At 47.9% G+C, this 57,671-nt stretch carries 55 protein-coding genes and 1 riboswitch (2 of these 56 running past the window's edge); of the genes, 52 read left to right on the top strand and 3 right to left on the bottom strand.

Annotated features, from left to right (window positions below; genetic code table 11):
- From QOL74_RS01035 to QOL74_RS01005, 7 genes are all read left to right on the top strand, one after another.
- Positions 1-489: the 3' portion of a MerR family transcriptional regulator gene (locus tag QOL74_RS01035; RefSeq protein WP_283407569.1), read on the top strand. The gene continues 30 nt to the left of window position 1, outside the view; 489 of the gene's 519 nt are visible here — the last part of the coding sequence; its start codon lies off the left edge, out of view; it ends in the stop codon at positions 487-489.
- A 230-nt stretch (positions 490-719) separates the two neighbouring features.
- On the top strand, positions 720-1,361 hold the full coding sequence (locus QOL74_RS01030) for a hypothetical protein (RefSeq protein WP_283407568.1): 642 nt from the start codon (positions 720-722) through the stop codon (positions 1,359-1,361).
- Positions 1,358-2,611, top strand: a complete 1,254-nt coding sequence (locus QOL74_RS01025; RefSeq protein WP_283407567.1) for a GNAT family N-acetyltransferase — start codon at positions 1,358-1,360, stop codon at positions 2,609-2,611. The genes QOL74_RS01030 and QOL74_RS01025 overlap by 4 nt, the downstream gene beginning before the upstream one ends.
- 34 nt (positions 2,612-2,645) lie before the next feature.
- Complete coding sequence (locus QOL74_RS01020; protein ID WP_283407566.1) at positions 2,646-3,416, top strand: exodeoxyribonuclease III; 771 nt, start codon at positions 2,646-2,648, stop codon at positions 3,414-3,416.
- 328 nt (positions 3,417-3,744) lie between these two features.
- Positions 3,745-3,876 carry a hypothetical protein gene (locus QOL74_RS01015; RefSeq protein ID WP_283407565.1) on the top strand — a complete coding sequence of 44 codons (132 nt, stop codon included), beginning with the start codon at positions 3,745-3,747 and terminating at the stop codon, positions 3,874-3,876.
- Positions 3,873-4,466, top strand: a complete 594-nt coding sequence (gene thpR, locus QOL74_RS01010) for an RNA 2',3'-cyclic phosphodiesterase (protein WP_283407564.1) — start codon at positions 3,873-3,875, stop codon at positions 4,464-4,466. The genes QOL74_RS01015 and thpR overlap by 4 nt, the downstream gene beginning before the upstream one ends.
- A gap of 62 nt (positions 4,467-4,528) precedes the next feature.
- Positions 4,529-4,954 (top strand): thioesterase family protein, encoded by a 426-nt coding sequence (locus QOL74_RS01005; protein ID WP_283407563.1) that lies wholly within the window; start codon positions 4,529-4,531, stop codon positions 4,952-4,954.
- 96 nt (positions 4,955-5,050) lie between these two features.
- Here QOL74_RS01005 and QOL74_RS01000 read toward each other — a convergent pair whose 3' ends face one another.
- Entirely contained in the window at positions 5,051-5,605 is a 555-nt protein-coding gene (locus QOL74_RS01000) for an MltG/YceG/YrrL family protein (protein WP_283407562.1), read from the bottom strand.
- Between the two features lie 169 nt (positions 5,606-5,774).
- Here QOL74_RS01000 and lepB point away from each other — a divergent pair, with 169 nt between their 5' ends.
- The 21 genes from lepB (at position 5,775) to QOL74_RS00895 (ending at position 27,497) form a co-directional block, all read left to right on the top strand.
- On the top strand, positions 5,775-6,296 hold the full coding sequence (gene lepB, locus QOL74_RS00995) for a signal peptidase I (RefSeq protein WP_283407561.1): 522 nt from the start codon (positions 5,775-5,777) through the stop codon (positions 6,294-6,296).
- Between the two features lie 27 nt (positions 6,297-6,323).
- Positions 6,324-6,683 (top strand): PleD family two-component system response regulator, encoded by a 360-nt coding sequence (locus QOL74_RS00990; RefSeq protein WP_283407560.1) that lies wholly within the window; start codon positions 6,324-6,326, stop codon positions 6,681-6,683.
- A 24-nt stretch (positions 6,684-6,707) separates the two neighbouring features.
- Complete coding sequence (locus QOL74_RS00985) at positions 6,708-8,384, top strand: nucleoside kinase (RefSeq protein WP_283407559.1); 1,677 nt, start codon at positions 6,708-6,710, stop codon at positions 8,382-8,384.
- 155 nt (positions 8,385-8,539) lie between these two features.
- Entirely contained in the window at positions 8,540-9,397 is an 858-nt protein-coding gene (locus QOL74_RS00980; RefSeq protein WP_283407558.1) for a DMT family transporter, read from the top strand.
- The gene (queG, locus tag QOL74_RS00975; RefSeq protein ID WP_283407557.1) at positions 9,394-10,431 is read left to right on the top strand and encodes a tRNA epoxyqueuosine(34) reductase QueG; all 1,038 of its coding nucleotides are present in this window, start codon (positions 9,394-9,396) and stop codon (positions 10,429-10,431) included. Before QOL74_RS00980 ends, queG begins: the two co-directional genes overlap by 4 nt.
- A gap of 43 nt (positions 10,432-10,474) precedes the next feature.
- A complete protein-coding gene (locus QOL74_RS00970; RefSeq protein ID WP_283407556.1) occupies positions 10,475-10,762 on the top strand; it encodes a DUF503 domain-containing protein in 288 nt (95 codons plus the stop codon).
- Between the two features lie 61 nt (positions 10,763-10,823).
- Positions 10,824-11,459, top strand: coding sequence for an endonuclease III (gene nth / locus QOL74_RS00965; protein ID WP_346771701.1), 636 nt, complete (start codon positions 10,824-10,826; stop codon positions 11,457-11,459).
- A gap of 42 nt (positions 11,460-11,501) precedes the next feature.
- Positions 11,502-13,682, top strand: a complete 2,181-nt coding sequence (locus QOL74_RS00960) for a cell division protein FtsA (RefSeq protein ID WP_283407554.1) — start codon at positions 11,502-11,504, stop codon at positions 13,680-13,682.
- Positions 13,648-15,093 (top strand): VanW family protein, encoded by a 1,446-nt coding sequence (locus QOL74_RS00955; RefSeq protein ID WP_283407553.1) that lies wholly within the window; start codon positions 13,648-13,650, stop codon positions 15,091-15,093. The genes QOL74_RS00960 and QOL74_RS00955 overlap by 35 nt, the downstream gene beginning before the upstream one ends.
- 2 nt (positions 15,094-15,095) lie before the next feature.
- A complete protein-coding gene (locus QOL74_RS00950) occupies positions 15,096-15,794 on the top strand; it encodes a DUF2225 domain-containing protein (protein ID WP_283407552.1) in 699 nt (232 codons plus the stop codon).
- On the top strand, positions 15,787-16,329 hold the full coding sequence (locus QOL74_RS00945) for a methylated-DNA--[protein]-cysteine S-methyltransferase (protein ID WP_283407551.1): 543 nt from the start codon (positions 15,787-15,789) through the stop codon (positions 16,327-16,329). The genes QOL74_RS00950 and QOL74_RS00945 overlap by 8 nt, the downstream gene beginning before the upstream one ends.
- Positions 16,302-16,925 (top strand): bifunctional adenosylcobinamide kinase/adenosylcobinamide-phosphate guanylyltransferase, encoded by a 624-nt coding sequence (gene cobU, locus QOL74_RS00940; RefSeq protein ID WP_283407550.1) that lies wholly within the window; start codon positions 16,302-16,304, stop codon positions 16,923-16,925. The genes QOL74_RS00945 and cobU overlap by 28 nt, the downstream gene beginning before the upstream one ends.
- A 40-nt stretch (positions 16,926-16,965) precedes the next feature.
- A complete protein-coding gene (gene cobS / locus QOL74_RS00935; protein ID WP_283407549.1) occupies positions 16,966-17,700 on the top strand; it encodes an adenosylcobinamide-GDP ribazoletransferase in 735 nt (244 codons plus the stop codon).
- Between the two features lie 53 nt (positions 17,701-17,753).
- Positions 17,754-18,392, top strand: a complete 639-nt coding sequence (locus QOL74_RS00930; RefSeq protein ID WP_283407548.1) for a histidine phosphatase family protein — start codon at positions 17,754-17,756, stop codon at positions 18,390-18,392.
- A gap of 43 nt (positions 18,393-18,435) precedes the next feature.
- A riboswitch (cobalamin riboswitch) is annotated at positions 18,436-18,619 on the top strand.
- Between the two features lie 81 nt (positions 18,620-18,700).
- On the top strand, positions 18,701-19,660 hold the full coding sequence (locus tag QOL74_RS00925) for an ABC transporter substrate-binding protein (protein WP_283407547.1): 960 nt from the start codon (positions 18,701-18,703) through the stop codon (positions 19,658-19,660).
- A complete protein-coding gene (locus QOL74_RS00920; RefSeq protein ID WP_283407546.1) occupies positions 19,661-20,701 on the top strand; it encodes a FecCD family ABC transporter permease in 1,041 nt (346 codons plus the stop codon).
- Between the two features lie 31 nt (positions 20,702-20,732).
- The gene (locus tag QOL74_RS00915) at positions 20,733-22,004 is read left to right on the top strand and encodes an ABC transporter ATP-binding protein (RefSeq protein ID WP_283407545.1); all 1,272 of its coding nucleotides are present in this window, start codon (positions 20,733-20,735) and stop codon (positions 22,002-22,004) included.
- The gene (locus QOL74_RS00910) at positions 21,988-23,559 is read left to right on the top strand and encodes a cobyric acid synthase (RefSeq protein WP_283407544.1); all 1,572 of its coding nucleotides are present in this window, start codon (positions 21,988-21,990) and stop codon (positions 23,557-23,559) included. Before QOL74_RS00915 ends, QOL74_RS00910 begins: the two co-directional genes overlap by 17 nt.
- On the top strand, positions 23,556-24,500 hold the full coding sequence (gene cbiB / locus QOL74_RS00905) for an adenosylcobinamide-phosphate synthase CbiB (RefSeq protein ID WP_283407543.1): 945 nt from the start codon (positions 23,556-23,558) through the stop codon (positions 24,498-24,500). Before QOL74_RS00910 ends, cbiB begins: the two co-directional genes overlap by 4 nt.
- A gap of 30 nt (positions 24,501-24,530) precedes the next feature.
- Positions 24,531-25,628: a threonine-phosphate decarboxylase CobD gene (cobD, locus tag QOL74_RS00900; RefSeq protein ID WP_283407542.1), complete on the top strand. Its 1,098-nt coding sequence runs from the start codon at positions 24,531-24,533 to the stop codon at positions 25,626-25,628.
- A gap of 96 nt (positions 25,629-25,724) precedes the next feature.
- Positions 25,725-27,497, top strand: a complete 1,773-nt coding sequence (locus QOL74_RS00895) for a 5'-nucleotidase C-terminal domain-containing protein (RefSeq protein WP_283407541.1) — start codon at positions 25,725-25,727, stop codon at positions 27,495-27,497.
- A 174-nt stretch (positions 27,498-27,671) separates the two neighbouring features.
- On the opposite strand, the gene QOL74_RS00890 is transcribed toward QOL74_RS00895, so the two are convergent.
- Positions 27,672-28,523: a DegV family protein gene (locus tag QOL74_RS00890; RefSeq protein WP_283407540.1), complete on the bottom strand. Its 852-nt coding sequence runs from the start codon at positions 28,521-28,523 to the stop codon at positions 27,672-27,674.
- A gap of 204 nt (positions 28,524-28,727) precedes the next feature.
- Here QOL74_RS00890 and QOL74_RS00885 point away from each other — a divergent pair, with 204 nt between their 5' ends.
- Positions 28,728-29,237, top strand: coding sequence for a QueT transporter family protein (locus QOL74_RS00885; protein ID WP_283407539.1), 510 nt, complete (start codon positions 28,728-28,730; stop codon positions 29,235-29,237).
- A 53-nt stretch (positions 29,238-29,290) separates the two neighbouring features.
- On the opposite strand, the gene QOL74_RS00880 is transcribed toward QOL74_RS00885, so the two are convergent.
- Positions 29,291-30,028: an MBL fold metallo-hydrolase gene (locus QOL74_RS00880; protein ID WP_283407538.1), complete on the bottom strand. Its 738-nt coding sequence runs from the start codon at positions 30,026-30,028 to the stop codon at positions 29,291-29,293.
- Positions 30,029-30,195: 167 nt separating this feature from the next.
- Between QOL74_RS00880 and QOL74_RS00875 the strand changes: the two genes are divergently transcribed.
- The 23 genes from QOL74_RS00875 to rbsK form a co-directional block, all read left to right on the top strand.
- Entirely contained in the window at positions 30,196-30,666 is a 471-nt protein-coding gene (locus QOL74_RS00875; protein ID WP_283407537.1) for a tRNA (cytidine(34)-2'-O)-methyltransferase, read from the top strand.
- Between the two features lie 26 nt (positions 30,667-30,692).
- Entirely contained in the window at positions 30,693-31,574 is an 882-nt protein-coding gene (locus QOL74_RS00870; protein WP_283407536.1) for a DegV family protein, read from the top strand.
- Positions 31,575-31,642: 68 nt separating this feature from the next.
- Positions 31,643-33,196, top strand: a complete 1,554-nt coding sequence (gene grdC, locus QOL74_RS00865) for a glycine/sarcosine/betaine reductase complex component C subunit beta (RefSeq protein ID WP_283407535.1) — start codon at positions 31,643-31,645, stop codon at positions 33,194-33,196.
- Between the two features lie 18 nt (positions 33,197-33,214).
- Complete coding sequence (grdD, locus tag QOL74_RS00860; protein ID WP_283407534.1) at positions 33,215-34,408, top strand: glycine/sarcosine/betaine reductase complex component C subunit alpha; 1,194 nt, start codon at positions 33,215-33,217, stop codon at positions 34,406-34,408.
- A 105-nt stretch (positions 34,409-34,513) separates the two neighbouring features.
- On the top strand, positions 34,514-35,914 hold the full coding sequence (gene rpoN / locus QOL74_RS00855; protein WP_283407533.1) for an RNA polymerase factor sigma-54: 1,401 nt from the start codon (positions 34,514-34,516) through the stop codon (positions 35,912-35,914).
- Positions 35,915-36,054: 140 nt separating this feature from the next.
- On the top strand, positions 36,055-37,077 hold the full coding sequence (locus QOL74_RS00850) for a sugar-binding transcriptional regulator (protein ID WP_283407532.1): 1,023 nt from the start codon (positions 36,055-36,057) through the stop codon (positions 37,075-37,077).
- Positions 37,078-37,148: 71 nt separating this feature from the next.
- Entirely contained in the window at positions 37,149-38,345 is a 1,197-nt protein-coding gene (locus QOL74_RS00845) for a phosphoglycerate kinase (protein WP_283407531.1), read from the top strand.
- Between the two features lie 12 nt (positions 38,346-38,357).
- Positions 38,358-39,104: a triose-phosphate isomerase gene (tpiA, locus tag QOL74_RS00840; protein WP_283407530.1), complete on the top strand. Its 747-nt coding sequence runs from the start codon at positions 38,358-38,360 to the stop codon at positions 39,102-39,104.
- Positions 39,105-39,120: 16 nt separating this feature from the next.
- The gene (gene gpmI, locus QOL74_RS00835) at positions 39,121-40,659 is read left to right on the top strand and encodes a 2,3-bisphosphoglycerate-independent phosphoglycerate mutase (protein ID WP_283407529.1); all 1,539 of its coding nucleotides are present in this window, start codon (positions 39,121-39,123) and stop codon (positions 40,657-40,659) included.
- 91 nt (positions 40,660-40,750) lie between these two features.
- On the top strand, positions 40,751-42,040 hold the full coding sequence (eno, locus tag QOL74_RS00830) for a phosphopyruvate hydratase (RefSeq protein ID WP_283407528.1): 1,290 nt from the start codon (positions 40,751-40,753) through the stop codon (positions 42,038-42,040).
- Positions 42,041-42,167: 127 nt separating this feature from the next.
- Positions 42,168-42,407 (top strand): preprotein translocase subunit SecG, encoded by a 240-nt coding sequence (gene secG / locus QOL74_RS00825; RefSeq protein WP_283407527.1) that lies wholly within the window; start codon positions 42,168-42,170, stop codon positions 42,405-42,407.
- A gap of 37 nt (positions 42,408-42,444) precedes the next feature.
- Positions 42,445-44,454 (top strand): sodium-translocating pyrophosphatase, encoded by a 2,010-nt coding sequence (locus QOL74_RS00820; RefSeq protein WP_283407526.1) that lies wholly within the window; start codon positions 42,445-42,447, stop codon positions 44,452-44,454.
- A gap of 88 nt (positions 44,455-44,542) precedes the next feature.
- On the top strand, positions 44,543-44,839 hold the full coding sequence (locus tag QOL74_RS00815) for a DUF1294 domain-containing protein (RefSeq protein WP_283407525.1): 297 nt from the start codon (positions 44,543-44,545) through the stop codon (positions 44,837-44,839).
- A gap of 76 nt (positions 44,840-44,915) precedes the next feature.
- Complete coding sequence (gene rnr / locus QOL74_RS00810) at positions 44,916-47,060, top strand: ribonuclease R (protein WP_283407524.1); 2,145 nt, start codon at positions 44,916-44,918, stop codon at positions 47,058-47,060.
- A 131-nt stretch (positions 47,061-47,191) separates the two neighbouring features.
- Entirely contained in the window at positions 47,192-48,343 is a 1,152-nt protein-coding gene (locus tag QOL74_RS00805; RefSeq protein WP_283407523.1) for a BMP family ABC transporter substrate-binding protein, read from the top strand.
- A 178-nt stretch (positions 48,344-48,521) separates the two neighbouring features.
- Complete coding sequence (locus QOL74_RS00800; protein WP_346771695.1) at positions 48,522-50,075, top strand: ABC transporter ATP-binding protein; 1,554 nt, start codon at positions 48,522-48,524, stop codon at positions 50,073-50,075.
- Complete coding sequence (locus QOL74_RS00795) at positions 50,068-51,156, top strand: ABC transporter permease (protein WP_283407522.1); 1,089 nt, start codon at positions 50,068-50,070, stop codon at positions 51,154-51,156. Before QOL74_RS00800 ends, QOL74_RS00795 begins: the two co-directional genes overlap by 8 nt.
- The gene (locus QOL74_RS00790) at positions 51,149-52,084 is read left to right on the top strand and encodes an ABC transporter permease (protein WP_283407521.1); all 936 of its coding nucleotides are present in this window, start codon (positions 51,149-51,151) and stop codon (positions 52,082-52,084) included. Before QOL74_RS00795 ends, QOL74_RS00790 begins: the two co-directional genes overlap by 8 nt.
- Positions 52,081-53,010 carry a pyrimidine-specific ribonucleoside hydrolase RihA gene (gene rihA / locus QOL74_RS00785; protein WP_283407520.1) on the top strand — a complete coding sequence of 310 codons (930 nt, stop codon included), beginning with the start codon at positions 52,081-52,083 and terminating at the stop codon, positions 53,008-53,010. The genes QOL74_RS00790 and rihA overlap by 4 nt, the downstream gene beginning before the upstream one ends.
- A 13-nt stretch (positions 53,011-53,023) precedes the next feature.
- On the top strand, positions 53,024-53,944 hold the full coding sequence (locus QOL74_RS00780; protein ID WP_283407519.1) for a nucleoside hydrolase: 921 nt from the start codon (positions 53,024-53,026) through the stop codon (positions 53,942-53,944).
- On the top strand, positions 53,941-55,275 hold the full coding sequence (locus QOL74_RS00775; RefSeq protein WP_283407518.1) for an amidohydrolase family protein: 1,335 nt from the start codon (positions 53,941-53,943) through the stop codon (positions 55,273-55,275). The genes QOL74_RS00780 and QOL74_RS00775 overlap by 4 nt, the downstream gene beginning before the upstream one ends.
- A gap of 90 nt (positions 55,276-55,365) precedes the next feature.
- A complete protein-coding gene (locus tag QOL74_RS00770) occupies positions 55,366-56,790 on the top strand; it encodes an ADP-ribosylglycohydrolase family protein (RefSeq protein ID WP_283407517.1) in 1,425 nt (474 codons plus the stop codon).
- A 41-nt stretch (positions 56,791-56,831) separates the two neighbouring features.
- A protein-coding gene (gene rbsK, locus QOL74_RS00765) for a ribokinase (protein ID WP_283407516.1) crosses the window boundary here: on the top strand, positions 56,832-57,671 show its 5' portion. 63 nt of this gene lie beyond the right edge of the window; only the first 840 of its 903 coding nucleotides appear in the window; the start codon lies at positions 56,832-56,834; its stop codon lies off the right edge, out of view.

The raw sequence follows: 57,671 nt of genomic DNA, 5'->3' as shown, positions 1-57,671 counted from the left end.
TTTCACATATCAAGAAGTGCAATACTATACTATGATCAGCTGGGCTTATTGAAGCCAGCGGAAAGGGCACACAACAATTACCGGATATATGGACAGGCAGAAGTGGTAAAATTAGAGAGAATATTATTCTACAGAGAATCAGGGATTTCTTTAAGGGATGTTCAGAAGCTGTTGGAGGTCGAGAACAGTGGCAAAACAGGCATACTAATGGAGCGCCTCAATAAGATTCAAATGGAAATCAAAAATCTTAAAAATCAAGAGAAATTAGTGCTTGATGTGTTGAAAGAAGAAGTTGCCATGGGCAACAGTATTTTCTCCAGCAGCAAAGCATGGACAGAAATGCTTGTCAAACTGGGGTATGAAAAACAGGATTGGTTAAATTGGCACCGGGAATTTGAACGGGATAATCCTGAGGGACATGTTCACTTTCTTAAAAACCTGAATATGGAAGATGATGAAATTGAACACTTGCTTGCATTGATTAAGTAAAATAGAGGAGATTTGTTAGAGAATGGGAAAAGATTCTCGTGATGAAGCTTTGCGGCACAAATGGAAATCAAACGGTAATCATATTTAAAACTGGGTATGTAAGAAAAGTGCTCAAACAAACAATCATAAATGCTGGGGTGAGACATCTGAAAATTAATCAAAAGTCAAGAATTCATATGATCATCAGTGCCTGCTTATTGCTGGCAGTGCTGATTCTATGGGTGGTAAACATGACACGCATTAACATGACCGGCGAGATCGAGCAGCAATTACAATGGGTGGTTGCTCATTGGGAAACCTACCAAATGACGTTTATAGCAGCAATGGCCATTGCACCTGTTTTTTTGTATTTTATCTACATACTACAACGGGTGGTTTTGATTTCTGGCGGCATTCGCAAAGCAGCAGGGGTCACCCTTGCACTTTTCTATGTCATTTTTGTCACGTTTTCCTATATATCACAGCTGACCTTGCTGCCGCTGTACCTCAGCAGGAACATGTCGGCGATGGCAAGTACCTGGTTTTTTTACGAAAGCCATTCCATCGCCTACTTTACAAATCAAACAGGCTACGCTCTTTGGGGCGGTGCAATGCTTTTTCTTTTTGGGCATTTGGTGAAGTATCCGGGGCTTCGGCGCTGGCTGGGTGTTCTGATAACGATAGCGGCCCTTCTTTCTCTGGCGGCCTTTGCAGGGCTGTTACTTGACCTTGATGGACTTAATATGTTGACACTCGTCAGTGGTGCACTGGTAATTCCCATTGCAGTGTTATCAATTGTGCTGGCAGTCAAAGCAGAACCGCTGCACCGGGAGGAAGAATCTTTTGAAGAGAAACCGACACCCCAGACAATCGGAGAGGAGACAAAACAATGAGAGAAATTCGACTGCTGAAAGACAGTGATGCTGCCTCCATGGCCCGCCTGATGGTGAATGCTTATCCCGGATATGACCTGAATGAAAATGCCCGGGCGACTACCGAAGACTGGGTACGCAAATATGTGAAAAATGGCGCTGACGATGTGCTGGCAGGCCAGTTCACTGATGAAGGAACTCAAATAGGCGGTATTCGCATGCTCACACAACCGATAAACCTGCGCATGAAGCAATTGACTGCCATCGGTTTGGGAGCGTTGTGTGTTGATTTGCTTCACAAAAAAGAAAAAGTGGCGCTGAAGCTGCTCACCTGGGCTTTTGAAGAAGGCCGTCAAAAAGGTGCGGCCTTGGCAGTGCTTGATCCATTCAACATTGGCTTTTACAAAAAACTGGGTTGTGGTCTGGGTGCGGTTAATCATCAGTTTTGGCTGACGCCGTCCCAGTTTCCGGCGCAGGGAGATCGTACACAGGTAGTGGAGCTGTCGCAGAAGGATTTACCTGAAATCATGGACTATTACAGGCAGTTTTTTCAAGCTCACCATGGCGTTTTAAGGCAGGAAACCTATGAGGTGGAAGAAATGCTGAAAGGCTGCCAGATGGTGGTGGGCGTACGTCGACATGGCCGCCTGACAGGTATCATGGCCTTTCATTTCCAGCGAACTGGTCCTGACAATCTTTTTAAAACGAATCTGCTGGTGGAGGAGCTTCTTTTTGATGATGCAGATACATTACTGGCCCTTGCCGCAATGATTCATGCCCAGGCTGATCAGGTCAGTCATGTACGGCTGCGTTCACAGCAACGGAACTTCGAAGCCTTTTTCGATAATCCGGATACCGGCAATGATGACACCTTTCACACAAGAAAAAATGAAATGTACCGCACAGGTAACGGTATGATGTATCGCGTGCTGGATATTCCAAAGGTGTTGGAAACCTTGCAACCGAATGAAGCAATGGAGCAGAGGCTGGTACTGAAGCTACAGGTGGCAGATGACTTAATACCGGCAAACCATGGGGACTGGTATTTATGGTCAGAAGACGGCATCATCAACATTTCCCGTGACCAGCGGGCTGCAACGGTGACATTAAGTCTTTCAGCAGGTGATTTGGCTTCACTGGTGATGGGGAGTGTCGGTCTCGCCTCATTGGTTGCCTTTGGCAAAGCAACACTGAATGAGCCGCAGTTTCTGAAGCCGTTGCACCATTTCTTTGATTATCCGGAAGCTCCCATTTGTTTAAGTCGTTTTTAACCGCTGAATCTGCAATCACAAGGAGGCACAAGGAATGAAACTGATTTCGTGGAATGTGAATGGCATTCGCGCCTGCATGAAAAAAGGATTTATGGATTTTTTTATGGAGGCAGATGCCGATATTTTTTGCCTGCAAGAGACCAAACTGCAGGAAGGTCAGATTGAGCTGGATTTACCCGGATACCATCAGTACTGGCATTACGCTGTGAAGAAAGGGTATTCAGGAACCGCAGTCTTCTCGAAGGAAGAACCGCTTCGGGTTACTTTTGGAACCGGAACCGGACTGGAAGATTTTGAAAGCGAAGGCAGAGTTATTACCCTTGAGTACGATGCCTTTTATCTGGTGAATGTATACACTCCCAATTCAAAACGAGACTTGGCCCGGCTTGATTACCGCATGGAATGGGAAGATCGGTTCCGGGATTTTCTTTCCCGCCTGGATACCCATAAGCCGGTAGTGCTATGTGGCGATTTAAACGTGGCTCATCAGGAAATTGACTTGAAAAATCCGCAGAGTAATCGACGGAACGCAGGCTTTACTGATGAAGAACGGGATAAGATGACAGTCTTGCTGACGAACGGATTTGTGGATACCTTTCGTCATTTTTACCCTGATAAAGAAGAAGCCTATTCATGGTGGTCTTATATGGGGAGAGCCAGAGAGCGAAATGTTGGTTGGAGAATCGATTATTTTGTCACCTCACAGCGTGTCACCCCACTGTTGGAAGATGCGGCAATTCATGCACAGGTACTGGGAAGTGACCATTGCCCGGTGGAATTGACAGCCCGGCTAAGAGAATTGTAGAGAAGAAAGTTGAAAGGGGGAGTGAACAATGGAGTGTCTGCGATGCACCCGGCAGCCATTATCAGTTTTCAGGCCTTCAAAAGTACTTTTTGCAGTGGCTACAGCGCATCATGCTCCCTTTGTTGAATCGGTTTTTTCGGAGTGGAACTCAGCTACGAAAAGCATCAAGCATATTATGAGGTGAGTTGCCTGATTATGAAGCTTTTATCAGATCATTGGCACAGCTCCCCTTCAATTCACTGGAACAGAGAGATATGAAATTATTGCCGCTGAAACATGAAGAAACATTGACCTTTGATAAACTGGATCTTTACCGGAGTTTGAAGGAATGGATGGCGCTTTGGCAGAGGGAGTGGAACTGTTGGATGAGGTGAATTATCTGGTGAAAAGTGGTGTCGATCTGTTACAGGGTTACTATTTTGCAAAACCTGCCCCGGTACCGCCCGAGGTAAACCGGTGAATGCTGAAAAGACAACGAACCAAATGCGACGGGTATTTTTTGCCATTCAATTAAACGAGTATACGGTGAAGTGCCTGGCAGAAGTGCAGAGTTACATCCGGCCATTAGTGAAAAAGGGCCGTTTCACTGATCCGGTCAATTTTCATCTAACCTTGCAGTTTGTTGGTGAAATTCCTGATGAAAAAATCTCACAACTCATGATTCATCAACCAAATGGGCCGGTTTTATCACGACCTCTGACACTAAAGGTTGAAGGGCTGGGATCTTTTGAAAAGCGTCGTCGCCACATTTTGTGGGCAGGGCTGGAATCCAATGAAACATTGAGCGAGTTGACCGGGTGGCTTCGGAACCACCTGGCGGAAAAAGGATTTGCAAACCATACACCCTTTCACCCCCATATTACCCTGGCCCGGGAATGTGTCTTCATAGACGCCGCTGCCCGAAGCGCCTTTGATCGTATGAAAGTAGCGTTGCCTGCTGTTTCTGCAGAGAAATATGTGCTTATGGAAAGCAGGCGGATCGAAGGGCGCCTTCGATATCTTCCATTAATGGTCTTTCCACTCAGCCAATTGCCGAATCATCACAGTTAGTTTTAAATTTGCTGATTGTTCTGAAACCATTTCGGTATATATACCATAAAGGGGGGATCGGAATGATGCAGGAAATAACGTTGAAGCCGGGTATGGAACACATGATCCAAAAGAAAGTTGCTTATGAAGACACGACGGTGAGTTTTGGGCGTGCCGGCATTGAAACCCTTTTCTCAACACCGGCGCTGGTGACGATGATGATTGAAGCTTGTGTTGATTTGGTGGGTGACAATGTGCCTGACGGCACAGTAACGGTTGCCCGGGGACTTCAGGTTACACATGAAAAGCCCACATTACAGGGGATGACAGTGACGGTGAAGGCAATGGTGGACAGGCTCGAAGGAAATGTGATTTATTTTGATCTGGTGTGCATGGATGAGGTGGGCCAAATTGCCAAGGGTCGGATGGAAAGGCATATTGTCAACAAAGATGCACTGATAAAACGGGCCCACAACCGGGCAGAAGTACTGGAAGACATCAATCGTTAAATAAACAAGCAAAAACCTCCCGGCTGATACTGAATATCCGGGAGGTTTTTTTGCGAGTCATGTATGGATAATTGGACAAGGAATCAAGAGATCATCTTACTGACCAGCGATGATCCGTACCATTTCTTCAGGAGATGAACCGGCTGGAATTTGAAAAGTGCCGGATTTGAGTTTCAGGGAGAGTTCCAGCGTTTCAGCCGCCTGCACAAAGGAAGTTGTGTCGGGAAGCAACTGATTGTCCACCAAAATCTGAGCGATTCCAATTCCTGGGGTGCCGTTGGGGATCGTTATTTCGACGGTTTCCCCGGCGGCAGGAGGGGCTGAAGGAGTTTGCGAAGGTGTGGTGGGGGTTTCATCAGCAGGTGCCGCATCGGCGCCCTCATCAGAAGCGTCGTCTTCATGACGCATTTCTTCCGGAGGCAGCTCGTTATCTTCCAGTTCATCAGATGGCAGTTCAACAATCAGTGGTGAGTCTGAACCGGTGCCGGGTTCGGCAGTTGAACCACCAGATGCCGGCTGGGCCATGACCACGGGATTATCATCAAAAATGGTATTCAGATTCACATAGACAACCGAAACCATGGCAACAATAATGAGGGTTGCCAGAAAAACATCAGAGTAATCATGGAGAAAATCTTTCACTCGATCCATGGAACGTGCCACCTTTCAACTTGACTCATCAATGGTTCCACTTTAGGATAGCACAGTTTTTACTGTAAGACAACTCAATGGGTGGTTGTGCATTGCTTTACATGAAAGGCAGTGGTACAATAGTGGTAGTTTTTATGGCTGTTAAAGAGCGACAGGAGGCAATGACCGCATGAAACAGGAAATAATAGAATGGGTGAAAACCATTCTGATCTCACTGGTGATCGCACTGATCATCACCACTTTTGTAAAACCCACCATCGTAAAAAATCATTCCATGAGCCATACACTGGAAGAAAATGATTTTTTGATGATCAATCGGCTGTTGTATCGCCGCAGTGAACCAAATGACGGCGACATCATCGTTTTTAGATCCCCTCTGACAACCGCAACAGGACAGGAAAAATTGTTGATTAAACGAATTATTGCGCTCCCGGGAGATGAAATTGTCATCAGCGAAGGCCAAGTATACATCAATGGCAACTCACTGGAAGAACCATATCTGGAAGACGGCTACACACTTGGTGACATTTCCATGGTGGTACCGGAAGGCAAGCTCTTTGTGATGGGAGATAATCGAAACAACAGCCTGGACAGCCGCGATCAAATGCTGGGATTGGTGGATGAAGAAGATATCATTGGAAAGGCTTTTTTGCGCCTGTACCCCTTTAACCGATTTGGCTTGTTGCAGTAATCTTCTGATGGAACAGGAGTGAAAAGAATGCCAACAACCGTGATGGTGGTCAATGATTCTGCCTTTGAGAAAATGGTTATGGGAAACACCTTGGAAGAAATGGGTTATCATGCGGTTCTCACTGATGAATTTCAGGTGGAAAAAGTGATTGTGCAAGAAAAACCGGCTGTAGTGCTGGTGAACCTGGTAATGGAGAATACGACTGGTGAACAGCTGATCCTCAGGCTGCGGCAGCTTTGGCCCCAAGGGGCTTATGTGCTGACATCCTGCAGTCGGGATAAACTGGAAGCATTGAAAGATCATGAGGCATTAAGCGGTATTATGGCAACTCCGGTGACGCGCGATCGACTGCGCCGCGTGATGGATGAAGTCATCAAAGCCATTTAATGCTGGTCGTGGGAGGCTGAAGGAATGACAGCTAAAAAGAAGCAGGAAACCATAAATATTACTATTGAAGGACATGGCGTATTTGAGTATCCCCATGGTGTCACCCTTGAGACGGTCAGCAAGGATTTTCAGAATGGATCGCCTTACCTGATTATTGCAGGCATTGTTGGCAACGAACTGAAAGAACTGCGACATACACTTGATGAAGACTGCGAAATCAAGTGGGTTGATTGTTGCTCATCCATTGGATCCCGCATCTACAAACGGAGTTTGTCCTTTGTTTTGGTTCGGGCCTGTATGGAGTTGTTTTCCGGATGCCAGGTGTCGGTGGAGCATTCCATCAGCAAAGGTCTTTATTGCGAAGTGGCATACAAGAAAGCACTTGGTCCTGACGAAGTGGACCGTATTCACCAACGCATGAGAGAAATCATCGAAGAAGATGTTCCTTTCCATAAAAATCGCATTCCTGTTGAAGAAGCCATTGATATTTTTCAGGACTATCATCAGAGCAGCAAAGTGCGGCTTTTGAAATATCGAGAAAAGCCCTACATTAAGATTTATCAGTGCGGCTGGTTAAAAAACTATTTTTACGGATACATGGTGCCTTCTTCAGGCTATCTGAAACAGTTTGATCTAACCTGGTATCCACCAGGAATTGTGCTTCGGTACCCAAGGCTGGAAGAGAAGGGTGCCATTCCGGAATTTGTTGAGAATCCCAAGCTATTCAAGGTGTTCAGGGAGTCGGAAAAATGGGCTGAAATTCTGGAAATTGATTATGTGGCTGCGCTAAATGATTTAATCGTGAGTCGCAAAGAGGCAGAGTACCTGCGAATTTCAGAAGCGTTACATGAAAAGAAAATTGCAGAAATAGCTGATGCGGTCACTCAAGATCTGGAGCACCGCAGACTGATTCTAATTGCTGGTCCTTCGTCATCAGGAAAAACCACTTTTACCGGTCGGCTGGGAATTCAACTGAGAGTGAATGGCTTGAAACCAGTCATGATTTCTCTTGACGATTATTTTGTCGACAGGGAGAAAACACCGCTTGATTCCAATGGCGAATATGACTTTGAATCACTGCACGCCATTGATTTAGAACTCTTTAATGACCACCTTCAGCGACTTCTGGCAGGAGAAGAGGTGGAACTACCCACCTTCAACTTCAAAACAGGGTTGCGGGAGTTTAATGGTCACCGTGTCAGGGTGGACACCAGCCAGCCATTGGTACTGGAAGGGATCCACGCGCTGAATGAAGCGCTCACCCGCAGTATTCCCAGGGAGAAAAAGTACAAAGTTTATGTCAGCTGTCTGACACAGCTTAACATTGATGAACATAACCGCATACCCACCACCGATACCCGATTGATTCGCCGCATGGTCAGAGACCATCATTTTAGGGGTAACGACGCCATGCGCACGTTGTCCATGTGGGCATCAGTTCGCAGGGGGGAAGAGGAAAACATCTTTCCTTTTCAGGAAGACGCAGATATCATGTTCAATTCTGCCCTCTTCTATGAACTGAGTGTTCTGAAGAAATACGCCGAGCCATTGCTGCGACAAATTGACAACCAGAATCCCTACTATCCGGAAGCAAAACGACTTCTCAAGTTTTTGGGTTATTTTGTAGCACTTGAAAATGAGGAGCATATTCCCAAAACCTCCATTTTGCGTGAATTCATTGGTAACAGTTCTTTTGAGTAGAACAGGAAGTAATGACAGCATCCATGAAACGCACTGCAGTGTGGCTGGAGTCACACTGCTTTTTCACGAGAATCAGTTTATCTCCCTGATCAACGAACACAGAGCAAGAAAGGCGGTTCACGGTGGAAAGAGCATGTCAGAACGGAGTACAACTGATGAAAGTGTATGTCATACTGTTGCTGGGAGTGGTGGGTATTTCATTCTCAGCCGTATTGACCCGCTTTTCTCAGGCACCTGCCAGTATTATTGCCTTTTACCGACTCGCGTTTGCTTTTTTGCTGACGCTTCCTTATGCCCTGGTATTTCAGCGTGACCATTTTAAAAAGCTGCGGGGCTCACACTTGCTATACGGCTTAGTCAGTGGTGCATTTCTGGCTGCTCATTTTCTCACATGGATCAAATCGCTTGAACTGACAACGGTGGCCTCATCTACAGTGCTGGTTACCCTCCAACCAGTATATACCATGATCATTGGCTATTTTCTTTACAGGGAAAAACTGTCGGGTCTTAGTTTGACCGGGATGCTCATCGCTATAAGTGGCAGTGTCATCATGGGTGTGTCTGATTTTCATGTGAACAGGGCTCACTTGGCAGGTGATCTGCTGGCTTTATCCGGTGGTTTTTTTGCGTCAATCTATATTCTCATTGGAAGAAAGCTGCGGGCGACAATGCCGGCGGCTACCTACTGTACCCTGGTATATGGAGCCTGTTCATTGGTGCTGCTGATGTTTAATCTGGTTTTCACCGTTCCGCTGAGAGGTTATGGAACGACTAACCTCAGTTTGTTTCTGGCTCTTGCGATTATATGCACACTAGGCGGACATAGCATTTTCAACTGGAGTCTGAAACATCTTGAAGCTGTTAAAGTCTCAACAGCTTGTCTCGGAGAGCCTTTGGGAGCTACATTACTGGCATTTCTGCTGCTCCAGGAGGTCCCGGGTTCATTACAGCTCCTCAGTGGTGCCGTGATTCTGGCCGGCTTGGTACTTTTTCTGAGGGGGTCGCTGAAATGATAACCATGGAACAGCTGAGGTCATTGGCGGAGTCGTTGCACATTGATGGCATTGGTGCTTTAAAGGCACGCGTGTTTCATGAGTTGACACCCATTCTGGAGAAGCGCCTGCAGGAACATCGGGTCACAGCCTTTGAAGAATCTGATCTGGCTCTTCGCATTGATCCCTTTCAAATCATGGCTGAAGCTGAAACCATCGTGATCATTGCCACGTCCTACTATTTAAATACGAAGGAAGATCAAGGAGAAACGCTCCCTTTGTCAGGCAAATTAGCCCGGTTTGCCTGGGGACTGGATTATCATCAAATCTTGCATCAACAGTTAAGGATGATGGGAGAGGCATTGCAAAAGCTGGAATCAGGATTATTGTACCAGGCATTTGTGGATACAGGACCCCTGGTGGAACGGTACCTGGCAGTGCAGGCAAGTATGGGCGCGTATGGTCGTCATAATTGTCTGATTGTACCGGGTGTTGGTTCCTATGTTGTGCTGGGGGGCCTGCTGATCAACAAACCGGTGGCGGGCAGTCAACAGACGACACTTCCGCTGACCAGCTGTGAAGGTTGTGGCCGATGTCAGCGGGCTTGTCCATCTCAGGCACTGGAAAAACCAGGTCAAATTGATCCCCGCCGTTGTCTTTCCCACTTATTACAGCAAAAAGAAACCATTCCCCGGGAAATGCGGCATTTGATGGAAAACAGGCTGTATGGTTGCGATATCTGCCAGGAGGCATGTCCACATAACCGAAAGCCGGCATCAGCCAGTCATCCTGAGATGATTGCTTCTGTAACGCAGCGTTGTTTGGATCTGCCCCACTTACTCTCTCTTTCCAATCGCCAGTTCAATCGCCTTTATCGAACAACGGCATTCGGATGGCGCGGGCAAAAAGTGATGCAGCGCAACGCATTGATGGCCCTGGGAAATTCTCATGACCAAAGTGCCCTTCCGGTCATACAACCCTTTCTTCAGCATCCCCGGAAAGAATTGCAGGAGATGGCCAAGTGGGCATCGAATCATCTGCTAAATGATAATTAGAACGTTTATATAATATGACAACTGACCAAATGAGGTGAAACCGGTGCTGGTGGTGGGAATTTGCAGTTTTGATTTATTACTTCACGAAGGGGCTTCCCTGAAAGAAAAACGGATGATTGTTCAGAGCCTGATGAAACGCGTTTCCAGTCGATATAATGTTTCTGTGGCTGAAATCGATAAGCAGGATAAGTGGCAGATTGCCGGTATCGGATTCAGCTGTGTGGGCAATGACCGCCGGCATGTGGAACGTATGCTTCAGGAAATACTTCGATTTATTGAGGCTGATGGCAGAGGCGAAGTCATGAACATTGAACGGGAAATGATTACATAACTGTTAAGGAATGGGAGCGGAAACCATGAGTGCAGGAATGAAAATAAAAAAGGTAGCGCTGCTGAAGAAAAAAGCTGTTTTAGAGGTCCTTGAAATTCTGGAAGCCACTTATCCATCGGCAGAAAGTGAGCTGGATTTCACCAACCCTTTTGAATGTCTGGTGGCCACCATGCTGTCGGCCCAGTGCACCGACCAGCGCGTTAACCTCATTACCGCCACACTTTTCAAAGAAATCAAAGGGCCTGAAGATGTGGTACAATTAAGTGAAGAAGAGTTGCAGCAGAAAATCCGAAGCTGCAACTACTATAAAACCAAGAGCAAGCATCTGCTGGCTGCCTGCCAACAGCTGTTGGCTCAACACAATGGGTGCATTCCCAATAACCGGGAAGCGTTAATGGCATTGCCCGGAGTTGGGAGAAAAACAGCTAATGTGGTCCTCAGTAATGCTTTTGGTGTACCGGCCCTGGCTGTCGACACACATGTTTTCAGAGTGTCTAACCGATTGGGACTTGTACGTGCAGGGGATCCGCTTGAAACTGAGCAACAGCTGATGAAAACTGTTCCCAGTGATAAATGGTCAGCAGCACACCACTGGCTGATTCTCCACGGGCGTCGAGTCTGTCATGCCCGTAAACCCAATTGCATCAGCTGTTCACTCAACCACCTGTGTCCCACCTTTAGGGCATCTAAACAATAATGGGAATGAGCGGTATCAGCATCGGCGAAGGAGGTATATCCTGTGAAAAGAAGAAAGTCAAAAAAATCCGGTCAGGCACCAAGCCTCTTCGCGCTTGATATCGGTACCCGAAGTGTGGTTGGCATGCTGGGACACCTGCATGAGCGGCGCCTGGTCATCGATCACGCCGCCATGATTTTTCATGAAAGTCGCGCCATGTTTGACGGCCAGATTCATGACATTGACAAAGTGGCTCAGGTGATTGACCAGGTGAAGCAGCAACTGGAAAAAAAGTCTAAACAAACCCTGTCGGAAGTGACAATTGCGGCTGCCGGCCGTGCTCTGCAAACAGTGACCCTTGAATGGGAAGCTCAACTGGATGAATTGCAGGCAGTGACACAAGCGCAGGTGCATCAACTGGAACTTGAAGCACTCCAACAAGCGCAATATAAACTGCAGGAAGATCTCCAAGAAGACACCCGATATTTCTGTGTGGGTCACTCGGTGATTCATTATGCCATTGATGGTGCTGTTGTGACTAACCCTGCCGGACATCACGGCCGTCGCATCAAAGTGCATCTGATTGCCACTTTTCTGCCCAAAATGGTGGTGGACAGCCTTTATACAGCTGTTTCAAAAGCAGGTCTTGAGGTGGTGTACATGACCCTTGAGCCCATTGCAGCCATTGAAGTGGCAGTCCCGGAAAACGCCCGGCTGCTGAACATTGCCCTGGTGGATGTGGGAGCCGGCACGTCAGATATGGCCATTACCCGTGACGGAACAATCATTGCCTATGGTATGAGTGCGGTGGCGGGAGATGAAATAACAGAACTACTGGCCAAAGAAGAAATGCTGGATTTTGATGGAGCCGAGCAACTGAAGTGTCGTTTGAACATGGAAGAGAGTCATTATTATACCGATATATTTGGTTTTCAGCAGGAAAAAAGCACCCCCGAGCTGCTGAAGCAGATTCAGCCAGCCATTCAGGTGGTGGCAGGAGAAATTGCAGCTGGTATTCTCGAAAAAAACGGAAAAAAACCCAGCGCCGTGTTTCTTATTGGGGGAGGCAGTCAAATTCCAGGATTACCTCAGGCGCTGGGTCAACAGTTAGAGTTACCGCCGGAACGAGTGGCGGTGCGTCATATAGGACAGATTACAGATTTGGAGTATAATGCTTCACTTGACCTTGGCCCCGAAGGTGTCACGCCCATAGGGATTCTTAAGAAGGCGTTGGTGGCGCGGCAAAAAGACTTTTTTGAAGTGGAAGTCAATGGTCGCCAGGTACGCATGTTTCAGACACGGCGACTTTGCATCAAAGATGCACTGGCAGCTGTTCAATACGATCCACAGCAGTTGGTACCCCGCAGGGGTGAAAGCGTAGATGTGACAGTGAATGGTCAGTCCATGCGGCTTTATGGCGAGTACGGTGAAGCGGCAGTTATATTTTTGAACGGACAAACTGCCAATCTTGAATCAGAAATTCATCAGGGAGACAAGATCATGATTCAGCCAGCCACTTCAGGAAAAAGTCGACGGGCGCTGATGAAAGAGGTGGTACCATCGGAAATGACCTGTCAGGTGGAAGGCATAAAACGCCCACTGATTGTGAATATGACTTTGAACGGCCAGCAGGTGGATCGAAGCGACATTTTACTGAATCAGGGAGATGCCATTGGGTATGATACATTATACACAGTTGAAGATTTTTGTGGTTTTTATCAATTGACTGGCAATGCAGCAGATTTTCGTGTCAACGGATTGCCCGCAACTGGAAAAACAACACTGCAGACGGGAGATTTTCTGGAAATTATCAAAAGGGCATCTGACACAATGTCTGCAAATGCGTCTGAAGCAAAACCAGTAAAGGCAGCTGACCCACTACTCAATGAAAGAAACATTGAGAAGATTAAGCCACCAGCAGCCTCGAGTTCGGAAAACCCGAAGGTAACAACGGAAGCTGACATCATGCGTTTCAACATCCAGTACAATGGCGCGCCTTTAACTATTGAAACTGAGAAAAAAAACCTGGTGTTTATTGATCTGTTTGATTATGTTGATTTTGACCGAAGTGATGTTCAGGGGAAATTGGTTCTCACCCATAATGGTCGTCCGGCGGAGTATACCGCCGCCGTTAACAGCGGTGATGATATTTGGGTATATTGGGACCAGGAAACTTATGCAGCATCATCGGGAAAGAAGGGGTCGGAAAATGACGCAGGAAACCTCACCAAAAATAAACATTAAAAAAGTGATTCTGGGAATTGGCCTGGGCATTTTAACAGGTCTCATTTTAGCAGGGGCAGCCACTGGTGTTTTTGTTCATCGAACCCTCAGCCAGCCCACCATCTATGCCACGGTACTGATTGAGGGATTGCCGGTACACAGCCTGACGAGTGATGAAGCTAAAGATCAACTGGAAGCACATATGGCTTCCCATATTCACGAGTCGACTCTGATATTCAGATACAATCATCAAGAGTGGGAGATGCCTTACACCTCGCTGGGCTTTTATTATGATTATGATCAGGCAGTTCAGGAAGCAATGGCGCTTGGTCGCAGGGGAACCATGCTGGACCGGATGACTGATATCAGGCGGATGCGTGAGCAGCCGGTACGATTGCTTCTTGACCATAGCTATGAAGAGACGCAGCTGAGAAGTTTTCTTGAAGACATTGCTCAGGAAATATTCATTGAACAGTATCCGGCAGAAATACGCAGGGAAAACGGTACTTTTATTGTTTCGGCTGAAAAACAGGGACTTTCCCTGAATTTGGAAGAAACCCTGCAGCAGGCTCACCAACGAATGACACATCTTGAAGACGCTCCGGTACATCTGGTTGTGACAGAGCACTCAGTGTATCCAACAGCTGCAGACCTGCGTCAGATCGAATCGGTGATCAGTGAATACAGTACCACCTTCAATACCGGTGATGCAGGACGAACAGCTAATTTACGTCAGGGTTCCGGCAGCATTGACGGTAAGCTGTTATTACCGGGTGATGTTTTTTCATTTAATGAAACCACCGGACCGCGCATTGCATCTGCCGGTTATCAGGAAGCGCCTGTAATTCTAATGGGAGAACTGGTTCCGGGGATTGGAGGTGGCATTTGCCAGGTTTCCACCACGCTTTACAATGCAGTGGTACGGGCAGACTTACAAGTGGTTGAACGTACCAACCATTCATTGCCTGTGTCGTATGTGCCCCGTGGTCAGGATGCCACAGTTGCTTTTGGGTCCCTTGATTTTCGTTTTGCCAACAATGAAGACAGTCCTATTTTTGTTGAGAGTGAAGTGAGAGGAAATCGGCTCTATGTTCGCATTTTCGGAAAAAGTGCTGATCGACCTGATATTGAGTTGGCCTCTCAGGTGGTACAAGTTGTTGAACCATCCAGTGAAACCCGTTATGACAATACCCTTTACGAAGGTGAAACACGGGTGGAGCGGGAAGCTAAAACAGGTTATCGAGTGGTGACACACAAAATTTATCGTGAAAATGGCCGGGAGATTCGGCGCGAAGAAATTTCACGGGATTACTATCGGCCTGTGAATGGTATCATTTTGCAGGGAACGAAACCCCGTCCGGTTAATGACTGGTTTTTCAGTGAACCGGAAGAACCACCCGGCGGGCAGGAATCACAGTATCAGGGAGGATGATTATGGACAAATATTTATACGACAAGGACTTGATATGTCCTGTCTGTAGCAAGAAATTCACCACCAAAAAAGTGCGGCTTCGCAAAATACCTGTGGATAAAAAAGACCCGGATTTTCATATCTGGTACAAAGACATCAATCCCATCTTTTATAATGTATGGGTGTGTCCCAATTGTGGATTTAGCGTGACAGAAAGCGAGCACAAACCATTAAACATGGATCAAAAAGGACTGATCCTCAAACAAATCAGTTCAAAATGGCAAAAACGTGATTTTGGCGGAGAACGAACCCACGCCCAGGCCATTGAAACTCACAAACTGGCTATGCTAACCGGTACGTTGCTGGGCAAATCAAAGGGGTATCTGGGGAGCTTATGCTTGCGGCTGGCATGGCTCTACCGGGAAGCTGACAATACATCCCTTGAAAAAGTGCACCTGAAACACGCCCTCGATCATCTTGAAGTGGCTTACACAAATGAATCTTTTCCTGTTGCAGGGCTCGATGAAATTTCGTTGGCCTACTTAATTGGAGAGCTGAAACGCATGCTGGGTGAGCCAAAAGAAGCAATCTTCTGGTACAATCGGGCATTGGAACACCCGGATATAAAGCACAAGCGGCTGATACAGCTGAAGGCCCGTGACCAATGGCAAGCAGCCAAAGAAGAATACAATCTGCTTAAGGAGCGGATGAAAAATGCCTAAATACTATTACGGATCAATTGACTGGAACCAGCAACCGGTGACACTGATTGCCTCAGAAATCGGTTTGGCCGCCTTGGAGTTCAAACGACTGGTAGATATGGATCTTCGCAGATTTGCAGAAAAACCGATGGAAGATTCGGGAAGAATGGCCCCTTACCTGAAACAGGTGGAAGCTTACTTTGAAGGGAAACAACATCAGTTTGACCTGCCTTTGGATTTTCAGGGAACCGATTTTCAGAAGCGAATCTGGCGTTTTTTGATCACCATTCCCTATGGAAAAGTGGCCAGCTATCAACAGGCTGCCCAAGCTGCAGGCAATGAAAAGGCAGTTAGAGCAGCAGGTATGGCCAACAACAAAAATCCCATTTCTGTCGTGATCCCCTGCCATCGCGTGGTGGGGAAAGATGGTTCACTTACCGGCTATGGTGGGGGCCTTCACATTAAAGAAGCCTTGCTGAAACATGAAGGCATACAAGTTGACGGAGGACGCATCAGGGAGGCATCTGCATGGTTGAAAACACCGGCATCACGCTAGTCACCGGAGGTGCACGAAGTGGCAAGAGTCGCTTCGGCGAAGGCCTTTTTAAGGGAAAAAGCGACAAAGTGCTCTACATAGCCACTGCAAAAGCCTATGATGACGAGATGCGGTTGCGCATTCAACGTCATCGGCAGCAACGACCGGCTTCCTGGGAAACGCTGGAAGCCTATTGTGGGTTTCAACAATGCCTTCCATCCTGGCAGGGAAAAGTGGAAGGTATTTTATTGGATTGTATCACATTGATGATCACCCATCTCATGCTGGAAAATGCTCCCGAAAACTGGGAATCAGTGACACCGGAAGCACTGACTGCATTGGAAGCCCGCGTTGACAGAGAGATGAATGAGTTGGTGGAAGTTCTCCGGGAGATGCGGGTGCCAGCGGTGTTGATTACCAATGAGGTGGGCATGGGCATTGTACCCGGCGACAAAATGTCCCGGGATTTTCGTGATATTGCAGGCAGGGTTAATCAACGCCTGGCAGAAGCGGCCGATCAAGTGTTTTTGGTGGTTTCCGGCATTCCCCTCTGCTTGAAGAATGCCACATCAACCGATTCAGCAACCGGTCAATCAATTGAATTTATTCGCAGCTGATGCAGCTTATATGCTGGAGAAAACGAAGGGGTGAGACGGGATGTTCAACAGATTTTTACATGCCCTCCAGTTTTTAACGGTTCTCCCAGTACCCACTCAATCAGTGTCAGATGATACCTACCATCAAACCATGGGATGGTATCCCGCTGCAGGCATTGTCATTGGATTGATGACGGCTGGTGTTTACTGGTTGATGGTTCAAAAATTACCAGTGCAGATGAGTGTGCTGACAGCCCTTTTCTTCCAGTTTTTCATGACAGGCGGTCTGCATTTGGATGGTTTGGCTGATACCTTTGATGGGTGTATGAGTGGCCGTGATCGAATTCGCAAACTGGAAATTATGAAAGACAGCCGATTGGGGACTCATGGAGCCCTGATTTTACTTTTTGTTTTGTTGTTTAAATTGACGGCATATACAGCTCTACCAGATCATCTGCGAATTGTCTGCCTGATTCTTGCACCTGTCACAGGAAGACTGGCGCTGGTGTTGGGTGCCTGGAAAGGTGTGTATGCCCGTGAAAATGGGCTGGGAAATCTGTTCATTGGGAAGATCACATTGTCTGAAGTTTTTGTGGCGCTGGGAGTGTGCATGGGAGCATTAGCGGTGACCCGTCAAATTGTTATGGGATTTGCACTCCTGGCAATTTTAGTGACGGTTGTTCTAGGGCGTTACATCATCACTCGCTTGCTTGGCGGAATGACAGGTGATACGCTTGGTGCGCTGAGTGAAATGTCAGAAGTTGTATTTTTGATGGTAGTCTTGCTGACTTGCTGAGCTTAACAGACCATGCACATCAAAATCAGACAACATCAAGAGGAGTGAAACAGATGAAGATCATGCTCATCAGGCATGGTGAAACCAACCACAACCTGGAAAATCGAATGAGCGGCTGGACAGAAGCAGTTCTCAGTGACAAGGGAATCCGGCAGGCAGAAGCACTTGGAAGATGCCTGGCAGGAGAAAATCCTGATAAGGTCATCACCAGCGGCATGAAAAGAGCTGATCACACAGCACAACTGGTCTTTCCCACAGCATTGCAGCAAAATCGGATAGAGATCATGGAAAATCTGAAAGAAATGCATTTTGGCACATTAGAAGGCATGACCATGGATGAAATTCGCGATCAACATATCGATGAATACACACAGCTGATGGAAAAACGTGGCCGGTATACCTTTCCGAGTGGGGAGAGTCTATACAGCTTTCACCATCGGGCAAGTGAAGCGGCGAAGGAACTGTTAATCTGTTCAAAAAAAGCAAATGCCTGTCAAATAGCCGTTGTGGCACATTCCGGCACGATTCGAAGTCTGCTGGCCCACTGGATTGCCAATGACTGGCAGGCTCACTGGCGTTTTCAAATTGACCACTGTAGTATCAGTGTGATTTCTTTTCATGACTCATTTCCCGTCTTGCAACGATGTAATGATACCCACCATCTAACAGATCTGAATGATTTGTCGGGTTGACAGTGAAGTGTTTTCAATGGTAGGCTGAGATTGACATCAAATTGAATATATTTAACTCAGGAGTGATGCTTCTATGGAAGCAGAGAGGGAAGCTGGTGTAAATCCGGCACGGTCGCGCCACTGTGAGGGGGAGCCGGCTGCACAGGTCACTGGAGAACTACTTCCGGGAAGACGCAGCGCAGGCAATGAACCCAAGTCAGGAAACCTGCTCATGAAATAATGACGGCTTGCCTGCGCGAAACAGGTGACTGCTTTTTTTGTGACGAAGACTGACAACTGAAGATGAATCGAGAAACGAGGAGAACGATATGGAAAATCGTCGACAGATGAGTAAGGGCTGGCGGTGGGCATTGATTTTACTGGTAGTGGGGCTCTTTGTAAGTGCCTGCAATGCTGCTAATCAACCATTGGAGACAGATCATGAAGAAGAGCCCGAAAGGGAATCCGGCGTTGACCTTCAGATTTCTGAGATGCATCCATTACGGATTGTATCGCTGTCACCCAGCCAGACAGAAACGTTGTTTGCGCTTGGATTGGAAGAAAAGATCATTGGCGTTTCCGACTATTGTGATTATCCGGCGGCGGCACTTGAAAAAGAACCGTTGGGAAGTTCGTGGACCATCAATCTGGAGCGAATCATCGAGCTGGAGCCTGATTTGGTGTTCACCTTCGCAGGCGGGCAACCAGAAGCAGTGAATCAAATGACTGCCATGGGAATTACGGTGGTTGATATGACACCGGAATCTGTTGAAGCAGTATTTGAGTCAATTCTCGAAACCGGAAGGCTGACGGGAGCAGAAGCGACGGCAACGACGCTGGTGGATCAGCTGACCACCGAAATGGATATGATTGTTGGAAAAGTCAGTGAATTGCCGCGAGTTCCCGTTTTTTATCAAGTGTGGGATGAACCATTACAAACAGCCGGTCCGGGGTCTTTTATCCATGAACTGATTCAACTGGCCGGCGGCGAGAATATCGCGGGAGACGCTGAAGGTGCGTATCCCATGTATAGCGTGGAAGCGCTGGTGGAAAAAAACCCAGCCATCTACTTTATGCCGCCACATGTGGCAGATTTCGACAGTATGACTGAAGCTGCAGCAGAAGCTTATCGGGATGAAGTGCGCCGGCGACCAGGTTACGATCAGATTGCTGCCATTCAGAACGACCGTATTGAACTGATGGAGCCTAACATTGCTTCCCGGCCAGGGGCTCGTATTGTTGAAGCATTACGCCTTTTTGCAGAAGCCATTCATCCAGAGGTGTTCTAAATGAGGCAAACACATCGCCGTTCATTGATTTTTACAGGTCTTATGGGTGTGTTGATCATGGCTGTTGTGTTGGCAGCTTCTGTAGGAGCTGCCGCCATTGCTCCTGGAGACGTGCTGCGAGTGATTGCCTCCTATCTCCCCTGGCTGGGAGATCGGGTGGATGTTTCTTCGGTATCTCTGGCCCATGAATCCATCCTGCTGCACATAAGACTGCCTCGCATTGCCCTTGCTTTTCTGGTGGGAGGCAGTTTGTCAGTTGCCGGATCAGCAATGCAAGGGATGCTGAAAAACCCGATGGCCGATCCCTTCATTATGGGAACATCATCTGGTGCGGCGCTGGGGGCAGCTGTGGCCATTGTGCTTCGGTTGAATCAAAGCCTGCTTGGTTTTGGAGCAGTTTCAATGATGGCCTTTGCAGGTGCGCTGCTGGCAACAAGTATTGTTTATCGGCTGGCCCGAATTGGTGGTCGGGTACCGGTAACGGCATTATTGTTGGCAGGCATTGCCACCGGTCAGTTTTTCACGGCCATTTTGTCATTTCTAATGGTAATAGCTTCACGAGATGTGAACAGTATTGTGTACTGGACCCTGGGCAGCCTATCTTCCAGGGGATGGCAGCATGTGGGCCTTGTGGTGCTTCCGGCATTGTTTGGAACCGCTGTGCTAATGTTCCATTCACGTGATCTGAACCTGTTGCTGCTGGGTGAAGATACAGCTGCCAACACAGGGGTGCCGGTGGAACGGGTTAAACGGGTACTGCTTATCACCAGCACATTGATGACTGCCTTCATGGTGTCTGTTAGTGGCATTATCGGCTTTGTGGGTTTAATTGTTCCTCACGCCACCCGGTTTTTCACCGGGCCGGACCATCGCTTCCTCATTCCTGCTTCGGGGCTGGCCGGTGGTATTTTTTTAATAGTGGCAGATACGCTTTCCCGTACCGTTATTGCGCCTACTGAATTACCGGTGGGTATTCTAACAGCCATGGCGGGTGCTCCCTTTTTTATTTACCTGTTACGCCGGTCAAAAAAGATCTCGTAGAGATCTCTTCAATGAGTGAGGATGAAGCTTCATGGGAAAAACCATTCAATTAAACAACCTTTCATTTGCCTATAATGAAAGACAGATTCTGAAAGCTTTGAATCTGGTCATTGGACGAAAGACATTTTTATCCATCATTGGTCCCAATGGCAGTGGCAAAACCACACTGCTAAAAAATATTGCACGAAACTTAAAGCCTACCGACGGCGGCATACTCATTGACCAACGGGCACTGGAAACATATGGCAGTGCCGAACTGGCCCGGGAAATGGCAGTTGTTCACCAGCAGACAGATATCGGGGCTGCCTTTACCGTGCATGATGTGGTGATGATGGGAAGAAATCCGCATCTGACCCGTTTTCAGCAGGAAAATGCCCATGATCGTCAAATAGCAGATCAGGCAATGCAATGGACCAGCGTAGATCATTTGAAAGAGCGATTAATCAATGAAATCAGCGGTGGTGAGCGTCAGCGGGTGATGATTGCAAAAGCATTGGCACAGGAGCCAACGCTCCTGCTGCTGGATGAACCCACCTCTTTTTTAGACATCCATCATCAAATTGAGATTTTAGAGCTGCTGAAAAAACTGAACCAGGAAAAAGGGATTTCTGTTATTGCAGTGATCCATGACCTCAATCTGGCGGCTCGGTACAGTCAGGAGGTTTTACTACTCCACCAGGGAAAGGTGCTGGCACTGGGAGCGACAGAAAAAGTGATGACAGCTGCAAATCTGGAGCAGGCCTACCATATGGAGATGATTATTGACCGTAATGCTTACACCGGGAGTCTGCAAGTCTGCCCTGTATCACTGCGGCAACGAAAATCCCGCACACAATGCATTCATGTCATCGGTGGCGGAGGAATGGGAAAAGAAGTGATTCAGCGGCTTCATCAGGATGGCTGGCAGGTTTCCCTGGGAGTGGTCAATAAAGGAGACAGCGATGCAGAGCTGGCCAGAAGGCTGGGAATGACCATCATTGAAGAAGAGCCTTTCTCAGATATCCAGGCGACAACACTTCATTCAGCAGGTATTGCTGCCAACAAGGCCATGGCAGTGATCCTCACCAGCATTCCCATTGGCCGGGGAAATCTGGCAAACATTCAAATGGCCATGGAGCAGCAGAAGAGTGGAAAAACCGTCATTCATTACAATACCTATCTCCCTGATGTTGATTTCGATTATGTGAAAGGTGAGGGAGCGCGATTATTGGAAGAAATGGCTCTGGCAGGGATGGAAAGTACCAATGATTTGGATCAACTCATGGCTCAATTGGAGGCGATGGCGCATGAAGCAGAAGCATAAACCGAACCTCATGTTACAGGGGACGGCTTCCTCGGTGGGAAAAAGCATTTTAACAGCTGCGTTTTGCAGGATTTTCAAAGAAGATGGTTACCGGGTGGTACCCTTTAAATCTCAGAACATGGCATTAAATTCATACATTACTGAGACAGGGCTTGAAATGGGAAGAGCTCAGGTTTTTCAGGCGGAAGCAGCAGGGATAAAACCACTGGCAGATATGAATCCCATTCTTCTGAAGCCCACCGGTGAAAGAAGCGCACAGGTGATCGTGCGGGGAAAGGTGCTGGGAAATCGAAGTGCCATGGCCTATCACCAAATGAAACCATCTCTGAGAGAGACGGTCAGGGAAGCCTACGAAGCGCTGGAGGCCTCGGCAGATGTGGTGGTGCTGGAAGGCGCGGGAAGTCCGGCTGAAATCAACTTGCAGGAACATGATTTGGTGAATATGGGGATGGCTGACATGGTTGATGCACCAGTGCTGTTAATTGGAGACATTGATCGGGGCGGGGTGTTTGCTTCTTTGTATGGCACCCTGTTGCTGCTTCCGGAAGACCAGCGCCATCGGGTAAAAGGGCTTCTCATCAATAAGTTCCGGGGCGATCTTGAGATATTAAAGCCTGGACTCAAGCAGTTGGAAGAACTAACTGGTTTGCCGGTGATTGGCGTGATCCCTCATGGTGACTTTGATATCGAAGAAGAAGATGGGACAGCCGAGAGACTGTCTACTCGTCCTCAGGCAGCCGATTCAAATGCCTTACAAGTGGCGGTGATACGACTGCCCCGAATTTCAAATTTCACAGATTTTCACTGGCTGGAGAAACTGCCCGGAGTCGAGCTTCGATATGTTCAACGACCTGAAGAGGTTGGTTTGCCTGATCTGCTGATTATTCCCGGTACTAAAAACACCCTGGCAGATCTGGCCTGGTTACGCCATCAGGGGTTGGACCAGATGATCTGGAAGGTGCGGGAACAGGGTGGCATGATTTGCGGCATCTGCGGGGGGTTTCAAATGTTGGGTACATGGTTGCATGACCCTTTACAACTGGAAAGCGATCATGGTTCCATGCCCGGACTGAACCTGATTTCAGCAGAAACTGTTTTTGAATCAGAAAAAACCACCACCCAGATCACAGGGCAGGTGAAGTGGCCGGCAGCAGTTCAGGGGAGTGGGGAACATGCTCAGCCGTCGGTTCTGTCAGAAGGCTACGAAGTGAAAGGGTATGAGATTCATATGGGACAGACGATGTTGAGTGAAGGGGTGGCACCCTTTGCCCAGCTAACTGACAGATCTGGCGGCCAGCGGATGGATGGCGGCGTTTCTGCCGATGGGAAAGTGTGGGGAACCTATCTCCACGGCATTTTTGACAATGAGGATTTTGTGACAGCATTACTCAAATCTCTTGCTAAATCGGTTGACGGTTGGGATGTTAAAGCGATGCCATCATTTGATGTTTACAAAGAAGCTCAGTATGATAAACTGGCGGCAACAGTGAGAAGTTCAGTGGATATGGCTGCCATTTACAGGATGATGAATCTTTCATCAGGAGACAAATCATGATCATATTGACTGCTTACATCCTTGATCTACTATTGGCTGATCCGCCTCACTGGCCTCATCCGGTTCGATGGATGGGGGCCCTCATCGGCTGGTTTGACCACCGCCTTCGCTGCACAGAACAGTCCGGCCAATGGCAAATGTTCAGGGGGGGAATCATGGTGGCCTTTGTGGTAATGGCTGCTGGTGGGGCAGCCGCTTTGATTTTGAAGGTGGCGTCATTACTTCATATATGGCTGGGTACTGTACTGGCTGGCTGGCTGGCATATACGTCACTGTCGGCAAAAGGGTTGAAACTGGCAGCGCTGGATGTACTGATTCCGCTGGAACAGAATAATCTGCCTGAGGCAAGACGGGCATTATCAATGATTGTTGGACGCGAAACAGAACACCTGACAGAAAAAGAAGTGGTACGGGCCACGGTGGAGACGGTGGCGGAGAATTTTTCGGATGGTGTGGTGGCTCCCCTTTTTTATTTGGCACTGGGAGGCGTTCCAATGGCTATTATGTATAAAGCAGTGAACACGATGGATTCCATGGTGGGGTATCGGAATGAGCGATACCTGTATTTTGGACGACCCGCTGCACGGCTGGATGACATTCTTAACTGGGTGCCGGCCAGATTATCGGTAGTGCTGCTGGTGGTGGGAGCCATGTTAACGGGAAACAGTGCACTTCAGGCCTGGAAGATTGCCCGCAGAGATGGAAGAAATCACAAGAGTCCCAACGCTGGCTGGCCTGAGGCGGCAGTGGCGGGTGCCTTGCAGGTTCAGCTGGGAGGCACCAACATCTATTTTGGCCGACCTGTTGAAAAACCCACCATTGGTGATGAGCAACGGGAGTTGACCCATGAAGCCATTCGAAAAGCTGTCGTGCTATTGGATGCAGCCACGTTGGTGGCGGTCATTGCCGGCACCCTGTGTCTGTTGATAATACCCTGGTAAATTCTCATAAATCCAAAGGGAGTGCTTTCCATGCACGGAGGAAATGTTCATGCAATTCAACGACAGACAGGCATTCAGGTATCTGCTCTGCTGGACTTCAGCGCCAATATTAATCCGTTGGGAATACCTGCAGCATTGCTGGAGGTCATGAAAGCTTCCCTTGAAGAATCTGTTCATTATCCGGACCCCGATTATCACCGTTTGTATGAGTCGATGGCCCGGTTTTTTAAGTGCGATCAGAATCGCCTGGTGATAGGAAATGGCGCAGCACATGTGATCCATGAGCTGTTGACGCTTCTTCAGCCTCAAAAAGCACTTTTGATGGCCCCCACTTTCAGCGAATACCGACAAGCGCTTGAAAAGTGCGATACCGCCATAAAAACACTTTCACTCAGTTCGGAAGATGCTTTTGACCTGCCTCTTGATCAGCTGGAACAGCAACTTCAGCGGGGAATCGATTTATTGATTCTCTGCAATCCCAACAATCCAACCGGCAGAATAATCTCGATTTCCCAAATGAAACAAGTTCTGAACCTGTGTCGTGGCCACCGGTGCCGATTACTGGTGGACGAAGCTTTCATCGACTTCACCACGAATGAATCCATTGACAGCCTTGTGAAGGAAACAGCCCATTGGCAGGAACTCACGGTGATCAGAGCCTTTACAAAAATATTTGCCATACCGGGCATTCGACTGGGGGCAGCTGTATTGGGAGATGTAAACCTGGCATCAAGAGTTCGAACTCACATGGTACCCTGGAGCGTTAATGTGGTGGCTGAAAGTATGGCGGATTTTCTCAATACACAGGAAGCAGCCAATTATCTTTCTCGTTCTGTTACATTGGTGACGGAAGAACGGGAATGGTTTTTCGGCGAACTACAGAAAATAGCTGGATTGAAGCCGGTGCCGGGAAGTGCCAACTATCTGCTGGTTGCCCTTGATGAATCTGCCCCGACAGTGGAGGCGTTGCAGGAATACTTGCTTCAGCAGGGTATCATGATACGCAACTGCAGCAACTACGATGGTCTTCATCACCGTTGGTTTCGCGTGGCGGTACGCAGACGTGAAGAGAATCGGAAACTGATTGACCATCTTAACTGTTTTTTAACACAAAATGCACAGAATTAACGGGAAAGGGTTTTTCCCATTGAATATAATGGGTATATAATCACTGCGTTTGTCGTGTAATTCATGAAACAACTCAAATTAAAAGGAGGATGTGTAATGATGACAGGCAAAGTAAACAGGAAGCTGCTCCTGTGGGTGATGGTGATTGCCCTGATGTTCAGCAGTTTTGGAACCCTGGTGGTATTTGCGGATGAGCACGCAGAATCGTTAATTATTTTGCATACCAATGATATTCATGGTCGGGGAGAGGCATTTGGCAAACTGGCAACACTTGTCAGCCAATATCGCGACGGTGACCATCAGGTGTTGCTCCTGGATGCAGGAGATACCTTTCATGGGATTCCCTTTGCAACGGTACCTGAAGGTGCCAGCATTGCCACGCTCATGAATGCTGTAGGGTACGATGCCATGACTGCCGGGAACCACGACTTTAATTACGGGCAAAGTCGATTGGTGGCACTGGATGGACTGACGGATTTCCCGATTCTGGCAGCCAATGTTTACAAAGCTGATGGTACCCGATTGCTGGATCCATATGTGCTGGTTGAAATGGATGGTTTTACTGTGGGCATTTTTGGACTGGCCACGCCAGAAACCCTGTTTAAAACCCATCCAAACAATGTGACCGGACTGACTTTTGTTGATCCTGTGAGCGAAGCAGCAGCAATGGTGGAAGAGCTGAAAGATATGGCAGATGTAATTATCGCCATTGGTCATCTGGGAATTGACGAAGAAACGGAATATGGGGCACGCAGTACCGCAGTGGCGACAGAGGTTGATGGCATTCATGTCTTTGTTGACGGTCACAGCCACGACCTGTTGGAAGACGGCATGATGGCCGGTGACACACTGATCGTCAGCGCTGGATACCATGGAAGTCACATGGGTATTGTCGAGCTGAGTATTGTGGACGGCCAGGTTGTTGAAACAATGGCAGGAGTAGTTGTTGTCAGCGGCGATGAAGCGCTTGAAGCAGATGAAGCGGTGACAGAAATCTTTGCGGCTCAACAGGCTGAGCTGGAAGAAATGTTAGCCGAACCACTGGGAAGCACAGCTGTGAAGCTTGAAGGTGAACGAGACTTTGTGAGAACCGGTGAAACCAATCTTGGAAATCTGATTGCAGATGTCCTCAAAAATGCTGCGGGAGCAGATATTGCCTTCACCAATGGCGGTGGTATCAGAGCCAGTATTGAAGCTGGCGTGATTACGCGGGGTGATGTTGTCACAGCATTTCCTTTTGGTAACAACATTGAGGTAAAAGAAGTGCCGGGTGCCGTTGTGAAAGAAATACTGGAACACGGTACACGTGCCTACCCTGAAGCCAGCGGCGGATTCCCCCACGTGGCAGGGATGTCTTATCAGATAGACCTGAGCCGTTCTGTGGGTGATCGAATTGTCAACCTGATGGTGAATGGTGAGCCCATTGATATGGAAGCAAGCTATCTACTGGCGACCAATGATTTCCTGGCAGCTGGAGGAGACGATTACACCATGTTGGGCGGACTGCCTACAGTCGCGCGTATGATGGCCATGGATGAAGCGCTGGCAGATTATTTGGCAGCAGCTGGTGAAATTGCACCGGAGGTGGAAGGCCGAATCACTGTTGCAGGAGAGTTGCCGGTAGCAGTGGAAGAGGAACCCGTAATAGAAGTTCCGGTGATGGATGATCATATGACAGACGAGCCCGAAGCCGCACCAATGCCAATGCCAGTTTCTGAACATGGCATTCACGTTGTTCAGCCGGGTGAAGTACTGTGGCGTATTGCGCAACAACATCACACCACATGGGAAATGTTGGCAGAAATGAATCAACTTGCAAATCCGCATTTGATCTTCCCTGGACAAGAAATAGCTTATCCTGCCCATTAAAGACATTTCCAATTATTGCAAAACACGCGACAAACAAACGCAAACAAACGCAAATAAAGGTCAATAAGAAATAAGAACACAGAAGCCCTCCACACCAGGAGGGTTTCTGTGTTCTTCGGGGATTATCGGAACTTTAAAATGTCCACATCAAGAGTAACTTAAATCAAGAGTTGCCTAAGGCCTCAAAAAAACAATGCTGAATGTTTTGGGACCACAGTGGCTGCAGATAACACAACCAGCCTGTGTAAGTGTGATGGTGGCCTCTGGCATGAGGTCGAGAATCTGTTGTGACAATTTTTGTGCATCTTCAGCACACATAGACTGGTTCACCACCACCGGAGAAGCGACAATATAAGGATGATCGTGGCGAAACAACTCCAGCATTTCATTCATCAGCTTCTCGCGTTTACCCCGAACCTTGCGATTGACGATGATCTGCCCTTCCACCACCTCCAAAATTGGTCGAATCCGCAACATGCTGCCCACCAGGTTTTCCATCGCCGAACAGCGGCCACCCCGGTGAAGATATTCCAGTGTATCAACTGCAAAGTATGTACGCACCTTGGGAACAAGGGTGCGTATACGGTCTGCCAGTTGAGAAAGGGAAAGAGATTCTTCTTGCAAAAGCATCACAGCTTTCATGACTAAAATGCCAATGCCGGCAGAGAGATTGAGTGAATCAATGACTTCAATGCGGTGGTCTTCAAATTCTGAGGCAGCGATGCGGGCATTTTGAATGGTTGATGACAGTCTGGAGGAGATGCCGATAAACAAAATGTCGTCACCTGCTTCGATGGCAGGGGTAAAACGTGCCAGAAAGTCGCTGGGTGAGGGACTGGATGTCTTGGGGAAAACATCAGTCTCAGCAACGGTCTGGTAAAGCTGTTCTGGATTTAAATCAACACCGTCGCGAAAGACGCGATCGTTAAAATTGACATAAAGTGGAATCACAGCGATATGATGTTCCTGTACAAACGAGTCAGGCAGATCGCTGGTGCTGTCAGTCATGATGCGAATACGATGCATGAAAAAACCTCCTTCTAATGAAACACATAAATCATCTTATTATACCTGTTGAACCTAAGCGGCGTCAATGAAGTAAGATTTCAAAAAAGCCTTGCCAATCAAGTGGGAACAGGGTAAGATATTCAAGTGCCTGAAACAGTCTGACACGAACTGTTGTCATGTTATTTTTCTCAAGATAGGAACATCGAAAGGAATGGTCTTCCAATGAAAGCAAAAACAACCTTTTGGATGCACGCAGCCATGATCGCTGCCATCTATACCGCGCTGACGGTTCTTTTTCGTCCCATCAGCTATGGGATGATTCAGGTGCGCGTGTCTGAAGCGTTGACAGTTCTGCCTTTTCTCACACCGGCTGCAATTCCGGGGCTGGCGGTAGGCTGCCTGATTGCCAATATCATCGGCCCGTACGGACTGGTGGATATTGTGGTGGGAACAGCAGCCACTACCCTGGCTGCCTTTATGTCTTCCAAAATGCGGCGCCGCTGGCTGGTCCCATTGCCGCCGGTTGTGGTGAATGCCGTCATGATCGGAGCCATGCTCTATTATTTGTTTTTGGGATCGCCTGATCAGGCGCCCATATGGATAATGATGCTCTGGGTTGGTGTCGGACAAATGGCTGCCTGTTATGGGTTGGGCTATCCATTATTACTGTTGCTGGAAAAATATCGAAATCGCATCTTTTCAAGAACTGTCGATCACCAAACACATCAATAAGAAAACCGTCCTTCCAAGTGGTGGACGGTTTTCTGATTACAAGGAGCAATTCCTCAGTTCTTCGTGTATTCAATTTGTTGTCCGCGATGGTTGAGAACAATCACACGAGACTCAGTGTCGGCAACCTGAGTGGCAAACCGCCGGGTGACTGAAAAGTCATTGGCGAAATGCATGGGAATAAAGAGACTGGGTTTAATGGTCTCGATAAAGCAAGTGCCCGCCCAGTGATAAGCAGTTCCCAAACGAGGATCAACAGGAACAAATGCCACGTCGATTCGTTTGCCCTGGAGGCGATGAATTTCCTCTTTGAAATCCTTCTCTTCCTGCAGCTGCTGTTGTGGTGAAAATGATTCCCAGTGCCACCAATTCAAGTCGCCTGAATGAAAAAAAGACAGATGGTCTGTTTGAACATAAAAAGAAACGCCTGCATCCGTCGAACCAAAGGCCTCGACGGATACCTCGTTAATTTGAAGTTTTTCATAGGGTTTCATCAGGTGGCAGTTTTCACGTGCCGGCAACGGCACGCCATCGCCAGCAATAATCTGAACAGCAGGATTCGATTCCTGATAATCAAAAAGCTGAGGCATGAAGTGATCCTGGTGGTGGTGAGTGATGAAAAAATATACGTTATCCCGTCTGGCCAGTTGATTAAGATCCAGTGAGCCGGCAATAGGTTTGGTGGGCATTCCACCTGTTGGTTCAACGTAGTCAAACACTAAAAAGTGGTGAAGGGTCTCAATGGAAAAGCCGCTGTGATAAAGGTGCGTGATGCGAGAACTGAAGGGTTTCATAGGAAAGCTCCTTTCCGGTTGCATGACAAAAATGTCATTGACTGTTGCTGTATTGCATACCCCATGGGGGATTTTAAAAACACTCATTGCGGCAAATCTCAACTGTGGTATAATCGGAACAAAGGTCAATCATGGAGTTGATAAACCCATACCACCAGGAGGACAACATGTCATTGCATATTGTTTTATATCAACCTGAAATCCCTCAAAATACAGGCAACATTGCCCGCACCTGTGTTGTTATAGGCGCGCACTTACACATTATTGAACCGGCAGGTTTTTCGCTGGAGGATAAAATGGTGAAAAGGGCCGGACTGGATTACTGGGATCTTCTTCAACTGAAAAGATACCAGGATTTCAATACATTTCTTCATCAAAATGATCATCCGGTGCCCTTCTGTCTAACCACAAAAGGCACTCGTTATTATCATCAAGTCAACTACCCGCAACCCTGCTACCTGCTTTTCGGAAGAGAAACTGCCGGCTTGCCGGAAGAAATACGACTGGCTTATGAAGATAGCTGCATCAAACTTCCGATGAATGATAATCCCCGCGCCAGGTCACTAAACTTATCCAATGCAGTGGCAGCTGTTGCATACGAAGTTCTCAGGCAATGGCGCTTTCCTGAAATGAGATGAAGAATAGAGATGAAGGAGGAATCGAAATGAGAACCATCCAACTTATCACGGACAGCATGACAGATATTCCCCAGTCTCTGGCAGAAAAACACCATATTCAGATTGTCCCGTTGACCATTTTTTTCGGAGTGGAAGCGTATCTGGATGGAGTTGATCTGACCAGTAAAGACTTCTATCACCGATTAAACGAAAGTGAAGCACTTCCCAGCACTTCTCAGGTAACACCGGCAGCCTTTCAGGCTGTCTTTGAAAAAGCGCTCGCTGACGGAAAACAGGTGCTTTGCATCAACGCTTCATCAAAAGCCAGCGGAACACACCAATCTGCACTTATTGCCAAAGAAACCATCGGATCTGCGGACATTCGCGTGGTGGATACCATGGGTCTGTGTATGGGTGCCGGACTAACAGTGCTGGAAACTGCGCGGCGCATTGAATCAGGAGCAACCCTTGATGAAGCTGCAGATTTTGCTGCTTCTTTTGCGGTGAATATCACTCATCTTTTCACAGTGGATACGGTGAAGTACCTGCAGAAAGGCGGGCGCATTAATCCTGGGAAAGCAATGATGGCAAACATACTGAACATCAAGCCCATCTTAACGGTTCATGACGGACTGGTTGATCCGCTGGATAAAGTGAGAGGTGCCAAAAAAGTGATTCACAAAATGCTGGAACTGGCATTGCAACAGCAACGTGATTTCACAGACAAAACCATTGTCATCGCTCATTCCAACGTTCCTGAAAGAGCAGCCGTTTTTCAACAGGAGGCACAGGAGATGCTGAAACCAAAAGAAATCATTCTGGCAGAAATTGGTTGCACCATTGGAACTCATACTGGGCAGGGGACTCTGGCGCTGTTCTTTCATCATGGAAACATTGCACATACAAGGCAAAACATGACTGAGTTGTAAGTTGTAATAAGTAAAGGTAATACATCAATGCTGTTTAAGTGTATACAATACCTTTGGAGGTGACTCTGGTGTTTTTTCCTGTTATCAAAGCAGAAGGTTATACCCTGGCTCATGCCGCCGGTTTGATGGCACGCTTCAGTGCAGTTGGACGTGAAGCAGTGCATATTAATCCGACAGCTGAATTTATGAAGAAACTGCCTGACTCGTTGCGCACATTCGATGAAGTGGTGGCCTATCCACCCAATCAGGTATATATTGGAGAAATGAACCCGGAACAGCTTCGGCGCCTTGGGACTCCCTGGTACGAACATCCACTTTCCGGTGCCGACAGATATGGTGCTTTTGGTGAAATCATGCCCCAGGAAGAATTCATCGGGCTGGTTAAAACGGCAGATGTGTTCGATCTCATCCGCCTTGAAAAAAGTTTTACGTCTGTGTTGAAAAAACAGCTATCAAAACACCCGCTTTTCAACGAAGCTCGGATTGCCCGACTTAAAGAAGGGGAAGAACTGGAAAGCCTTCGTTACCTTATCGAAGAACAGCAGGCCACACCGCTTGAACTGGAAGGCAAAATAATCGGCTGCGTGAAACGAGGTCATGAATTTGACCCAAACCTGTCACCGTTGGTCATCATGGAAAATCTGGCCACGAAAGCTTCGGCAGTTTTGACCTGCCTGAATCTGTTGGATAGAAACGGAATTGATCCTTTAGACATCGACTACGTAATTGAATGTTCAGAGAATGCAGCGGGTGATATGACGCAGAGGGGTGGCGGAAATTTTGCTAAGGCCATTGCCGAAGCCATCGGTGCTGGTAATGCCACCGGTTCAGACACCCGGGCTTTTTGTGCGGCGCCTGCTCACGCCATTGTGGAGGCAGCAGCGCTGGTGCAGTCAAAAATTTATAAAAATGTCTTGGTCACGGCTGGGGGTACCCTGGCAAAGCTGGGAATGAATGCCCGGGAGCATATGGCAAAGGACATTCCAGTTCTTGAAGATATGGTTGCTGGGTTTGCAGTGCTGATAAGCGAAAATGATGGGGTTAATCCCATTATTCGCACCGATCTTATTGGTCGTCATACTGTTTCCACAGGATCTTCTCCTCAAGCAGTGATCACATCGTTGGTCACCATGCCCCTTGATAAAGCGGGCTATAAAATACGGGACATTGATCGCTACTCTGTTGAAATGCAGAATCCAGATATAACCCGCCCTGCCGGGGCCGGTGATGTGCCGGAAGCTAACTATAAAATGATTGCGGCATTGGGAGTCAAGCGGGAAGAAATGGAGCAGCGTGAAGTGGCCACCTTTGGAGAACAACATGGTTTTCCGGGCTGGGCACCTACCCAGGGTCATATCCCTTCAGGGATTCCCTATATCGGGCATGCCCGCCAGGCTTTTCTCAATAACGAATTACATCGCGCCATGATTGTTGGTAAAGGCAGTTTGTTCCTTGCCAGGTTGACCAATCAGTTTGACGGTATCTCATTTATATTGGAAAAAAACCCAGGAGAAGTACAGCAGGAAAACGGCAAAATGATCTCTGAGGATGAAGTCAAAATGATGATCGCGTCGCTCATGCGGGATTTTGCGTCCAAGCTGCTGGATGATCGGGAATCATAGAAATCGAGGTGCATTGCCATGCCTGAACAGCTCTCTGTCAAGAAAATCGCGGGAGAGGTTTTTTACCAGATTGCCGATGCTATCGAAAGTGGAAAATTCGGCAGAAACATAAAAATTGGACTGACAATACTGGGCTGCGAAGTTGGAGTGGAAAACTGGGTGAAAGCCGCGGAGGAAATTTCCGGTCGCATGGATGAGTTTGAAGTGGTGCTTATAGGCCCGCGTCAACAGACCCATTTACTTCAATTTGAAGCCTCAACTGAAGAAGAAATGCATCGAAAAATGGAAACGATGCTGGATTACGGAATGCTTGATGCCTGCATTACAACCCATTACACTTATCCAATAGGGGTTGCATCAGTGGGCAAAATGATGGCGCCCGGAAAAGGGCGGGATTTTTATCTGGCAACCACTTCAGGAACGGCAGCATTAAACCGTTCTTCGGCCATGGTGATGAATGCGCTCTATGGCATAATCGTGGCAAAAACAATGGGAATTGCAACACCTCGTGTGGGAATTCTCAATGTGGATGGTGCCCGTCAAACAGAAAAGGCGCTTCATCAACTGGCTGCAAATGGTTACCCCATTGAGTTCGCCAGTTCTGTGCGTCCTGAGTCCGGCTGTATCATGAGAGGTAATGATGTGATAGCGGGTACGCCGGATGTGCTGGTGCAAGATTCTCTAACAGGTAATATCACCATGAAAATGTGCGCAACTTTTATGACTGGGGGCAGCAGTGAATCGGTGGGAGCCGGCTATGGCCCCGGTATCGGAGAAAACTACGAACGCCTGGCAATGGTCATATCAAGAGCCTCAGGCTATTCTGTTGTTCAGAATGCTGTTTTATATGCTGTTCAGCTGGCGAAAGGAAAACTGAATCAGGTGGCCAAGAAAGAGTTTGATCTGGCACATCGTGCGGGGTTACAGAGGTTAATCAAATCTTTAAACACTGACCGGAACGGAAAAGGAACCAGAAACAATGAAGAGGTGGTTTCACCACTGGGAGAACCAGTGACCAGTGGCATTTCAGGTGTTGATATCATGGACATTGAACAGGCAGTGAAGCTTATTTGGAAAAATGGCATTTATGCGGAAAGCGGCATGGGATGCACCGGGCCGATCCTTATGGTCAATCATCGAAATTTGGAAAAATCGTTGGCGCTGCTGAGGCAAACCGGATATTTAGTACAGGAAGAAATCGAATGCGTGTGAAACATATGCAAATTATGTGCCAAAATAAGCCGGTTAATGGAAAAGTCTTTTTATTTTTCCGGAACAATGGTATAATAACTACAGAATCGTTGGACGGTAATCAACATGAAGATTTGGGAGGTGATGGCAGTGGAAATGGGATACAATCTTCATTTGGAACAATCACAGAAACTGGTGATGACACCGCAACTGCGACAGGCCATCAAAATCCTTCAGTTCACTTCATTGGAGCTGGAAGAATACATTGAACAGCAAATTGAAAGCAACCCTGTCATTGAGATCAATGAAGAAGAAAAAGCCGCCAAAGAAGAACCCAGTCCCGAAAATAAAGTTGACTGGAAAGAATATGTGGAAGACTTTGATAACTATGAATACTGTAAAGAAGCATTTCATCACAATCGTGATAATGATTTCAATTATGAGAATATCATTTTTAAAAACCCAACACTGCAAGAACACTTACTGTTTCAATACCATTTAACCCTGCTGGATGCAGCTTATCATGAGATTTGCGAGTATATTATCCACAGCCTGGATGACAACGGCTACCTGACAGCAGGAGTGGAAGAGATCGCGCGGGAGCTGGAGGAAGATCCTGCAACGGTGGAATATGTGTTGAGAATTGTACAGAGCTTTGATCCTGTCGGCGTTGGGGCGCGGAACCTTAGTGAATGTCTTGCCATTCAATGTCGTGCCGCAGGAATCAGGAATGAAAACGTTTACCAAATTATTCATCATTACCTGGATGACCTGGCAGATAACAAGTATCCCCTCATTGCCAAACAACTGAACATTTCTTCAGCTCAGGTACAGGAAATCTGTGATTACCTTAAAACACTGGAACCCAAACCCGGGCGCATGTATGCCGATACCGACAACCGGTATGTGGTACCTGACATGGTGGTTCGTAAAGTGGGCGATGATTACTATATCATCCCCAACGACCGAAACAGTCCCCGGCTGACCATTCGTAAAGACTATCAAAAAATGTTATCGAGCGAAGAGCAGAATCACGATGCGGTCAAATTTCTCAATGATAAATTCAACAGCGCCATGTGGTTGATCAAAAGTATTGAACAACGCATGCAAACCATTTATAAAGTGGTTGAAATGATCGTTCGCAAACAGCGCTGTTTTTTCGAATACGGCAAAAAGCATTTAAAGCCAATGACACTGAAAGAAGTGGCAGACGAGATCGGAGTTCACGAGTCTACTGTTAGTCGTGCGACAAATGGCAAGTATATGGAAACTCCGATGGGAACTTTTGAACTGAAGTATTTCTTTTCAAGCGGTGTCTCCGACGAAAATGGTGAGGGCATTGCATCAGAAAGCATTAAGAACTATATCAGAGATATCATTGATGCTGAAAATGCACGAAAACCACTGAGTGATGACCGCATTGCCCACGAACTGGCGGTGAAAGGTATCAAAATATCCAGAAGAACTGTTGCAAAGTACCGGGAAGATATGAAAATACCAGCATCTTCTAAACGCAAACGTTATTGAAAAAAGGAGTTTCTTTAGTTGCTCTCCATTGGAATTTAAGATATAATGAGGGTGGGCCTGAGCTCGCTCTTTTTTTACGATATAGGGACAAAAAATGCAACACAGGGATCGAAAGTGTCCCGAGAAGGGCGGATAAATCCATGAAAGAGTTGCTGGATCTTCAAAAAATAATTGTGCCTGAAATGCTGACCCTCATGGAGAAACGGTATCATATTTTGAGGAACATTGCTGTTTGGCAACCCATCGGTCGACGGTTACTTGCCGGCAAGTTACAGATTGGAGAGCGAATTGTACGCAAGGAAATCTCTTTCTTGCAACAGCAGGGGCTTCTCGATGTTGAGGCTGGAGGCATGACGGTTACGCCAGAGGGGCGCGAAGTGATTCAAAAACTGAAAGAGAGTATCTATCAGCTGAGAGGCATCCGGCATCTTCAGGATTCACTTCAGAAAAAATTGGGAATCCGCAATGCCTATGTGGTCTCTGGAAATCTCGAAGAAGAAGAGTATGTACTCAATGATATGGCGAAAGTTGCTTCAATGCAATTGCAACAAACAGTGGAAGATGACATGGTGCTGGGGATCACTGGCGGCAGCACGATGGCAGCTGTGGCTGAAGTGCTTGCACAGGTGCGTAAGATGGAACATGTAACTGTCGTACCTGCCAGAGGCGGATTTGGCCGCGAAGTGGAAAAACAGGCCAACACCGTTGTGGCACAAATTGCCCGCAAGCTGGGAGCCCGATATATGTTGCTCCATGCTTCTGATACGTTAAGTAAAGAAGCTCTGCAAAGTGTTTTGAATGACCCCGCCATAAAAAAAGTGGTGGAAACCATCAAAACCACACGGTGTCTCGTTTTTGGAATAGGTCGTGCTGATGAGATGGCGCGGCGCCGGGAATTTACACAGGACCAGATTGAAATGCTGACGAGGCAACGGGCAGTGGCAGAGTCTTTCGGTTTCTATTTTACCCGGGAAGGTACCATCGTGCATGAAATTGAAACCCTGGGCATCAACTTCAACGATTTTCTCAAAATGGAACATGCCATCGGTGTTGCCGGGGGAGCTCGCAAGGCAGAGGCCATCTTCACCATTGCCAGATTAAAACCATCGATGGTGTTGGTAACAGACGAAGCTGCCGCAATGGAAATTATGAAACACTTTTAAAAGCAACCTATTATGAGTGACTATCGTGAACCTATGGCCATTGATCATGAATGATGAATAGGAGGGATCGTATGTCGGTGCTTCACAAAAAACGAATGGAAGATTTAAAGGTGTCTGGAGAAAAGGTGCTGGTGCGTTGTGATTTCAATGTTCCCATGAAAGAAGGCAGTATTACTGACGATATCAGGATTCGTGCTGCCTTGCCTACTGTGGAATATCTGCTGAAAGAAAAGGCGGCTGTGATTCTGATGTCTCACCTCGGAAGACCCAAGGGCGAGGCAAATCCGAAATATTCCCTGAAACCTGTGGCTCAGCGAATCGGAGAACTGCTGAACAAACCTGTTTTGTTTGCCGATGACGATCTGGTAACTGGAGAAACAGCTCAGCAAATGGCTAGTGCCTTAAAACCGGGAGAAATTCTACTGCTTCAAAATGTGCGCTATCGAAAAGAAGAAGAAAAAAATGACACAAACTTTTCAAAAGAGTTGGCCTCACTGGGAACCATGTATGTTAACGATGCTTTTGGAACAGCTCATCGGGCCCATTGCTCCACAACAGGGTTGGCCGAATACTTACCCGCAGCTATGGGATTCCTCATCGAAAGGGAAGTGCAGTTTCTGGGCAAAGCGCTGGAAAATCCTGAAAAACCATTTGTCGCTATTCTGGGTGGCGCGAAAGTATCAGATAAAATCGGCGTGATTGAAAATTTGATGACGAAAGTGGACGTATTGATCATTGGCGGCGGGATGGCTTACACATTCCTAAAAGCAAAAGGATTTGAAATTGGCAAATCGCTTCTTGAAGAAGATAAACTGGATTTGGCCACTGAGTTGATGGAGAAGGCAGCAGCTTCCAATGTGACCATGTTATTGCCGGTGGATACTGTGACGGCAGATGCTGTCAGCGAAGATGCTGCATACGAGACAGTAATGATGGAAAGTATGCCCGTTGATGGAATCGGTGTTGATATTGGTCCCGAAACCATTGTTCAATACACCAAAGCCATAAAAGAAGCAAAGACAGTTGTTTGGAATGGTCCTATGGGTGTTTTTGAAATCAGTGCATTTGCCAATGGCACCAGAGAAGTCGCAAAAGCACTGGCAGCCAGTGATGCGGTTACTATTATTGGCGGCGGCGACAGTGCGGCTGCTGTTGAACAATTGGGATTTGCCGAAGCCATGACCCATATTTCTACGGGTGGCGGCGCTTCGTTGGAATTTCTGGAAGGCAAAATACTGCCAGGAATTGCAGCGATTCCGGAAAAATAAAGGAGGAAATAGATGCGTATTCCATTGATAGCAGGCAACTGGAAAATGAACCTGGATTGTGTTCAGGGGACTGAACTGGTGAAAAAAATTCATGAAGAACTGGGTGATACCGATGTGGAAGTGGCTGTTTGCTGCCCTGCGCCTCTTCTCTGTTGTATGGCCAATGAGCTGAAAGACACCCCCATCCGGCTGGGTGCTCAAAACATGCACTGGGAAGATGCGGGTGCCTTTACCGGAGAAGTATCTGCTGCCATGCTGAAAGAAGCAGGTGTGCATTATGTCATTCTTGGTCACTCTGAACGCCGACAGCTCTTTGGTGAAACAGATGAAATGATTAACAAAAAGACCAAAAAAGCACTTGAAAAGCAACTTGTTCCAATCGTATGCATCGGCGAAACCCTTGAAGAAAGAGAAACAGATAAAACCTTTGAAGTATTGACACAGCAGCTGAAGAAAGATCTGGACGGTCTGACCGAAGAAGCGGTGGCTGAGCTGGTAATCGCCTATGAACCTGTATGGGCTATTGGCACCGGAAGAACAGCCACACCAGAACAGGCAAATGAAGCCGTTGGTTTTATTCGCAGTCAACTGGAGCAGGCATATGGAGACGACATTTCTGAGAAGATACGCATATTGTATGGTGGCAGTGTCAAAGCGGATAATGCCACTGAGATCATGAACTGTGAAGAAATTGATGGTGCACTGGTGGGTGGCGCCAGCCTGAAGGCAGAGGAGTTTTTAGGGATCATCCACTTCTAGTGCGAAAGGAAGCGATTTGATGAAGAGACCTGTGGTGTTAATGATTTTAGATGGATTTGGACTGAGAGAAAAAGTTGCAGGAAATGCGGTGAAACAGGCGCAACTGCCACGTTTTCATGAGCTGATGGCAACCTGCTCTCACACCAGGGTGGAAGCCAGTGGTTTGGCAGTCGGTTTGCCTGCCGGTCAAATGGGTAATTCTGAAGTAGGTCACTTAAACATTGGTGCTGGACGGGTTGTATACCAGGAACTGACACGGATCACCAAATCAATTGAAGAAGGTGACCATCTAACGAACGAAGCTTTTCTTACTGCCATGAACCATGCCCGGGAAAAGGGAACCACACTGCATTTAATGGGACTCCTTTCCGATGGAGGCGTTCACAGTTATTTGGATCATGTCATTGGTTTGTTGGAAATGGCTAAAAAAGAAGGGCTGTCAGATGTGGTGATCCACTGCTTCCTGGATGGCAGAGATACACCTCCTCAAAGTGCATTATCCTATGTGGAGCAGTTGGAGAATCAAATGATGCGAATCGGCATTGGACGAATTGGCATAGTTTCCGGTAGGTATTATGCCATGGACAGAGACAAACGCTGGGAGCGAGTTAAGATAGCCTATGATGCTCTGGTTCAGGGAATCGGACCCCGTGCCGCGACAGCAGCTGCTGCCATCCAACAGTCTTATGAGCGTGGAGAAAACGATGAGTTTGTATTACCCACTATCATTGGACTGAACGATGGTGACGGCCATTGTGTGAAACCAAATGATGCCGTGATTTTCTTTAATTTCCGTCCCGATAGGGCTCGGGAAATGACACGTGCCTTGCTGGATGAAACCTTTGATGGTTTTGAACGTCCGGCGGGCAAACTGCCTTTGGTGTATGTGACCATGACGCAATATGACAAAACCATTGAGGGACCACTGGTGGCCTACCCGCCCCAAAGTTTAATCAACACACTGGGTGAAACAATCAGTTATCAGGGCAAAAAACAACTGCGAATAGCAGAAACCGAAAAATATGCCCATGTCACCTACTTTCTTAATGGCGGCATCGAAACACCCTTTGAAGGCGAAGATCGGATCCTGGTGCCCTCTCCCAAGGTGGCAACTTATGATCTGCAACCTGAAATGAGTGCAGATGAAGTGACAGAAGCGTTGATCCAGCGCCTCGATGATCAAGACCTGGATTTGGTGGTACTCAATTATGCCAATCCAGATATGGTGGGGCATACCGGCATCATGGACGCTGTGGTAACAGCTCTCGAAACAGTTGACACATGCATGGGACGCGTGGTCGACAAAGTGATTGCCATGGGTGGTGCGCTGCTCATCACGTCAGATCACGGCAATGCAGAAGAATTATTGAATGAAGAGTCGGGAGCACCGGTGACATCTCATACCACCAACCCGGTACCGTTGATTCTGGCTGGGATGGAAGGCGTTTCCCTTGCAGATAATGGACGTTTGTGCGATTTGGCACCTACACTGTTGGAAATGATGGGGCTGGAAAAACCCGAAGAAATGACCGGTCAGTCGTTGCTGGTGAAATAACGGGCATCCAATGCCTGATCAAGTAACCAGCAATTGAAGGTAAAGGTAACAGTCAATCAGCAACTATCTATGAAAAGGAGTGAATCACATTATGACAATTATCAGTGATGTATATGCACGGGAAGTATTAGATTCAAGAGGCAACCCCACTGTTGAGGTGGAGGTATATCTTGAAAGCGGCGTGATGGGCAGTGCCATTGTACCATCAGGAGCGTCGACAGGACTGTTTGAAGCCGTTGAACTGAGAGACGGTGATAAAAGTCGTTACATGGGCAAAGGAGTTCTGAAGGCCGTTGAAAATGTAAATGAAGTGATTGGTCCCGAAATCATCGGGCTTGATGCTGTTGATCAGGTGGCCATTGACGAAATCATGATTGAACTGGACGGCACTGAAAATAAATCCAAACTGGGAGCCAATGCCATGCTGGGTGTTTCCATGGCGGTGGCCAAAGCTGCAGCAGAAGCGCTGGACCTCCCTTTGTTCCAATATGTCGGCGGTGTCAATGCCAAACAGCTGCCAATGCCCATGATGAACATTCTTAATGGTGGTGCCCATGCAGACAACAATGTGGATATCCAGGAGTTCATGGTAATGCCCGTGGGTGCAGCCACGTACAGCGAAGGGCTTCGAATGGGTGTGGAAGTCTACCACAACCTGAAAGCGGTCTTGAAAGCCCGCGGCCTGGCCACGGGAGTTGGTGATGAAGGTGGATTCGCTCCCAATCTGGCTTCCAATGAGGATGCATTTAAAGTAATCGTGGAAGCCATTGAAAAAGCTGGATACAAACCGGGTGAAGACATCAAAATTGCCGTGGATGCAGCGGCCTCCAGCTTCTATCTTGAAGATGAAAAAATCTATGATCTGGCAGGCGAAGGTGTGAAGAAAACCGCTGAAGAGATGGTGGATTATTACGAAGAAATGATCAACAAGTACCCCATCCTTTCCATTGAAGATGGTTTGGCAGAAGAAGACTGGGATGGCTGGAACCTGATGACCAAGCGTCTTGGCAATCGCATTCAGATTGTTGGTGACGATATTTTCGTTACCAATACCAAGCGTCTGAAAAAAGGAATTCAGCAAAAAAGTGCCAACTCAATTTTGATTAAGCTGAATCAAATCGGCACCATTACTGAAACTCTCGACACCATTGAAATGGCTAAAAAAGCAGGCTTTACCTGCGTCATTTCCCACCGTTCAGGTGAAACAGAAGACAGCACCATTGCTGACTTTGCCGTTGCAGTAAACGCAGGGCAAATCAAGACGGGTGCTCCTGCCAGAACAGACCGGGTGGCAAAATACAATCAATTGCTGCGCATTGAAGACATTCTGGGCGAAACTGCCAAGTTTGGCGGCGAAGAGTTGTTCTACAATTTGAAATAAGCACCGCTTTCAGTGGCAGTGTTGGTGTGCCCCTTCCGGAACCCGGGAGGGGTGTTTTAACTGTTGCGTTTAAAAAGGGCCTGTGATAGAATAGCTATGTTAAAGACATGGTATGGGAGGTGTGAAAATGAGCGGTTTTAGAATATTCCTGATGATTATTCAAGTGGTGGCCTCTTTGGTGCTGATCGGAAGCATCTTGATGCAATCCGGCAAAAGCGCCGGCTTATCCGGTTCCATTTCCGGTGGCGCAGAGCAATTATTTGGCAAACAGCAGGGCCGAGGCTACGAAGCCATTCTGACGAAGGTAACCACAGCCGGTGCAGTGCTGTTCATTATTGTTGCCATTATTTTGGTTGCCATTCAGTAACAACTTACTTATGAACTAATGGGAGGGACACGATCAAATGAATCAGTTCATTGCTGCACCCTTGGCGGGCATTGCGGCCCTTGTTTTTGCGTATGTGCTTGCCGCCAGAATTAAAAAGGTTGATGCGGGAAACGATCGCATGAAAGAGATCGCATCCTACATTCATGAAGGGGCAATGACTTTCCTGCAAAGGGAGTACAAAACCCTGGTTATTTTTGTCGTTGTATTGGCAGTCGTACTGGCAATCGGAATTAACCCGTTGACAGCTGTTTGCTTTGTCATCGGGGCGCTTTTTTCAGCCCTCGCCGGTTTTTTTGGAATGCAGGTAGCCACTCAGGCGAACGTTCGCACCGCTAATGCTGCAAAAGAAAGCGGCATGAACAAAGCATTAAGTGTGGCTTTTTCCGGCGGAGCAGTGATGGGTATGTCAGTTGTCGGCCTGGGTCTTCTGGGCGTTGGCGGTCTTTTTATTTTGATTTCGGGTATGAGAACTCCCGAAGAAGCTGCCACCATTATCACCGGATTTGCCCTTGGAGCTTCCTCCATCGCTCTTTTCGGTCGTGTGGGTGGTGGTATTTACACAAAGGCAGCCGATGTTGGAGCTGACCTGGTGGGTAAGGTTGAGGCAGGTATTCCGGAAGATGATCCCCGTAACCCAGCGGTTATTGCTGACAACGTGGGTGACAATGTGGGTGATGTTGCCGGCATGGGAGCTGACCTTTTTGAGTCCTATGTGGGTTCTATTATTTCCGCAATTTCATTGGGTCTTTTAGCCTACGGTTTAAACGGAGCTCTCTTTCCGCTGATTCTGGCAGCTGCCGGTATTATTGCTTCCATTGTTGCCACATACTTTGTTAAAGGTGATGAAAATTCCAATCCGGCAAAAGCACTTCACAGAGGCACCTATGTGAGCGGAGCCATCACCATTGTGGTTGCATTTCTTCTGAGTCGCAGCCTGCTGGGTAACCTGAGTGGTTTTATGGCAGTGGTCACTGGGCTTGTTGTAGGTATGTTAATTGGTAAAATTACAGAAATATACACCTCAGGTGACTATGACTCTGTGAAAAGAATTGCCAAACAGGCTGAAACCGGTCCGGCTACTACCATTATCAGTGGTTTGGCGGTGGGTATGATGTCTACCATGTACCCCATCATCTTTATCGCTGTTGGTATTTTAGTTGCCTTTAGTGCGGCTGGTCTCTACGGGATCGCGCTGGCAGCAGTCGGCATGCTGGCGACAGCCGGTATGACCATTGCTGTGGATGCTTACGGGCCCATTGCCGACAATGCCGGGGGAATCGCTGAAATGTGCGATCTTCCCAAAGAAGTTCGTAAAATCACCGATAAGCTGGATGCTGTGGGCAATACCACTGCAGCCATCGGAAAAGGATTTGCCATTGGTTCTGCAGCGCTGACAGCCCTTGCACTGTTTGCCACTTATACCGCTGCTGTCGGGTTGAGTTCCATTGACCTGACAAAACCCACTGTTATTGCCGGAATGCTCATTGGCGGCATGCTGCCTTTCCTGTTCTCGGCCCTGACCATGGAAGCTGTGGGAAAAGCGGCTAATGAAATGATTGAAGAAGTACGCCGCCAGTTCCGTACCATTGAAGGCATTATGGAAGGCACCGGTAAACCGGATTATGCCAACTGTGTTGACATCAGTACTGCTGCTGCGCTGAAAGAGATGGTTTTGCCGGGTCTGCTGGCGGTGCTGGTACCCATTGCCACAGGTCTGTTGCTGGGAACTGAAGCTGTAGGCGGTCTGCTGGCAGGAGCACTGGTTGCCGGTGTATTAATGGCCATTATGATGGCTAATGCCGGCGGTGCCTGGGACAATGCCAAAAAGTACATCGAAGAAGGACATCATGGCGGCAAGGGCAGTGAGGCTCATAAAGCTGCAGTTGTCGGCGATACCGTCGGAGATCCCTTTAAAGATACTTCCGGACCTTCCATCAACATTCTGATTAAGTTGATGACCATTGTTTCTGTTGTCTTTGCGCCGTTGTTCATGACTTTCGGCGGATGGCTCTCAGGCTTATTCTAAATCCCGGTTAAAAAGCCCTTTGCCCTTTCAGGCAAAGGGCTTTTTTCAAAGAAAAGGTATTTAAAGTTATTCAAAAAGGAGAATGAACATGCCATTATCCCCCGCCAATGCCTTCTATCTGATGATTGGCCTGCTGTCATTTTTGCTAATGGGCATCGATAAATACAAGTCTGTTAGAAAACAGTGGCGGATCAGTGAAATAACCTTTATGGGATTATCCATTTTGGGAGGTGCCCCGGGAGTGCTGGCAGGAATGCTGGTGTTTCGCCATAAAATCAGAAAGCCACTCTTTTATCTGGGGATACCGGCGATCTACTTATTTCACAGGGCGCTGCTGACGCCGCTGCTGCTACGAATATTGATTGAAGCGGGATTTGGGTGGTAAGAATAGGATAGCCTTCATTTTCACACATGAACCAGCAGAAGGAGGGAACGGAATCGAAACGACACGTATTGAACAATTGAAAGAACAGGTTATTACTTGTATGAAAACAAGTGCTTACCGGCCGATGTTGATCCATGAACTAATGGAAGCCTTGGAAATCCATAAAAGCCAGCGAAAAATGTTTCAGGAGGTTCTGGAACAGCTGGTGCAGGAAGGGTTGGTGATGCAAACCAGAAAACGCCGTTACGGCATTCCTGAAAAGATGGGATACATGATGGGAACTCTGAAAGGACATATGAAGGGGTTTGGGTTTGTGGATGCCGATGATCGGACGCTTCCATCTGCCTATATTCCTGCCAATTCCATGAAGGGTGCATTGCATATGGACAGAGTGCTGGTTCGCATCAGACAGGCTTCTGTTGATGGTCAAAAGGCAGAAGGTGAAATAGCCACCGTTTTGAAACGGGGCCTTACAGACATTCCCGGCACCTATGAAAAAGGAAAAAAATACGGATTTGTGGTACCGGACGACCAGCGCATCAGTACTGATATTTTCATACCATCAGATCGTGCCAAAGGCGTTCCCAATGGACACAAAGTGGTTTGTCGCATCACCCAATGGCCTGAGAACCGGCGTAATCCCGAAGGAAAAATTACTGAAGTACTGGGAAATCCGGCAGATCCTGAAACTGACATGTTGGCCATCATTGCCAAGCATGGGTTGAAGGAAAGCTTTCCCAAAGCGGTTTTGAAAGAAGCCAGAGGGATCGACCAGCAGATTTCACAGAAGGAAATCAGTAAACGTCTCGATCTTAGAAAGATGCAGATCATCACCATTGATGGTCCCGATGCGAAAGATCTGGATGATGCCATTTCGGTGGAAGTCCTGGAAAATGAAGTAATTCGGTTGGGAGTTCATATTGCCGATGTGGCTCATTATGTGAAGGCGGGGACGCGCCTTGATACAGAGGCTCATGAGAGAGGCACCAGTGTCTATCTGGTTGATCGGGTGCTGCCCATGCTTCCTCCAGAACTATCCAACGGTATTTGCAGCCTTAATCCGGGTGAAGATCGTTTAACCCTGTCTGTTTTCATGAATATTGACAAAAAGGGCAATGTGATCAAACATGATATCTGCGAGACAGTGATCAATTCCAAGGAGAGAATGATTTACGATGATATAAGTGATCTTCTGGAACATCAGAATGGTGAGATGATGAAGCGGTATCATCATCTAAAGAATGACCTGAAGTTAATGGAAACCCTCTATCGTCGATTGCGGCATAAACGGGATGATCGTGGCTCTATTGACTTTCATTTCGCTGAAGCAAAAGTGATTCTTGATGACAAAGGAAATCCGCTGGATATTGTGCTGGAAGAGCGGCGAACAGCTAACCGAATGATTGAAGAGTTCATGCTGGTGTGTAATGAAACTGTTGCAGAGCATTATTACTGGTTAAAGCAACCCTTTATTTATCGGGTTCATGAAGACCCTGCTGAAGAGAAAATGCAGGAACTGCGGTTATTCGTTCATCACTTTGGGCATCAGCTTAAAGGCAGTGGTGACGATTTACATCCGAAGGTACTTCAGGAATTGCTGGCGGCGGTGGAAGGAAAAAAAGAAGCACCGGTCATTAACACCATGATGCTTCGATCTTTGAAAAAGGCACGCTATACAGCTGTTCATGGCACCCATTTTGGGTTGGCTGCCCGCTACTATTCTCATTTCACCTCACCTATTCGCCGCTATCCTGATCTGGCGATACATCGCATCATTAAGAATGTACTGGCAAAAGGTGTGGTGACGAATGACGATGAAAAAGAAAACTTAGTGGCACGGCTTGAAAAGACAGCTGCACATGCTTCTGAACAGGAACGCACTGCAGAAGAAGCTGAACGGGAGACGGTGGATCTTAAAAAAGCGTTATACATGCAATCCCGTATTGGCAATGAGTACGAAGGTCTGATATCGGGCATCACCTCCTTTGGGATGTTTATTGAGCTTGGGAATACGGTTGAAGGCTTGATTCGCCTCAGTGACCTGGAAGATGATTACTATATTTTTGATCAACAGCATCTGACACTCACCGGTGAACGGACAAAAAAACGATTTCAAATCGGTGAACCGGTGCGTGTTCGTGTGGCTGGTGTGGAAGTGATGCAGCGGCAAATTGACTTTGAGCTCATTGAAGTGCTTGATGTGAAAAATAAAGTGACATAACTGAACCAATGTTTGAAATCGACGCAACACATTGACTAATCAGCCTAAATCGAGTAAAATTGTGACAGGATTGTCGAATAAACACATCAGTTACCGCACATGACGGTAACAACCAAAAGGGGGAGTTTCAAGTGAAGAAGTTTGGCAGCTTAGGTTTAATGTTACTACTTGTACTTGCTTTGGCACTTTCCGGTTGTGGATCACCGGAACCAGCAGCACCTGCAGCACCAGCAGCACCTGCAGAGCCGGGAGCACCTGCAGAACCGTCGGAGGATGCTCTGAAGGTTGTTCTGCTTCTCAACGGTACGTTGGGGGACAGATCATTCTTTGATTCCGCACATGCCGGCGTTCAAATGATCGAGCAGCAGTTTGGAGCAGAGGTGCGCACCATCGAAATGTCCTACGACCAAACCCGTTGGGAACCAACTCTGTGGGAAGTATCTGAACAAGACTGGGATATCATTATTCTGGGAACATGGCAAATGACAGAATACCTAGAAGAGATTGCTCAGGAATTTCCTGACAACCGCTACATCATTTTTGACACATCTGTAGATTACAGTGTTGGCGATCTGAGCAATGTTTACTCAATTTTATACAAGCAAAACGAAGGGTCTTTCCTGGCGGGTGCCTTGGCTGCCAAAGTGACCACCTCAGACATGGAGCTGTCCAATGACCGTAAATTGATCGGCTTCCTGGGAGGCATGGACATTCCCGTAATTAATGACTTCCTGGTGGGCTACATTGAAGGAGCTCTGTATGTGGACGAAGACGTTTCGGTGTACGTCTCGTACATTGGCAGCTTTGATGATTCCGCCTCCGGTAAAGAGAATGCACTGGCACAATACAATGCAGGTGTGGACATTGGCTTCAATGTGGCTGGTCAGGCTGGCCTGGGTCAATTGGATGCTGCTCAGGAAGTTAACCGATATGCCATCGGCGTTGACTCCGACCAGGCGATGGTTTTTGCAGAATCAGATCCTGACAAGGCTGAACTGGTGCTTACTTCCATGATGAAGCGGGTGGATAACTCTCTGGTACGAGCCGCTGAAATGCATATGGCTGGCACCCTTCCCTATGGTGAAGCAGAAGCACTGGGGCTGGTGGAAGAAGCAGTCGGACTGGCCAATAACGATTTCTTCGAAAGAAATGTACCGGCTGAAATTCGGGCTGAGCTGGAAGAGCTGGCTGAAATGATCATTAATGGTGAAATCACTGTCAGCAGCGCCATTGGCATGAGCACCGATGAACTGAACCAAATCAGAGATGCCGTCAAGCCTTAAGGCGATGACGAACAAAATGGATATCAACTGTACAATTCGGGGCAGAATATTCTTCTGCCCCGTCTTTCCCTGAACAGAAGATTTGACAGAGAAAAGGCAGTCCATCCAGTTGAGTATCCTGTGATTATAAACTCCCGCCCTATGACGGGAGTTTTATGGATAGGGGGTTCGAACAACAGTGGAAGAAATATTGGCAATGAAAGGTATTACCAAAGTATACCCCAATGGGATTGTCGCCAATAAAGACGTGGATTTCTCCGTCAGAAAAGGCGAGATCCATGCCATTATGGGTGAGAATGGCGCCGGAAAATCAACACTGATGAAAATCCTGTTCGGCATGGAACAACCGGAAGAAGGAGAAATATATTACAAGGGAGAAAAAGTGATATTGCATTCACCCAATACAGCCATCAACTATGGCATTGGAATGGTGCATCAACACTTTATGTTGGTCCCTTCACTGACTGTTGCTGAAAACATGGTGCTGGGAGTGGAACCCAAAAAAAGCAGTGTTCTTTTCGATTTTGAAAAAGCGGTTCAAATGACAGAAGAAGTATCCCAAAAATACAATCTGGCCATTGATCCAAAAGCGATAGTGGAAGACCTGGCAGTGGGAAAAAAACAAAAACTGGAAATTTTGAAGGCATTGTTGCGAGGCGCCGAAGTGTTGATTTTGGATGAACCCACGGCCGTTCTGACTCCACAGGAAACCAAGGAATTATTTGAAGAATTAATTAATCTTAAGAATCAGGGATTCACGATCATCTTTATTTCCCACAAATTGAAGGAAATCAAACAAATAACCGATCGGCTGACGATTTTAAGAAATGGCCGCAGCATGGGCATTCATGAGACAAAAGCCATCAGTGAACAGGAAATTTCCCGTCTCATGGTGGGTCGTGATGTTGTTTTGAAAGTAGACAAGCAACCGGCAACTCCAGGCGACGTGGTCATTGAAACCAAAGGTCTCAGCTACCACGATGCCACTGGAAAACCAGTGGTCAACCAAATGTCTTTCAGGGTTCGCAAGGGCGAAATCATGGGAATTGCAGGCGTTGAAGGAAATGGTCAGGGTGAACTGGTGGAATTGATCACCGGCCTGAAAAAGCCGTCTGTTGGCGATATCTTTATTGGAGGCGTGCCGGTGAAGGATCTGACAGTGAAAGAGATCCGCAACTTGAAAACATCTCATATTCCTGAAGATCGCATGGTATATGGCGTTGCAGCAGAAGGAACCATCGGTGAAAATCTGATTTCCGACCGATTTGACCATCCTAAATATAATGGTAAATTGCTGCAAAAAGTGAAATCCTTAATTTCACGTTCTGAAGAGCTGATTAAAGATTATAAAGTAAAATGTGATGGCCATACACAGCAGGTGAACATGCTTTCGGGTGGCAATATACAAAAGGTAGTGGTTGCCCGGGAGTTTTCATCAGATCCAAAGTTAATTGTCGCTGATCAACCGACCCGGGGAATTGACGTGGGTTCAACAGAGTTTATTCGTCGGAAGCTGGTGGAACTGCGTGATGAAGGTACCGCGGTGCTGCTGGTATCAGCCGATTTGAATGAAGTGCTGGAACTAAGTGACAGCCTGATGGTGATGTACGGCGGTGAGATTGCGGCTTACTTTGAAGATGCCTCACAGGTGGATGAAATGGAGCTGGGCATGTATATGCTGGGACTAAAAACAATGGAGCAGCATGAAATGGGAGGTGCCACCGGTGAATAAACGAGTTCTGTTTGAAACCATCCGCACATTGGTGGCCATCGGCGTGGCGCTCTTGCTGGCCCTTATCATTATTTTCTCCGTCAGTGATGAGCCGGGGTATGCCCTTGAACGTTTTCTGCTGGGCCCTGTGACTAACCTGCGGAATTTTGGTAATGTCCTGGAAATGGCCATTCCCTTAATCTTTACAGGTTTAGCCATTTCGGTGATGTTTATGGCGAAACAGTTCAACCTTGGAGCAGAAGGCGGTTTTTTCTTTGGAGCCGTCGGGGCAACAGCCTTGGTACTGACCTTCAACTTGCCGCCAGTGATACTGCCTGTGGCTGCCATTATTGTTGGCGCTCTGGCAGGAGGCCTGGGCAGTGCCCTTCCAGCAGTTTTGAAGGCCAGAATGGGTGCCAGTGAGCTGGTGTCTTCACTAATGATGAACTTTATTCTTTTCTGGCTGGGTCTCTTCATTATTAATAATTATTTTCGGGATGCCATGGCAGGTGCAATGGCTTCGCACCGCTTTCCCGATGCGGCGAAACTAACGCGTATTCTTCCGGGAACCCGGCTGCACTTCGGCATCTTCATCGCCCTTGCCATGGTGGTTGTCGTATACCTGTTTCTCTATCGCTCCCGCTGGGGGTACGCCCTGCGAATGGTGGGGTTGAATATTCGATTTGCCGAATACTCGGGAATCAATACCAAGTCAGTGATCCTGTACTCTCAGATTATTGGAGGAATGATTGCCGGGATGGGAGGTACCGTGGAACTGTTGGGTATGTATCCACGGTTTACCTGGTTTCAGCTCCCTGGTTATGGTTGGGATGGCGTCATTGTAGCTATTATGGCTCGCAATAATCCACTATTGGTGCCTGTTTTTGCATTCTTCCTGGCCTATCTGCGTATTGGGGCCGATATCATGGCCCGTGTGACCGATGTTCCCAGCGAAGTGGTGGCGATCATCCAGGGGGTCATGATTATGCTGGTGACAGCAGAACGACTACTGGCTGGCTGGCGGCATCGCATGGTGGTCAAGGAAAAAATGAAAGCAGCCGAAGCGGCAGAAGTGGAAGGGGGAGGTGTGCAGCATGGGTAGCTTATTTGACATTATTTTTTCAGCCAACTTTGGTTACGCAGTGTTGCGTGTGACAACCCCCATCCTATTTGCTTCTCTTGGTGCGCTCATTTCCATTAAAGCCGGTGTTGTCAACATTAGTATGGAGGGAACCATGCTGACAGCTGCATTGGCCGGTGTGGCCATCAGTGCTTACACAGGCAGTGCCTTTGGTGGACTGGTGGGAGCGGTGGTCGTTGGCATGCTTCTGGGCCTGTTGTTGGCGTATTTTGCCCTCAACTTGAAAACGGACATTATTTTGGCCGCTATTGCTATTAACCTCATGGCCTCCGGCGGCACTGTGTTCGGTTTGTTTGTGATCTCAGGTGACCGGGGCATTTCGTCATCTCTCGCAAGCAAGGTGCTGCCCCGCATCCAAATTCCAATTCTTCACCAGATTCCGGTGTTGGGCCCTGTGTTCTCCAATCATAATGTGCTCACGTATGTAGCTTTTATTTCAGTGGCGTTGGTTTATATACTGCTCTACAAAACACCTTTAGGACTTCGAATTCGTGCAGTGGGAGAAAATGCCCATGCTGCAGATTCGGTGGGAATCAGCGTGAAAAAAACCCAGTATATTGCCCTGATCATGAGCGGTGCTTTTGCCGGTTTTGGCGGTGCTTTCATGTCTATGGGTTATGTCTCCTGGTTTTCAACCAATATGATTGCCGGACGTGGCTTTATTGCCTTGGCGGCAGAAGCGTTGGGAATGGGAAGACCCTTTGGTGTGCTCTTAACTTCCCTGTTATTCGGCAGTGCTGATGCTTTGGCCAATGCCCTGCAGGCTTTCAGAATTCCTTCAGAGTTCGTTCAGATGGTGCCTTATGTGGTTACCATTATTGGTCTGGTAGTGTATGCCCAGCGCAAGCATTCTGCCGCACAAAAAGTACGTCAGGAGGATCGTGCATGAAAAAACCAATCTTAATGGACTGCGACCCAGGGCATGATGATGCCATTGCCCTGCTCATGGCCTTCGCCAGTGATCAACTGGACGTACTCGCAGTGACCACCGTGGGTGGTAATCAAACCAGTGAAAAAACGTTGCAAAACGCTTTAAAAGTACTGAGTTTCGCAGGCATCACTCATGTACCTGTGGCAGCAGGTGCCAGCCAGCCTTTGGTAAGAGAGCTGGAAATCGCACCGGAGGTGCACGGCGAGTCCGGTCTTGATGGCCCTGTGCTGCCGGAACCAAGCTTTGCTCCCAGTGATAAAACAGCCATTGAACTGATGGAAGATGTCATCATGAACTGTCAAGAAAAGGTGACACTGGTACCCACGGGGCCACTCACCAACATCGCCAGTTTATTAATTGCAGCTCCCCAGGTGAAAGAGCGTATCCAGCGGATTTCTCTCATGGGTGGTTCTGCTGTGGGAGGCAACTGGACGCCGGCAGCAGAGTTCAACATCATGGTGGATCCTGAGGCCGCCGACGTTGTTTTCCAGTCTGGCATACCCATTACCATGTGCGGTTTGGATGTGACCCATAAAGCACAGATTTTTGACCATGAAATTGAACATATTCGTCAACAGGGCGGCAAAGTGGCAGTGATGGTGGCAGAGTTGCTGGATTTCTTTGCAAAATTTCACCAGGAAATGGGTTTTGAGGGAAGTCCTCTCCATGACCCTTGCGCAGTTGCCTGGTTAATCGACCCCACCCTGTTTACCTCCCAGCATGTGCGGGTAGACATTGAGACCTGCGGCGAGCTCACCGACGGTGCCACCGTGGTAGACCTGAGAGGAATCAATGGTCGGGAAAAGAATGTGGATGTGGTTTACGACATTGACCGGGAACGATTTATTCAACTGTTGTATGACAGCCTAAAAAAATACCGGTAAGGAGGGTACTGCTTTGAAACATGCTGTGATTATTGACTGCGATCCGGGAACGGATGATACCATTGCCCTTGTCATGGCGCTGGCATCTGAAGCGTTGGACGTGAAAGCTGTGACCACCGTGGCCGGAAACCAGACTGCAGATAAAACGGCCCTTAACGGCTTGAAGATTGTTTCTTACTTAAAAAAAGAGATACCAGTGGCCAAAGGAGCAGATAAACCCATCATGCGTCCCCTGGTAACAGCTGAACATGTTCATGGTGAAACAGGATTGGGTCCGGTAACTTTGCCCGAGCCTTCCATTGAAGGGCTTGATACACCTGCCTGGGATCTGTTTTATCAGTTGTCGGCAGCGAAAAATGAAAAGATCCATCTCATTACCCTGGGTCCCCTTAGCAATGTGGCCATTGCCCTGATGAAGTATCCCCAACTGAGGGATTACATTACCCACATCACCATGATGGGCGGTTCCATGGGGTATGGAAATGACACCCCTGCAGCGGAGTACAACATTTACGCTGACCCGGAAGCAGCCCGCATGGTTTTTGAAGCAGGCATTCCCATCACCATGGTGGGATTGGACTGCACTCATCAAGCCTGGCTCACACGTGAAGAAATTGATACGATAGAAGCACCTAAAGGCAGCGGTGCCTGGCTTGCCAAAGCTATGATGAACCATATTCACGCCTTCGCTACCAACTACGGATTTCCGGGTGCGGTGATGCATGATCCCTCGGCTGTGGCGGCGGTGATTGATCCCACCCTCATTGAAACAAAGGATTACTATGTGGCAGTGGAAACCAAAGGCAAACATACCACCGGCAAAACCGTTGTTGATGTGATGGGCGTGACGAAAAAGCCGGCCAATGTGGCAGTGGCAGTGGGTATTGACCGAGAGCGGTTTGTTCAGCTGGTGCAAGGGTTGATGAAAGCATGATGGCAGATGAAAAAATGATTCACGTGAAAGCAGATGTGATACTGAAAAATGCCGGTATTCTTGATGAAACCGGCACTTTTTACACAGCAAAAACCCTGGTGATCCACAAAGGTGACATCATTGCCATTGAAGATGCCGGTGAAATGAAAGATGTGAATGAATCCGGCGCTGAAGTGGTAGACTGCAGTCAACTGGTGGTGACACCGGGCCTGGTGAACCTGCACACTCATTCACCCATGACGCTGTTTCGGGGACTGGCCGAAGATGTCTCCATTGACGACTGGTTCAACCGTGAAATCTGGCCTTATGAAAAAAACCTGCAGGCATCCCATGTGTATGCAGGAGCCCTGGCAGCCATATATGAAATGATCAATTGTGGTGTGACGGCTTTCGCCGACCACTACATGTTTCCTGAAGCCATTATGCAGGCAGTACTGGAAAGCCCCATACGCTGTGATTTGGCGCCCACCCTCTTTGGTTTGTCAGACACCATTGAAACAGAAATGGAGGCTTGTCGCAGCCTGATTAAAGAGCACCAGCATACCAACTCCCGCCTGGCCCTGCGGGTGGGGCCTCATGCCCCCTACACCTGCCCGCCGCCAGTCCTGAAAACCATGGTTGATATGGCGAAGGAGTTGAACACGGGAATACATCTTCATGTATCAGAAACTGAAGCACAAGTTAAAGAAAGCCTGAAAGTCTACGGAAAAACACCCTTTCAAATGGTGGCAGAAGCCGGCGGTTTTGATGTTCCTGTGATCATTGCCCATGGACTCTGGATCACACCGGAAGACCGACTGCTGCTGAGCAAGGCCACCACCATCGCCGTCAGTCCCAAAACATACCTGAAACTGGCCATGGGCCAGGGGCGCCTGTGGGATGACGCCATGAGCCTGCCCCTGGCGTCTGGAACTGATGGTGCAGCCAGCTCCAACACCCTTGATCCCCTGGAGCAAGTGCGTCTGTTTGGACTACTTGGAAAACACTTTCATCAGGATGCCACCCATTTCGGCTGTCAAACCCTTTGGAAAATTCTGATGAGGGGGCATGAGGCACTGCCTTTTCAATCAGGCAAAATCGCCGTTGGTGCAGCTGCAGATTTAACCTTCTGGCAGCTGAAACAACCTGGGGTGGCACCGGTGCACCACCCGCTGGCGGCTATTCTCTACAGCAGTGGCCCACAGCAGGTGGCCCATGTGATGGTGGAAGGAAAATGGGCCAAAAAAGATGGCCGTGTCAACATGAACCACCAACAGGTCAAAAACATGCTTACAGAAGCCAGCAACCATCTGATGACACTGGGGAAAGGCAGCATCCCATTCACTTTTTAGAGAAGTGACAGTGTATAACCAGGTATGCTGCCGGGTACCGAAATCGTAAACAACTAAGCTTAGTTATCGTCTGAATGGAGGTAATCGATCATGAAAGCATGGCAAATGGAAAAAGAGTTGATGGAAAAGGCCATTCCAAAGCTGCTCACAGAAGAAGAACAGGGGTGGAGTGCCATTGAACCCCTGGAAAAAGCAGAAGATGCCCGTATCAAACTCTGGTGGTACAGTGAAGTGCCTGGTTCAGGAGCACCTGAACGTCTGATCATTGCCGCCATCCAGTCCATGGAAAACAAAGGGTTTCAGGTTGAAGAAGCAGAAGCATTGATTCAACCGGGATTAAAAGCCTTTCAGGAAGATGACATGGCGTCGCTGCACCGTATTTCTGGTCAAATTTTTCACCTGCTTAACCAGGCACCCGTGAATGAAGCTTCTCCCTATTGGAAATATGCTGCCTATACCAGTTGGGATCAGCTGAAACAAGCGGCCAATTTCCCGGCATCCGTTTCTTTCGATGTGACACAGGCTTCCTTTCAGGATCAGCTGTATGCCGGCTGGCTGGCTCAAATCATTGGAGGAGCCATTGGAACAGCCATGGAGGGATACACGACCCACCAATTGAAAAAAGCCTTCGGAAAAGTGGATGGTTACGTTCGCAAACCAAATACCTTTAATGACGATATTACCTATGAACTGGCGTTCCTGAAAGCCTTTGAATCCAAGGGGTTCCAAATTTCAGCCGCCGACATTGCCGACCAGTGGCTGGCATTGGTTCCTTTTGGGTGGTCGGCAGAAGACATTGCCCTTCGAAACCTGAAACTGGGCATCTACCCTCCCGAAAGCGGCACACTCCACAATCCTTTTTCAGACTGGATTGGTGCACAAATGCGGGGGGCCGTCTGCGGCATGGTGGCACCGGGAAATGCAGAAGAAGCCGCTCGTCTGGCTTGGCTTGATGGCAGTATTTCCCATGCCAACAATGGGATTCTGGGAGAAGTCTTCAATGCAGTGCTGACAGCCAGAGCCTTTGTGACAACACACATGCCTTCGCTGGTGGAAGAAGTGGTGGCCATGATGCCCAAAGATGCCGAGTATACCAGCGTGGTGAACTTTGCATTAGAGCAGTGCCGAAAGACCAATCAGTGGGAGACAGCATGGCGCGCCTGTGAAGAAAAGTATGAAGCCTATAACTGGATTCACGCCTACCCCAATGCAGCCGCACAGGTGGTGGCCCTCTGGTTTGGGCACAACGACTTTAATGAAACCATGAACATCATTGCCTTGGCTGGTCAGGATGTGGACTGTAATGCGGCTCAAATTGCCACCATGCTGGGAATCGCCCGCGGAGTGGAATCCATTGATGCCAAATGGCGTGATCCCATTGGCGACCAACTGGATACCTACCTTCGGGGAATGAAACAAATGACCATCAGTGGACTGGCCCGCTGGACGGCAGCAGTGGCCCAAAAAGCAGCGATTGGAGCAATCCATGAATCACCAGGCAAAGCAACCAGCTAAAAGAGAAAGAGATTGACAGTAAAAAGAGAGGGAGACGAACCATGAAAATTGCAGTCATTGGCAGCATCAATATGGATATTGTAATGAAAGTGCACCGGTTGCCTGAAAAGGGAGAAACCCTCATGGCATCCGACTACCGCACTGTTCCAGGGGGGAAGGGAGCCAATCAGGCGGTGGCGGCAGCCCGTCTGGGGGCATCAGTAGCCATGATCGGCGCATTGGGAAATGATGCCTTTGGCGATACTCTGTTGAAAGGTTTTCAAGATGAAGGACTGAATGTGGAAGGGATACAAAGAACAACAGGGGCTTCCGGAAATGCCCTGATCACCGTTGACGATCAGGGAGACAACACCATTCTTGTCTATCCCGGTGCCAATGGAGACATCACGCCCCAGTGGATACATCAGCAGGAAAAGCTGATTCAAGAGGCTGACTGGGTGATGCTTCAGCTGGAAATTCCCATGAACTGCGTTGTTGCTGCGGCAAAACTGGCCAAGAAACATGGGAAAAAAGTGATACTGAACCCAGCGCCGGCGGCAGAACTGCCGCCCGAATTATACACTTTTCTGGATCTATTGACACCCAATGAAACCGAACTAGCCTTACTGACGGGAATCACCGGCAGTGAAGCCGGTATGCAAGAACTGCTGAAACGGGGCGTTAAGACGATTGTGGTTACCTTGGGATCAAAAGGATCCATGGCGAAAAACGGCGATGGTACCTTTACAGCTGAGCCTTATGCCATCAAAGCAGTGGATACCACCGCCGCAGGAGATGCGTTCAATGCCGGGTTGGTGGTGGCGCTGGCAGAAGAAAGACCACTGCAAGAGGCCCTGGCATTTGCCAATGCCGTGGGAGCACTCACAGCAACCCAAATGGGT

The sequence above is a fragment of the Anoxynatronum buryatiense genome (assembly GCF_900182905.1).
GTDB classification, from domain to species: Bacteria; Bacillota; Clostridia; order Peptostreptococcales; family Tindalliaceae; genus Anoxynatronum; species Anoxynatronum buryatiense.
This window is presented reverse-complemented; position numbering and strand designations above follow the sequence as displayed.

Coding starts and splice junctions, on each gene's coding strand:
- QOL74_RS00955 (WP_283407553.1), top strand. CDS start 13,648: ATGACGCAGGAAACCTCACCAAAAATAAACATTAAAAAAGTGATTCTG.
- QOL74_RS00850 (WP_283407532.1), top strand. CDS start 36,055: ATGAAAGAGTTGCTGGATCTTCAAAAAATAATTGTGCCTGAAATGCTG.
- cobU (WP_283407550.1), top strand. CDS start 16,302: ATGGTTGAAAACACCGGCATCACGCTAGTCACCGGAGGTGCACGAAGT.
- QOL74_RS00775 (WP_283407518.1), top strand. CDS start 53,941: ATGATGGCAGATGAAAAAATGATTCACGTGAAAGCAGATGTGATACTG.
- QOL74_RS00925 (WP_283407547.1), top strand. CDS start 18,701: ATGGAAAATCGTCGACAGATGAGTAAGGGCTGGCGGTGGGCATTGATT.
- QOL74_RS00815 (WP_283407525.1), top strand. CDS start 44,543: ATGCCATTATCCCCCGCCAATGCCTTCTATCTGATGATTGGCCTGCTG.
- cobD (WP_283407542.1), top strand. CDS start 24,531: ATGCACGGAGGAAATGTTCATGCAATTCAACGACAGACAGGCATTCAG.
- QOL74_RS00885 (WP_283407539.1), top strand. CDS start 28,728: ATGAAAGCAAAAACAACCTTTTGGATGCACGCAGCCATGATCGCTGCC.
- QOL74_RS00880 (WP_283407538.1), bottom strand. CDS start 30,028: ATGAAACCCTTCAGTTCTCGCATCACGCACCTTTATCACAGCGGCTTT.
- QOL74_RS00950 (WP_283407552.1), top strand. CDS start 15,096: ATGGACAAATATTTATACGACAAGGACTTGATATGTCCTGTCTGTAGC.
- QOL74_RS01015 (WP_283407565.1), top strand. CDS start 3,745: ATGGATGGCGCTTTGGCAGAGGGAGTGGAACTGTTGGATGAGGTGAAT.
- secG (WP_283407527.1), top strand. CDS start 42,168: ATGAGCGGTTTTAGAATATTCCTGATGATTATTCAAGTGGTGGCCTCT.
- QOL74_RS01030 (WP_283407568.1), top strand. CDS start 720: ATGACACGCATTAACATGACCGGCGAGATCGAGCAGCAATTACAATGG.
- QOL74_RS00920 (WP_283407546.1), top strand. CDS start 19,661: ATGAGGCAAACACATCGCCGTTCATTGATTTTTACAGGTCTTATGGGT.
- QOL74_RS01005 (WP_283407563.1), top strand. CDS start 4,529: ATGATGCAGGAAATAACGTTGAAGCCGGGTATGGAACACATGATCCAA.
- QOL74_RS00945 (WP_283407551.1), top strand. CDS start 15,787: ATGCCTAAATACTATTACGGATCAATTGACTGGAACCAGCAACCGGTG.
- QOL74_RS00875 (WP_283407537.1), top strand. CDS start 30,196: ATGTCATTGCATATTGTTTTATATCAACCTGAAATCCCTCAAAATACA.
- QOL74_RS00895 (WP_283407541.1), top strand. CDS start 25,725: ATGATGACAGGCAAAGTAAACAGGAAGCTGCTCCTGTGGGTGATGGTG.
- QOL74_RS01020 (WP_283407566.1), top strand. CDS start 2,646: ATGAAACTGATTTCGTGGAATGTGAATGGCATTCGCGCCTGCATGAAA.
- cobS (WP_283407549.1), top strand. CDS start 16,966: ATGTTCAACAGATTTTTACATGCCCTCCAGTTTTTAACGGTTCTCCCA.
- QOL74_RS00770 (WP_283407517.1), top strand. CDS start 55,366: ATGAAAGCATGGCAAATGGAAAAAGAGTTGATGGAAAAGGCCATTCCA.
- rpoN (WP_283407533.1), top strand. CDS start 34,514: ATGAAGATTTGGGAGGTGATGGCAGTGGAAATGGGATACAATCTTCAT.
- QOL74_RS00910 (WP_283407544.1), top strand. CDS start 21,988: ATGAAGCAGAAGCATAAACCGAACCTCATGTTACAGGGGACGGCTTCC.
- QOL74_RS00845 (WP_283407531.1), top strand. CDS start 37,149: ATGTCGGTGCTTCACAAAAAACGAATGGAAGATTTAAAGGTGTCTGGA.
- QOL74_RS00990 (WP_283407560.1), top strand. CDS start 6,324: ATGCCAACAACCGTGATGGTGGTCAATGATTCTGCCTTTGAGAAAATG.
- QOL74_RS00820 (WP_283407526.1), top strand. CDS start 42,445: ATGAATCAGTTCATTGCTGCACCCTTGGCGGGCATTGCGGCCCTTGTT.
- lepB (WP_283407561.1), top strand. CDS start 5,775: ATGAAACAGGAAATAATAGAATGGGTGAAAACCATTCTGATCTCACTG.
- queG (WP_283407557.1), top strand. CDS start 9,394: ATGATAACCATGGAACAGCTGAGGTCATTGGCGGAGTCGTTGCACATT.
- QOL74_RS00915 (WP_283407545.1), top strand. CDS start 20,733: ATGGGAAAAACCATTCAATTAAACAACCTTTCATTTGCCTATAATGAA.
- rihA (WP_283407520.1), top strand. CDS start 52,081: ATGAAAAAACCAATCTTAATGGACTGCGACCCAGGGCATGATGATGCC.
- QOL74_RS00870 (WP_283407536.1), top strand. CDS start 30,693: ATGAGAACCATCCAACTTATCACGGACAGCATGACAGATATTCCCCAG.
- QOL74_RS00930 (WP_283407548.1), top strand. CDS start 17,754: ATGAAGATCATGCTCATCAGGCATGGTGAAACCAACCACAACCTGGAA.
- QOL74_RS01000 (WP_283407562.1), bottom strand. CDS start 5,605: ATGGATCGAGTGAAAGATTTTCTCCATGATTACTCTGATGTTTTTCTG.
- QOL74_RS00790 (WP_283407521.1), top strand. CDS start 51,149: ATGGGTAGCTTATTTGACATTATTTTTTCAGCCAACTTTGGTTACGCA.
- eno (WP_283407528.1), top strand. CDS start 40,751: ATGACAATTATCAGTGATGTATATGCACGGGAAGTATTAGATTCAAGA.
- QOL74_RS00890 (WP_283407540.1), bottom strand. CDS start 28,523: ATGCATCGTATTCGCATCATGACTGACAGCACCAGCGATCTGCCTGAC.
- QOL74_RS00985 (WP_283407559.1), top strand. CDS start 6,708: ATGACAGCTAAAAAGAAGCAGGAAACCATAAATATTACTATTGAAGGA.
- grdD (WP_283407534.1), top strand. CDS start 33,215: ATGCCTGAACAGCTCTCTGTCAAGAAAATCGCGGGAGAGGTTTTTTAC.
- cbiB (WP_283407543.1), top strand. CDS start 23,556: ATGATCATATTGACTGCTTACATCCTTGATCTACTATTGGCTGATCCG.
- tpiA (WP_283407530.1), top strand. CDS start 38,358: ATGCGTATTCCATTGATAGCAGGCAACTGGAAAATGAACCTGGATTGT.
- QOL74_RS01025 (WP_283407567.1), top strand. CDS start 1,358: ATGAGAGAAATTCGACTGCTGAAAGACAGTGATGCTGCCTCCATGGCC.
- QOL74_RS00980 (WP_283407558.1), top strand. CDS start 8,540: ATGAAAGTGTATGTCATACTGTTGCTGGGAGTGGTGGGTATTTCATTC.